Genomic DNA, 55,907 nt, shown 5'->3' with positions numbered 1-55,907 from the left:
CTGAGATGCGTCGCGCACATCGCGCAGGCGAAAAGGAACTCGGCGGCGAAGTCGCGGCTGGCGACGGCATCGAGGCTGTTGCGCATCGGCCCATCGAAGCCGAGCGCCTCCGCCGTCATCCGCCGGTCGATGGGGAAGCCGGTGCCGCACAGCGCCGCCGCCCCGAGCGGGCTCTCGTTGAGGCGCTTCCGGCAATCGAGCAGCCGCCCGCGGTCGCGCGACAGCATCTCGACATAGGCGAGCATGTGGTGGCCGAAGGTCGTCGGCTGCGCCGGCTGCAGATGGGTGAAGCCCGGCATCACCGTCGCCGCCTGCGCCTCCGCCTGCTCGACCAGCGCCCGCATCACATCCTCGACCTGCCCGGCGAGCCCGTCGATCGCATCCCGCACCCAGAGCCGGACATCGAGCGCCACCTGGTCGTTCCGGCTGCGGCCGGTATGCAGGCGCTTGCCGGCCTCGCCGATGGCCTCGGTCAGCCGCGCCTCGATGTTCATATGAATGTCCTCGAGCGCCTCGTCCCAGGGGAATTCCCCGGCCTCGATCCGCGCCGCGATCGCCTCCAGCCCCTCGCGGATCGCCCTCTCGTCCTCGGTCGTGATGATCCCCACATGCGCCAGCATGGCAGCATGGGCGAGGCTGCCCCGGATGTCCTGGCGCCACATCTTGCGGTCGAAGCCGATCGAGGCGTTGATCGCCTGCATGATGGCGGAGGGACCGGCGGCGAAGCGGCCGCCCCATTGGGAGTTACTGGACACGATGGCTGCGCTTTCCGGACTGCGTGCGACCCGCCGGACGATCGCCCTGGCGGCGGCCGGGACCCTAGCGGGCGCCGCCCTCGGGCGCAAAGCCCTGGCCGCGAAGCTTACCGAATCTGCGCCGAAGCCGCTGCCGGAGTTCAGCTTCACCGATGCCGAGGGCAAGCCGCACACCGTCGCCGACTTCGCCGGCAAGGGGTTGCTGATCAACCTCTGGGCCACCTGGTGCCCGCCCTGCGTCGCCGAGATGCCGGCGCTCGACCGTGCCCAGGCGGCGCTGGCGGCGGAAAGCATCGTAATCCTCGCCCTCTCCTCCGACCGCGGCGGCCGCGCGATGGTCGAGCCCTTCTACCGCGATAAGGGCATCCGCCAGCTCGGCCTCTGGCTCGACCCACGCGGCGCGGCGAGCCGGGCCCTCGGCGCCCGCGGCCTGCCGACGACGCTGGTGATCGACCGCGAAGGCCGCGAGCGGGCGCGGGCGGAAGGCGACCAGCCTTGGGATTCGCCCGAGATGCTGGCCGCGATCCGCCGCCTTGTCGGCCCGCCGCGGAGCGCGCCGGACCAGGAGCGGACCTAAGGCTCCAGCTTCACGCCCGTCCGCTCGACCACCGTGCGGAACTTGGCTACCTCCCGCACGAGGAAGTCGCGCGCCTCGGCCGGGCCGTTCGGCGCCGTCCAGGCATCGACGCCCGCCGTCAGCAGCCGCTGCCGCAGCGCCGGCTCGGCGATCGAGGCGACGAGTGCCCGGTTCAGCGCCGCCTGCACCGCGGGCGGCATGCCGGGCGGGCCGAGGATGATGTTCCAGGTGGCGATGTCGTAGCCGGGGACGCCGGCCTCGGCGAGCGTCGGCAGGTCGGGGAAGGAGGGGAAGCGCCGGTTCCCCGTCACCGCGATGCCCCGCACCATTCCGTCCCGTACCTGCTGCGCGGCGGAGGCCAGCACGGCGATGCCGAACTGCCCTTCGCCCTGGAAGATCGCCGTCAGCATCTGCCCTCCGCTGCGGTAGGGGATGTGGACGAAGCGCGTCTTGAGGTCGAGCGCCAGCATCTCGGGTGCCAGGTGCACGATCGTGCCGACGCCGGAGGTGGCATAGGTGATACTCTCCGGCGGGGCGGCGCGCAGCCGGGCCAGCACCTCGGAGGCCGTGGCGGCCGGGAAGTCCTTGTTCACGATCATCAGCAGCGGCGCGGTGCCGATGACGCCGAGATGCGAGAAATCCGCCACCGGGTCGTAGCGCGTGCCGCCCACTAGCGCCGCTGGGGCGATGGCATGGGAGGAGCTTTCGACCAGCATGATGGTGTGGCCGTCCGGCGCCTGCCGCCGCAGCCAGTCGCTGGCGACGATGCCGGCGGCGCCGGGCCGGTTCTCCACCACCACCCGCGCCTCCGGCCCGAGATTGGCGGCGAGCCGCTCGGCCAGCAGCCGCGCAGCGATATCGGTGGAGCCGCCGGGGGCATAGCCGGTGGCGAGCGTGATCGGCCGGTCAGGGAAGGCCCAGGCCGGCAGGGTCGCCAGCAGGAGCGGCAAGGCAAGCAGCAGGCGGCACATCGTTGGTTGTTCCTCCCGGTTTGGTCTTGGCCTCAGCCGCCCGGCGGCGTCCGGCCGTTAACCCGCCCCATCAGCCCGAGATCGATCGCGGTGCGATAGACGGCGGCGGCGAAGCCCGGGCTGCCGGCCAGCGCCGCGAGCCGCAGCCGCGCCGCCGGCTCCGTCACCAGCCGCTCCAGTGCCGGTCCGTCCTCGGGCAGGGGGAGGGTGGGAATGACCGGCCCGCGCTGCGGCGGCGTGCCCAGCAACAGCCGCTCCACCGCCCGGCTGTCGAGCGAGACGACGGCGCCGCAGGTCATCGGCAGGTCCTCGTCCGGCCGGGCGATCCGGGCGCCGACCAGCGCCCCCGGCGCCCGGTCGCGGTCGAGGAAGCGGTCCCAGATCACCAAGGGCTCGCCATCTGGGAAGCTCTCGGCGCGGACGCCGCCCTCCGGGTTCGGGCCGAGGATGCGCCAGAGGCCGAAAGAGGCCGCCATCAGCGCCTCCAGCATGCGGTGCTCCTCGCTGCCAGGCGGGGCATCCTCGGCGCGGGCCTGGCGCTCGATGGCGCGCGTATGGTCGCCAAGCGGCTCCAGCACGGCAAGGTCGAAGACCACGGCAAGCTGCATCGGGTCCGCCGGCACCACCTGCTTGCCATCCCAGAGCGAGAGGGCGCGCGCCTGCTGCGCCAGGCTCGCCAGCGGGATGCGCTTCGAGGCGTCCGTCAGGATGCGCCGGCGGATGGCCGCATAGCGGCCATAGCGCGCGGCGGCGGTCAGCGCGTCGTCGCTCAATTCGGGACGGTCACGCCGAGCTTGCGGGCGCAACCGACGATGCCGGCCCAGGTGTCGGGCTGCAACGGCACGCCATTGGCCAGGCGCTCCGCCTTGAGGCGCGCCTCGGTCTCGCCGGGAGCCAGCACCTCGCCACCGGGCTTGGCCGGCTGGCAGGATTTCACCCAGGTGACGTAGTCCTCCGCCGCCTGCTTGAAGGCCGCCTCGGTGCCGAAGTGCCGGGGCGAGATGTAGATCGAGAGCATGCCGTTGGCGATGCGCCCGCGCGCATCGATCGGGCCGGAGCAGCCGCCCCCGGTGAAGGCGCCCGCCAGCAGCTCGCACATGAAGGCAAGGCCGGAGCCCTTGTGCTCGCCGAAGGCGCGGATGGCGCCGAGCCCGTTGGCCGGGTTGCGCGGCCCGACCTGCTCATACTCGCCATAGAGCGTGTGCGGGTCGCCCGAGAGCGTGCCGTCCGGCTCAATCAGCGCATCGGGCGGCAGCGGCTTGCCGCCATTGGAGGCGACGAGGACCTTGCCCTCGGCGACATGCGAGGTGGCGAAATCGAGCACCACCGGCGGGTCCGTCGGCACGCCGACCGAGAAAGGCGCGGTGGAGAAGCGCCGCTCCGTCCCGCCGAAGGGGGCAACGAGCACGCTGCCGGCTACGTTGACGAAATGAATGGAGATCAGCCCGGCCGCCAGCGCCTGTTCCGCATAGGCGCCGATGCGGCCGACATGGCCGGCGTTGCGCAGCGCGATGATGGCGGTACCGTGCTGCTGCGCCCGCTCGATGCCCATGGCCGTCGCCTGCGGCGCAACGGTCTGGCCGAAGCCGTAATGCCCGTCGAGCAGGGCGAAGGCGCCGCCATCGGTGACGACCTCGGCCTGCTGCCCGGCGACGACATAACCGGCCTGCTGCCATTCGACATAGCGTGGCACCCGGGCCACGCCATGGCTGTCATGCCCGGCGAGGTTGGCGCCGAGCAGGTGCTCGGCGATGCGCTCGGCCTCGGTCGCATCGCAGCCATTGGCGCGGAAGATGTTGCCGACGAGGTCAGCGAGGGGTCGGGCGCCGATCAGCACCGGTTGGTAGTCTGCCATGGCCCGATCCTAATCCTTCCGCCGCGGCCAGGCTACAGCACCAGGTCGGTCTTCGGGTCGATCAGGTGCATCTGGTCCATGTCGACCGCCATGGCGGCGAGCTTGCCTGGCGCGACCTCGACCGCCGGGTCGAAGCGGGCGCAGATCTCATGCCCTTCGACCCAGAAATGCAGCAGCGTCTCCATTCCCATCGGCTCGACCACCTCGGGCGCAGCCTCGAAATGGGCGATGCTCGGCCGGTGCTCGTTCGGGTGCGGCTCGGTCAGGTGCTCCGGACGGATGCCGAAGAGCAGTTCCCGCCCGACATGAGGGGCATAGCGCGCGGTGCGGGCAGCCGGCACCGGCAGCACCGCCCGGTCCGTCATGCGGACGACGAGGCCGGAGCCCACCTCCTCCAAACGGGCCGGGATGAAGTTCATCGACGGGCTGCCGATGAAGCCGGCGACGAAGCGCGTCTTCGGATGGTGGTAGAGCTCCTGCGGCGGGCCGACCTGCTCGATCTTGCCGTGGTTCATCACCACCACCCGGTCGGCGAGCGTCATCGCCTCGACCTGGTCGTGGGTGACGTAGACGGTGGTGGTGCGGACGGTCTGGTGGACCTTCTTGATTTCGGTCCGCATCTGCACGCGCAGCTTGGCGTCGAGGTTGGACAGCGGCTCGTCGAACAGGAACACCTTCGGGTCGCGCACGATGGCGCGGCCCATGGCGACGCGCTGGCGCTGGCCGCCGGAGAGCGCCTTCGGCTTGCGGTCGAGCAGCATGCCGATGTCGAGGATCTTGGCCGCATTCTCGACCCGGCGCTTGATCTCGCCCTTGTCGAATTTCCGCAAGGTGAGGCCGAAGGCCATGTTGTCGTAGACGGTCATGTGCGGGTAGAGCGCGTAGTTCTGGAACACCATGGCGATGTCCCGGTCGCGCGGCGGCACGTCGTTGACGACCGTGCCGCCGATATCGATCTCGCCGCCCGAGATCTCCTCGAGCCCCGCGATCATCCGCAGCGTCGTCGACTTGCCGCAGCCGGAGGGGCCGACCAGCACCACGAACTCATGGTCGGCGATATCGAGGTCGATCCCCTTCACCGCCTGGACGCCGCCCTCGTATTCCTTGACGACCTTGCGCAGATGCACCTGTGCCATGGCGCGGCTTATCCCTTCGTCGCACCGGCGGTCAGGCCGGCGATGTAGTAGTCCATGAGGAAGGCGTAGACGACGACCGGCGGCAGGGCTGCCATCAGCGCGCCCGCCATGATCTGGCCCCAGGCGAAGGTGTCGCCCCGGATGAGCTGCGACACGACGCCGATCGTCAGCGGCATGTGCTCCGGCGTGGTCACGAAGGCCGTCGGGTAGACGAAGGCCGCCCAGGAGACGGTGAAGGCGAAGATCGTCGCCGCGATGATGCCGGGCAGCGCGACGGGGATGAAGATCTTGGTCAGCATCTGCATCCAGCCGGCGCCGTCGATCAGCGCCGCCTCGTCCAGCTCCTTCGGGATGGAGGCGAAGTAGCCGATCATGATCCAGGTGCAGAAGGGCACCGTCAGCGTCGGGTAGATCAGGATCAGCCCCCAGATCGAGTTCAGCAGGCCGAGGCTGCCGACGATCTGGTAGAGCGGGATGAAGAGCAGCGTGTCCGGCACGAGGTAGGTGAGGAAGACGCCCGTGGCGAGCGCCTGGCTGCCCCAGAACTTCATCCGCGCCAGCGAGAAGGCCGCCAGCACCGAGATCACCATGGAGATGGCGACGACGCAGAGGGTGATGATCACGCTGTTGACGAAGAAGCCGCGGAACAGCGGGTTGGCGATCAGCTCCATGTAGTTCTCGAGCGTCGGCGCCCGGACGATCCAGGGGTTGCCCGAGAGGTTCGAGATCTCCGAGCTGCTCTTCAGGCTGGTGACCAGCATGTAGAAGGGGGGCGCGAGGAAGATGATCGTCGCCACGATCAGCGAGGCATAGGCCGTCCAGAGCGCCCAGCGGCGCTCCGACCGGAGGCTGCCGAGCTTCTTCCCCGTGTAGGAGACGATGGTGCTCGCGGTGCTGGCGGACATCACATCTGCTCCTTGTTGCGGCGGTTGATGCCGCGGAGGATGAAGTAGGCGAAGACCGCGAGCACCGGGAACATGAAGAGGCTCACGGCGGCGCCGCGCGGCAGGTTGCCGGAGAGGATGCCGACCTGGAAGGCGTAGGAGGCGAAGACCTGCGTCAGGTCGCGCGGCCCGCCATTGGTCAGCACCCGGACGATGTCGTAGTTGGCGAAGGTGACGATCAGGCTGAACAGCACGGTGATCGAGATGATGTTCTGCATCATCGGCAGCGTCACGTAGCGCAGCCCCTGCCAGCCCGTGGCGCCGTCGATGGCGGCCGCCTCGTAGAGCTGGTCCGGCACCGATTTCAGCGCTGCCAGGTACATGATCATGAAGAAGGGCGAGCCGTACCAGACATTCACCAGGATGACCGAGAAGCGCGCCCACCAGGGCTCGCCCAGCCAGGGCACGGCCGGCACGGCGAAGATGTTCAGCAGCCAGTTGATGGAGGAGTAGGACGGGTCGAACATCCACCACCAGCCGAGCGTGGACAGCGCCGGCGGGATGACCCAGGGGATGAGCAGCATGCCGCGCCACTTCCGCTGCCCCTTGGCCGGAATGTGGTGGAGCATGTGCGCCAGCCAGAAGCCGATCAGCGCCTTTGCGATCACCGCCCCGACGGCGAAGATGCAGGACTGCATGATCACCATCCAGAAGGTGTCGCTATCCAGCAGGATCTCGAAATTGCCGAGACCGATATTGGCCGTCATCCGCCGGTTGAGCGTCGAGAGCCACATGGCGTAGCCGGCCGGATAGACCACCAGCCCGCCGATGAGGGCGATCAGCGGCAGCGCCATCAGGAAGGCTATGGTGGATCGCCGTCTGGCGAAGCGCTGCATGGTGTTGGCGCGCCCGCTCCCGGCCGCTGCCGGTGCGCCGGCGACAAGAGTGCCGTCCGCGGCCATGATCCGTCCTCCCTGATAGCAGCAAAGCAGGCGGGCGGCACCGGCCGCCCGCCCGTGATCGTCAGCCGCCGCGGACGATCGTCGTCAACTCACGCTCGAGCCAGCCGAGCGCCTGGTCGACCGTATCGCCACCCTGGGCGACGCGGGCGATGACCTTGGTGTTCAGCGCCTGGACGTACATCTGCGCGGCGAATTCGCCGGGCGCCGGGGCGAAGGCGATGGAGGGCTTCGCCTTGTGGTGCGGCTTCAGCGGGTAATTGTAGACCGTGCCGACCGGCGGTCCTTCCGTCTCCCAGATCTTGAAGTCGCTCATGGTCTCGAAGGGCGGGATGTCGTAGCCGCTGGTCTTGCTGGTCAGCGCCTCGGCCGAGGAGCGTTCGCCCAGGAATTCCAGCAGCGCCTTCGCCGTCTGCTTGTTGCGGCCGAAATTCCAGATGCCCGAGGTCCAGGGGAGATAGGCGAGGAAGCGCCCCTCCGGCCCGGCCGGCATCGGGATGGTCCAGCACTTCTCGGCCACCTGCGGCTGGTCGCGCTTGGCCACCGCCCAGGCGGAGGGCGGGTTGAAGACGAGCGCCGACCGGCCGGAGATCAGCGCCCGGTTGTTGGAGGCGTCGTCCCAGGCCCAGACGTCGTTCGGCAGGGCCTTCGAGAGCCTGACGGCATATTCGATGGCGGTGCGCAGCTTCGGGTTGTTGCGGACGGTCGGCTTGCCCTTCTCGTCCATCATCGAGGCGCCGTAGCTGGCAAAGAGCGCGCCCACCCAGTCCACCGCGTCGGAGAAGGCGCCGAGCGGCAGGCCGAAGGGGTAGCCGGCCTTGGCGCATTTCTCGGCGGCGGTGAGGAAGGTATCCCAGGTCCACTGGTCGGCGCCCGGGCCTGCCTGGCCGCTGGCAGGCCACATGGCGCGGACATCGAGGCCGGCATGCTCCTGCATCAGGTCGAAGCGGACGCAGGCCGGCTTGTTCTGGGTGCCCGAGGTCGCCGGCACGCCGCGCCAGGCGCCCTCGCGCTTCGCCAGGTACTCGGCCACCGGGTTGATCGGCCCGTACTTGGCGATGAGGCGGTTGATGACGTCATCCACCGGCTCCAACACGGAGGCGTAGGTGCCGACATCCCAGGGGGCGAGCGAGATGATGTCGTGGCCGCTCTTCGACTGCGCCTGGGCGGCGCCGGCGAGCTGGAGCTGGTTGCCCGTGGTGTTGATGAAGTCTAGCGTCACCTCGACCCGGTTCTTCTCGCTCCATTCCTTGACCAGGGCGCGCATGGCGTCGTTCCCGGTCGGGACCCAATGGTCCCAGAAGGCGACGCGGAGGCTGCCGCCCGTGCCCTGGGCATGGACCATCGGGGCGCCCAGAGCCCCCGCCGCGATCACGCCGGCACCCGAGCGCAGTGCCCCGCGCCGGGTCATTCCTTTGCCTGTCATTCTTGTCGTCCTTCCCCTGCGGGCGAGGGGTTATCTCGCACCATCCCTGTCGCGGACCTGTCCCGGCCCCGGGCATGACTGTGGCGCAGCCCTGCCCCGCTGACAACGGGGGGGTAATGGATGTGGCGGGAACGTGGGGCGCAGCCGGCCGTTTGGACGACAATCTGTGATATAAGGACCGTCCCGATGCGTACCATTACTGGCCTGTTCGATTCGCGCGCGGAGGCCGAGCGCGCCGTTGAGACCCTCGTGCAGCAATTCGACTACCCGCGTGACCGAATCCAGGTGCAGGCCGCCGGGGCGGACAATGCCACCGCCGGCACGCAGGACCGGCGCAGCGAATCGCACCACGGCTTCGATCGGGGCCAGGGTGGGGGCGAGGGTATCCTCGTCTCGCTGCTCATCGAGGACGATCAGGTGGAAAAGGCGACCCAGGCGCTCAAGACCAATGGCGGGAAGATCGCCGAGCAGGCGCCGGGCGACCAGCGGCCGGGCGCGCAAAGCCCGGATATCTGACCCCGGCTTGCCGCCATCTCGCCCGGGGGCGAGCATGGCGGCATGCAGGACCTCCCGAACTTCGCCGATATCGAGGCTGCCGCCGGCCGGCTGCGTGGCCTCGCCCTTCGTACCCCGATGCTGTGCCACCCGCTGCTCGACGAGCTGACCGGCGGCACCATCCTGGTGAAGCCGGAGCCGTTGCAACGGACCGGCAGCTTCAAGCTCCGTGGCGCGCTGAACGCTGCCCTCCAGCTGCCGCCCGAGGCGCGGTGCGGCGGCGTCGTCACCTATTCCTCGGGCAACCATGCCCAGGCGACGGCCTGCGCGGCGCAGCTGCTCGGCATGCCTGCCGTCATCGCGATGCCGGCGGACGGTGCCGTCATCAAGCGCGAAGCGACGCGGCGCTGGGGTGCCGAGATCCAGCTCTTCGACCGGCATGACGTGGACCGCGAGGCGCTCGCTGCCCGGCTGGTGGCAGAGCGTGGCGCCACCTTCATCCCTCCCTTCGACCACCCGCATGTCATCGCCGGCCAGGGCACGCTGGCGGTGGAGCTGGTGGAGGATGCGCGGGCAGCGGGCCTCGTGCTCGATGCCCTTGCCGTCTGCACCGGCGGCGGCGGGCTGGTGGCCGGCTGCGCCCTGGCGATGGAGGTGCTGGCGCCCGGCGCCGAGGTCTGGGCAGTGGAGCCGGAGGGCTGGGACGACACGCGCCGCAGCCTCGCCGCCGGGGAGCGGCTGGCGAATGACGGGCAGGGCGAGGGGCTCTGCGACGCGCTGCTGGCGCCGCGACCCGGCGTGCTGACCTTCGCCGTCAACCGGCGGCTGCTCGCCGGCGGCCTGGTGGTGACGCCGGTCGAGGTGTTCCGCGCCATGCGCTTCGCCTTCGACCACCTGAAGATCGTCGTCGAGCCGGGCGGGGCGGTGGCGTTGGCGGCGCTGCTGGCCGGCAAGCTGGATGCGCGCGGCCGCTGCTGCGGCATCGTGCTCAGCGGCGGCAATGTCGATGCGGCGGTCTTCGCCCGGGCGCTCCAGGCGGCGGCGTGAAGCTGCCCTGGCTGCGCAACCGGCCGATCCTCAGGGCCGCGGCCGGGCTCGGCCTGCTGGCCGGCGGCTTGGGCTGGCTGCTAGGCCTGCAGGTGCCGACCGCAGTGCTGGCCGGCTGGTGCGTCGCGGTCCTCGCCGATGGCATCCCGACCTTCACCCTGATGCAGCGGGCGACGCCGGAGATGATCCGCCGCCGGGCCGAGGAGCTGGACGAGGGGGAGACGGCGGTGCTCTGCGCCAGCCTGGCCTCGGCCATCGCCTCGCTCGTCGCGGTGTTCTGGTACCTGGCTTCGGCCGAGGGAAAGCCGGGGCCGGAGGAGATCGGCCCGGCCCTGCTGACCATCGCCCTTTCCTGGGGCTTCGTGCACCACCTCTTCGCGGTGCGCTATGCGCATGAGTACTGGCAGATGGGCGGGCGCGGCCTCGACTTCCCGAAGGGGCCCGAGGGCGAGGCGGAGCCGAACTTCACCGACTTCCTCTATTTCGCCTTCACCATCGGCATGACCTTCCAGACATCCGACGTCGCGGTCAGCGCCCGGCTGATCCGGCAGCTGACGCTGATCCACGCGCTGGTCTCCTTCCTGTTCAACGCCGTCATCCTGGCGGCGGCGGTGAACCTGGCGGCGAGCCTCGTCGGCTAGATGTGCGCTTCGCGGCCGCGTTCGGAGCAGGCCCAGCCATGCTCGTGAACGAGGCCGTCGTCGTAGCAGTCATCCGCATGGGGCAGTATGCGCGTCGCCTCCGGCTCGGCGATGCCCTCCTCGCGCCAGGGCATCGGCTCGGCCGCCCGGCCATGGGAATGGACCAGGCCGTCGTCGTAATCGTCGTTGGACATGGGACGCTTTCCTGTGGGTTGGGGGAGGTGGCCCCGCACCGCGGTGCGGGGCCGGGTGCCTACTTCGCCGGAGCGGGCTCGTGCGCCGGCGCGTGATCGTGGAACTGGGCGGCCTCGGTGCTGGTGGCGAGCGCCGTGGTGCTCGACTGGCCGCCGCCCGCCGTGGTGGCGACCGCGTCGAAATAGCCGACGCCCACCTCGCGCTGGTGCCGGATGGCGGTGAAGCCCTCGGCCTCGGCGGCGAACTCCGCCTGCTGGAGCTCCGAATAGGCGCCCATGCCGCGGTCCTTGTAGCCGCGCGCCAGCTTGAACATGGAAAGGTTCAGGCTGTGGAAGCCGGCCAGCGTGACGAACTGGAACTTGTAGCCCATGGCACCCAGCTCGCGCTGGAACGCCGTCGCCGCCTCGATGCCCATCTTCCGCTGCCAGTTGAAGCTGGGTGAGCAGTTGTAGGCGAGCATCTTGCCTGGGTACTCGCGCTGGATCGCCTCGGCGAAGTCGCGCGCGTCGTCGAGGTCGGGGTCGGAGGTCTCCCACCAGAGCAGGTCGGCGTAAGGCGCGTAGGCCAGGCTGCGGGCGATCGCATACTGCTTGCCCATGCCGGGGCGGATGCGGAAGAAGCCCTCCGGCGTTCGTTCATCGGTGATGAAGGGCCGGTCGCGCTCGTCGATGTCGGCGGTCAGCAGCTGCGCGCTCTCGGCATCGGTGCGGCAGAGGAGGACGGTCGGCACGCCCTCCACATCGGCGGCGAGGCGGGCGGCGTTCAGCGTGCGGATGTGCTGCTGGATCGGCACCAGCACCTTGCCGCCGAGATGGCCGCACTTCTTTTCGGAGGCCAGCTGGTCCTCGAAATGCACGCCGGCGGCGCCGGCATCGATCATGGCGCGCATCAGCTCATAGGCGTTGAGTGCCCCGCCGAAGCCGGCCTCGGCATCGGCGACGATCGGCGCCATGTAATGCGTGGTGTCGCCCCCATTCTTCCCGTTTGGGCCCTCCTGCACCGCGATCTGGTCGGCGCGGCGCAGCGCGTTGTTGATGCGGCGGATGACGTTCGGGACGCTGTCGACCGGGTAGAGCGACTGGTCCGGGTACATGGTGCCGGCGGTGTTGGCGTCGGCGGCCACCTGCCAGCCGGAGAGGTAGATCGCCTTCAGCCCTGCCTTCACCTGCTGCAAGGCCTGCATGCCGGTAAGCGCGCCGAGGGTGTTCACATAGGGCTCGGTCTTCAGCAGCTGCCAGAGGCGCCGGGCGCCCCGGTCGGCCAGCGTATGCTGGATGCGGAAGCTGCCGGCGAGGCGGGCGACATCGGCCGGGCCGTAGTCGCGGCGGATGCCCTCGAAGCGGCCGGGATCGGGCCGCTCGCCCCCAAGGCTGCCGTCGGGCGCAAAGCAAGGGGCAGGTGTCTGGCGCATTCGTGTCTCCGGTCCATCACGTCTCGTTAGGCGAGTGAATAATTCACATTGCGGGGCCGAAGTTCAGCACCTAGATCGCGCTGCAGGCTGCAAACCTGTCGGTGTTCTCACAGGAACGCGGTGAAAACTGTAAAAGGTGTGAAGCGTGACACGTCCGCTGATCGGTCGCACCATCCGTCGGCTGCGGCAGGAAAAAGGCTTGGCGCAGCAGGCGCTGGCCGCCCGGCTTGGCATCTCGGCCAGCTACCTGAACCTGATCGAGCACGACCAGCGCGCCGTCACGGCCAGCCTGCTCATCAAGCTGACCGAGGCTTTGCAGGTCGATATCGCCGCGCTCTCCGGCATCCGCGAGAAGGCGCTGGAGACCGGGCTGCGCGAGGTGCTCTCCGACCCACTGCTCGGCCTCGACGAGGTGCCGGAGGAGGAGGTTGCCACCATCGCCGGCAGCGCGCCGCATGCCGGGCGGGCGATGCTGGCGCTCTACCGTGCCTGGCGCGTGGCCCGCGAGGACAGCGGCGGCATCGCTCTGCCGACCGGGCGCCGTCTGTTGCTGCCGACGGAGGAGGCGCGCGATTTCTTCCATGACCGCGCCAACCACTTTCCTGTGTTGGAGACGGCGGCGGAGGCGATCGCCGCCGAGATGCGCACGACTCTGCCCTCCGAGATGAACCACGCCGTCGCCCAGCGGCTGCGCGAGCGACACGGCCTCACCGTCGTCGTCGGCCCGCTGCCCGGCACGTTGCGCCGCTACGATCCGCAGGGGCGGCGGCTCGACCTCTCGGAATCCCTGCCGCGCGAAAGCCGCGGCTTCCACCTCGCCTTCCAGCTTATGTTGTTGGAAGCGGGCGAGGCGGTGCAGGCCGCGCTCGGCGGCTTCGAGCCATCGAGCCCGGAGGCGGCGGCGCTTATCCGTATCGGCCTGCTGAACTATGCCGCCGGCGCCCTGCTGATGCCCTATGCGGCCTTCGGCACCGCCGCGCGCGGCCTGCGGCATGACGTAGAGGCGCTGGCGGCGCGCTTCGGCACCTCCTTCGAGCAGGCCTGCCACCGGCTCACCACCTTGCAGCGCGAGGGGGTCCGGGGTGTGCCCTTCTTCTTCCTCCGCGTCGATCCGGCAGGGAATGTCGACAAGCGATTCAGTGCCGCGGGCTTCCCCTTCGCCCGCTTCGGCGGCAGCTGCCCGAAATGGATCGTCCACCATGCCTTCGCCACGCCGGGCCAGGTGCGGGTGCAGCTGGCGCAACTGCCGGATGGCGGCACCTTCCTCTGCTTCGCGCGCACCGTGCCGGGCGCGCCGACGCGATGGGGCGAGCCGGCTGCGGTGCAGGTGGTCGCCATGGGCTGCGACCTCTCCCGCGCGCCGGAGGTGGTCTATGGCGACGGGCTTGACCTGGAGAAGGCGATGGTCGGCATCGGCCTCTCCTGCCGGCTCTGCGACCGGCTGGACTGCCGCAGCCGCGCATTCCCGCCGTTGGAGCACCGGCTGGCGCTCGACCCGCTGGTCACGACCGCCGCGCCCTACCAGTTCAGCACGCCGAGGAGGTGAGATTGCGTCGATTTATCGCCCTGTCACGGCTCTAGCGCTGAACTGCCCCTTGACCGCGGCTCGCTGTGCCGCGAGTTTTGGCAATCGCCAGACTTCGGTTCCTCATGGGCCGGGGCGGCGGGCCGTGCACCAAGGAAGGGGCATGGCTTAAGGAGCACCGAAGAGTTTCCGATATGGCCAAGAACGAGAGCTGGCGCCCCCGTAAGCCCCGCAAGCGCGGCTTCGACGACGATACACCCGATTTCCCGGGCGGTTGGGCCCCGCCGCCGCCGAGCTTCTCCAGCGGCGGTCCGCCGATGGCCCGCACGCCCTCGGTCTTCGCCTCTGGGCCGGAGCTGAAGGCCACGGTGAAGTGGTTCAACCCCGAGAAGGGCTTCGGCTTCGTCGAGCTGGGTGACGGCTCGGGCGATGCCTTCCTGCACGTCTCGGTGCTGCAGCGGGCCGGCAGCGATGCGGTCAACCCGGGCGCCGGGCTCCGCGTTCGTGTTGGTCCGGGCCAGAAGGGCCAGCAGGTGACCGAGGTGATCGAGATCACCAGCGCCGGCGAGGCCCAGGCGCCGCGCAGCGGCGGCGGCATGGCCGGCGGCTATGGCGCCGGCGGGGGTGGCGGCTATGGTGGCGGTGCCGGTGCCGGTGGCGGCTTCGGCGGCCCGCGTCCGCCCCGCGCTCCCGGCGGTGGCGGCGGCTTCATGCCTCAGGGCGACGCACAGGAGATGCGCGGCACCGTCAAGTGGTATAGCCCGGAGAAGGGCTTCGGCTTCGTCTCCCCCGAGGGCGGCGGGCGCGATGTCTTCGTCCATGCCACGGCGCTGGAGCGCAGCGGGCTCACCCCGCTGGCCGAGGGTCAGGCAGTGGTGATGAAGGTCGTTCAGGGCAAGAAGGGCCCTGAGGCGGCGACGCTGACGCGCGACTAGGCGTGAACTGGATTGGCTTCACCCGCGCGATGCACGGGTGAAGCCAGCCCTACCCTTGTTTTTGTGCGTGAGTTGATCACCGCAAGCCTACTGGCTTGTGGCGATTTTGCTTTGCCTCCTGCCGCCTCACGCGGTCGGGGCCTTGCCCGGCCTGGCGCATCGGCATATCACGGTCCCAGGGCGTTGAATCGCCGGGGAGGGTTGGTCGGATGCTGCTGCGGCGCGAAAGGGCGATGACCGCCATCGCCATCATGCTCGATGTCGCCTTCCATGCCGGACGCAGCGAAGCGGTGAGCGCCGCCGACATCGCCGAGCGGCTGGGCCAGGCCCGGCGGGGCATCGAGCCCGTGCTGCAATCCCTTTCCCGGGCCGGCCTGCTCGACAGCATCCGCGGACCGAAGGGCGGCTACCGACTCGGCCGGCCGCCGCGCGACCTGCGCCTCGCCGAGATCGTCTCCACTGCCCTCGACGAGGATGGCGCCCCGGATGCGCCGCAGGGGCGGCTCCAGGCTGCCGTGGTGGCGCCGCTCTGGAGCGAGCTGGAGGGGCTCTGCCGCGACCACCTCACCAAGCTGACCGTCGCCGACCTCATCAAGCGCGCCGCCGCCGCCGGCGTGAAGCGGCCGGTGGTGGAGCCGCTGAACTTCGTCATCTGACCCCCGCCCGGATCGCCCGCCACACCCGCTCCGCCGTCAGCGGCATGTCGAGATGGGTGATGCCGAGCGGCGCCAGCGCATCCAGCACCGCTGCCACCACGGTCTGCGGCGCGCCGATCGCGCCCGCCTGGCCGGAGCCCTTCACCCCGAGCGGGTTCGAGGCTGTCGGCAGCTCGCCGAAGGCGACCTCCAGCGGCGGCAGGTCCTCCGCACGGGGGATGCAGTAGTCCATGAAGGAGGCGGAGAGGAGCTGGCCGGAGCCCGGCTCATAGGCCACCTCCTCCAGCAGCGCCTGGCCAATGCCCTGGGCGAGCCCGCCCTGCACCTGCCCTGCCGTCAGCAACGGATTGATGAGGCGGCCGTAGTCGTCGACGGCTTGGTAGCGGAGCAGCGTGACCTGCCCGGTTTCCGGGTCGATCTCCACCTCGGCGCAATGGGCGCCGGAGGGAAAGGTGACGAGCTCCGAGAGGTTCATCGCCTCGGCGTCCAGCCCGGGCGGGATGCCCTCGGGCAGGCTGGCCGGGTCGCGCGCCGCCTTGGCGACGGCCTCCAGCGCCACGCTTCGCTCCGTCCCCTGCACGACGAAGCGGCCCTCCACATAGTCCAGTGTCTCGGGCGCCGCCTGGAGCAGATGGGCGGCGATGGGGCGGGCCTTCTCCAGAGCCGCGTCCATCGCCATCACCAGCGCGGTGCCGCCGACATGCAGCGAGCGGGCGCCGCCATGGCCGTTGCCGAAGGGAATGACCTCCGTATCGGCCTGGACGAGGCGGAAGCGCTCCGCCGGCAGGCCGAGATAGGCCGCCGCGAATTGCGGGAAGCTGGTCTCATGCCCTTGGCCGTTGGATTGGGTGCCGAGACAGAGCTCCATCGTCCCGTCCGCGGCGAAGCGCAGGGCGGCCCATTCATGCGGCGCGCCGCGCGAGGTCTCGAGGAAGCAGGCGATGCCCAGGCCGCGCAGCCGGCCACGCGCCTTGCTCTCCGCCCGGCGAGCGGCGAAGCCGAGGCGGTCGGCCAGCGCCTCCAGCTCCGCCAGGTTGTCGGCGAAGCGGCCGGTATCCATCAGCATCCCGAGCGCGCTGCGATGGGGGAAGCGTGTAACGAGGTTGCGCCGGCGCAAATCGACCGGGTCCATACCGAGCTGGCGCGCCGCGGCTTCGACCAGCCGCTCGGTAAGGTAATTGGCTTCCGGTTTGCCGGCGCCGCGGTATGCATCGACCGGCGCGCTGTTGGTGAAGGCGCCCGTCACCTCCAGCCGGATGGCGGGGATGGCATAGACGCCGCCGATCGCCGTCGAGACGGAGTTGGTCGGGCAGGCCGGGCCGTGGGAGGAGCAGTAGGCGCCCATGTCGGCGGCGAGGTCGGCATGCAGCGCCAGGAACCGTCCCTCGGCATCGAGGGCGAGGCGCGCCCGGCCACGCAGGTCCCGCGCATGGACGGCCGCCTGGAATTCCTCCGTGTAGTCGGCCGTCCAGGCCACCGGCCGGCCGAGGCGCCGCGCCGCCAGCAGCAGGCAGACGTATTCGGGGAAAAGGAAGTTCTTCAGCCCGAAGCCGCCGCCGACATCAGGGCAATGCAGGCGGAAATCCTCCTCCGGCAGGCGGAAGACGTCGTGGGCGAGCTGGCGGCGGATGCCGTGCACGCCCTGGCCGCTCAGCAGCAGGTCGAAGCGTCCGCCCTCCCAGCGGGCGACGGCGCCGCGCGGCTCGATCGGCGCGGCGTGGACGCGGTTGTTGACGAGGTCGAGCTCCACCACATGCGCGGCCACGGCGAAGGCGGCCTCGACCGCTGCCCGGTCGCCGCGTTCGAAGCGGAAGACCTCATTGCCTGGCGCCTCGGGCCAGATCTGCGGCGCGCCGGGGGCGAGCGCCGCGCGGCTCTCCACCACGGCGGGCAGTGGCTCGTACTCCACGGCGATGGCCTCGGCCGCATCGCGCGCCGCGGCCGCCGTCTCCGCCACGATGAAGGCGACGGGCTCGCCCACATGCCGCACAGCCTCGCCAGCCAGGGCATGGCGGGCCGGGACAATGATGGGCGCGACGGTCGCCACCACGGCCGGACAGGGCAGGGGGCCGATGCCCTCTGCCACGAGGTCGGCATGGGTCAGGATGAGGCGGACGCCCGGCATGGTTCGTGCCGCCGTGGCATCGAGGCCGAGGATGCGGGCATGGGCATGCGGCGAGCGCAGCGCAACGCCGTGCAGCGCGCCCGGCACCGCGATATCGCCCACATAGCGTCCTTCGCCAGTAAGGAAGCGGAGATCCTCTCGCCGCCGGACGGAGCGGCCGGCCTCGCCCTCCGGCATCAGCCGCGCGCCAGCCGGCGGGCGACGAATTCCAGCCGGTCCTGGCCCCAGAAGATGTCCTCGCCGACGACATAGGAGGGCGCCCCGAAGACGCCGCGGGCCAGCGCCCGCTCGCTGTCGGCGGCACGCATCTCGGCCCAGCGCGGCTCCTGGCCGAGGTCAAGCACGGCCTTGCCGTCGAGGCCGCATTCCTCGATCAGCCGGGTGAGCGTCGCCGCGTCGCCCGGGTCCAGCTCATCCTCCCAGCAGGCCTTGAGGATGCGGTGGGCGAGGCGGATGGCGGATGCGTCGCTCATCGTCTCCCGGACGGCGATGACGCAGGCGGCGGCGGGCAGCTCCTTGGCCGGGAAATGCTTCGGCTGGATCTGGATGGGGATGCCGAGCGCCTCCCGCCAGCGCGCCAGCTCCTGCAGCCGGTAGGCCTGGCGCTGCGGGCTGCGCTTCGGCAGCGGCAGGCCGCCAGAGCCGGCGAAGATGGTGCCGAAATCAACCGGCCAGATGCGGAGGCTCGCGCCATGCTGCGCCGCCAGCGCCTCGATCCGCGCCGCGCCGAGATGCGTCCAGGGCGAGTTCAGCGAGGCATAGTAGTCGATATGCAGGCTCATGGCGGCATTCCTCCGGCTGTGGGACAGTCTGCATGTTCGGGGCAGTCGCGGGAATACCGCGCAGAGAACCCGGTTGGCGGAGGAACATACAGAATGACCAAGGACGAAGCGCCCCGGCCGGGGCTGCCGGCCGGACGAAGGGCGGTGCTGCTGGCCGCCGCGGCCATCTGGCCTGCGGGCCGCGCCCTGGCCCAGGCCTCCGACAATGTTGTCAAGCTTGGCGTGCTGGACGACATGTCCGGCCCCTTCGCCGACCAGCAGGGCATGGGCGATGTCGTCGCCGCGCGCATGGCGATCGAGGATTTCGGCGGCCGGGTGCTTGGCAGCCCCATAGAGCTGGTTTTCGGCGACCTGCAGAACCGCCCCGATATCGGCATGGGCATCGCACGCCGCTGGTACGACCAGGAGCGGGTCGATGCGATCTTCGGCATCGGCAACTCCGCCGTCGCGTTGGCCGTGCAGCAGCTGACGCGGGAGAAGAACCGCATCAACGTCTCCGTTGCCGCGGGCACGACGGAGCTGACGGGCCGCGCCTGCTCGCCGAACGGGGTGCACTGGACCTACGACAACTACGCGTTGGCCCGCGGCACCGTCTCCGCCATGATTGGCGAGGGGCGGCGGCGCTGGTATTTCATCACCTCGGACTATGCCTTCGGCCATTCGCTGGAGGCCAACGGCATCGAGGCCGTGCGTGCCCTGGGCGGCGAGGTGGTCGGCACCACGCGGGCACCGCTCAACGAGACGGATTTCTCCACCTACCTGCTGCGCGCCGCGCAATCAGGCGCCAATGTGCTTGGCCTCGCCGTCGCCGGGACGGACCTGATCAACGCCGTGAAGCAGATGGGCGAGTTCGGCCTGATCCGGCGCGGCATCCAGCCCGCGGCGCTCCTCTGCCTGCTCACCAACGTCAAGGCGATCGGTCTCGAGACGGCGCAGGGGCTGGTCTTCACCGAGGCCTATTACTGGGACCGGGACGAGGGGTCACGGGCCTTCGCCGCCCGCTTCGCGCGGCTGCACGGCCGGCCGCCGACCATGTTCCAGGCCAGCATGTGGGGCGCCGTGACGCATTACCTGAAGGCGGTCCAGGCCGCGGGCACCGATGCCGCGCCGGCCGTCATGGCGAAGATGCGCGAGATGCCGATCGACGACTTCACGACGCGGGGCGGCCGCATCCGCGAGGATGGCCGGGTGATTCGCGACATGCTGCTGATGCGCGCCAAGCGCCCGGCGGAGTCCCGCGGCGAGTGGGACCTGCTCGAGGTGGTGAAGACCATCCCCGGCGACCAAGCCTTCCGCCCGGCCGCCGAGAGCGAGTGCCCGGCGCTGCGGCCGGCCTGACCGCGCGCCCTATGCGGGCAGCAGCGGCGCCCCCGTCGCCTGCTGCGCAGCCTCGAAGCTGACCCCGGGTGCGAGTTCACGGACGGCGAACCCATCGCCCGCCGGGGCAAAGAGGCCGAGATTGGTGGCGACCAGGGTGACGACGCCGCGCGCCGTCACCGGCAGGGTGCAAGTGCGGAGCAGCCGCGGCTCGCCCTTGCGCGTGCCGTGCTCGAGGATGATGAAAACCCGTTTGGCACAAGCTGCGAGGTCCATCGCGCCGCCGATGCCGCCGCCCTTGGCGCCGCCGATCTTCCAATTGGCGAAGTCTCCGTTGGCTGCGACCTCGTAGGCGCCCATCACCGTCACGTCGATGCGGCCGGAGCGGATGATGCCGAAGCTGTCGGCATGGTGGACGATGGCCGCGCCCGGGTTGAGCGAGACATTCTGCCCGCCGGCATTGACGAGGTGCAGGTCCTCCTCGCCCGGCGGCAGCACCGGGCCGTAGCCGATGACGCCATTCTCGGCATGGTAGGTGATGTCGCGCTCGCCGATATCGGTGTTGGAGCAGAGCGTTGGGATGCCGACGCCGAGGTTGACGATCCAACCATCCTGAAACTCGCGTGCAAGGCGGTCGGCCATCTGCTGGCGATCCCATCCCTTGTTCGAGGGGGCATTCATTTCGCGCGCTCCTGCCGACGGGTGGCCCAGAGCCCCTCAGGCGCCGGAGGGATCGGCACCAGGCGGTGGACGAAGATGCCGGGGGTGTGGATCTGGTCTGGGTCGAGGGTGCCGGCGGGTAAAATTGGCTCCTCCACCTCAACGAGGGTGGTGCGGGCGGCCATCGCCATCAACGGGCAGAAATTCCGCTGCGAGAGTCGGAATTGCAGGTTGCCCGCCGCATCGGCCCGCCAGGCGCGGATCAGCGCGTAGTCGCAGGGCAGGGCGTATTCCAGCAGGTAGTCCCGACCGTTGATTGCTCGCGTCTCACGGCCCTCTGCCAGTTCCGTGCCGACTGCGGTCGGGGTGTAGAAGGCGGGGATGCCGGCGCCGGCCGCGCGCAGCCGCTCGGCGAGCGTGCCCTGTGGCACCAGCTCCGCCTCCACCTCGCCGCGTTCATAATAGGGGGTGAAGGGCAGCACATCCGTCGGGCGGGTGGCGGCGGTGAAGGCGCAGACCACCTTCGCCACCTGGCCGTTCTCCACCAGCATGCCGATATCTGGCATCCGCGGCTGATGCGCTCCACCGGTGGTGTTGGCGATGCAGGTGAGGCGCTTCGCCCCGTGCTTTAGCAGGGCGCGAGTGAGATTGTAGGGCGTGCCCGGGCCGGCGAAGCCGCCGAAGGCGATGGTCGCGCCATCCGGGATGTCCACCATCGCCTCGGCGAAGCTGCCGAAAACCTTGCCGCGCCTGCTCATGCCGCCTCCTCTCCTTTGACCGGAAGCGTGACCCGTGCCGGGAGGCGCGTCCAGCCCTGGCGAGAGGGGGGTTGCGCGACCGGGAAACTGTGGTACACGGGCGCCTCGCCGAACGGTGCGGGCGTAGCTCAGGGGTAGAGCACAACCTTGCCAAGGTTGGGGTCGAGGGTTCGAATCCCTTCGCCCGCTCCAGTCGGTACCCACATAACCTGTCTCTCCCAACCAGACCGATGTGCTGAGGCGCAGGTTTGGCCTGGGTTTCCGCGGTAACCTTGATGGTGCAATGGCGGAACGGGAGCGGGTTTTCTCTCCGAAGTGCCGGAGACTCTCCGGACCTTGAGGGTTGGTCGACTTTGCCAACAAGGTCTAGAGCGTTGTTTTTCCTTGATCCTGGTGCAGCCTGGCTGATCGGGATTCAGCGGAGCGATTGCTCACCCAATAGGCGTCGCTAACGCTCTCCAAGGCACCAAGCCCTACGTCTGCTCGCCCAGTAGGTGCAGCACCAGCTCTCGGCGGTGCGGCGCCATGCGGTGCCACGGTGAGGAGTTCCCGAATGCGCGTGGCCGGCACCGGGCGGCCGAGGAGGAAGCCTTGGGCGCGTTGGCATCCCTCGGCACGTAGCAACGCCAGGTGCCTCTCCGTCTCGACGCCCTCCGCCGTGACGCCGAGCTGAAGGCTGCGCGATAGAGCCAGGATCGCCGTCACGATGGCGGTCGCGTCGGCGTCGCAGCCCAGTCCCTTCACGAAGGAGCGGTCGATCTTGATTCGGTCGAAGGGGAAGCGGCGCAGGTAGCTCAGGCTGGCGTAGCCCGTGCCGAAGTCGTCAAGCGCCAGGCGGACACCCAGGCGCTTGATGGCGGCGAGCGCGGCGAGGGCACGGTCAGTGTCATCCACCAGCAATCCCTCTGTCACTTCGAGTTCGAGTCGGTCCGCGGGAAGGCCGGTGCTGCGCAGCACATCGGCGACGAGCTGCGGCAGCCCGGGCTGGCGGAACTGCGCAGGAGAGAGGTTAACCGCAATGCAGGCTTCGGACGGCCATGTGGCGGCCTCTGCGCAGGCGGTCTCCAGCGCCCAGCGGCCAAGCGGCAGAATGAGGCCGCACTCCTCCGCGACAGGCACGAACTCGGCGGGAGAGACAGGACCGCGTACGGGGTGGTGCCACCGGGCGAGGGCCTCGAAGCCAACGAGGCGGCCCGTCGGGCAATCCATGATCGGTTGGTAGTGCAGGTCGAGCTGTCCGAGCGCGAGCGCCTCGCCAAGGTCGTGCTCCAGCGCATGGCGCTCGTGCATCCGCCCGTCTGTGGCTTCCTCGAAGAAGCGGAAGGTACCGCGCCCCTCGCGCTTTGCGCGGTAGAGTGCCGTATCCGCGTGGCGCAGCAGCCTTTCCCCAGTCGTGCCATCCGCAGGGTACAGGGCCACGCCGACACTGGTCCCGACAGAGACGCTTCGGCCTTCGAGCTGGATGCCTTGCGAGAGGACCGAGACGAGCCGGCGCGCGAGCGAGGCGGCCTCGGCGCGCCCGGCACCGGGTTGCACGACCACGAACTCGTCTCCGCCGGTGCGCGCCAGCGTGTCCGACGCACGCACAGCCGCGCGGAGCCGCTCTGCCGCGAAGACGAGCAGCCGGTCGCCAGCTGGGTGTCCGAAGACGTCATTGATCGATTTGAAGCGGTCAAGGTCCATGCAGTGGATAGCGTACGAGCCGTCCGTCGCAACGGCGGCTTCCAGCGCCTGCCGCAGCCGCTCGTCCAGGAGGACGCGATTGGGCAGGCCGGTCAGATGGTCGTGGTGGGCGAGGAAATCGATGCGCTCCTCGGCGCGCTTCCGTTCAGAAATGTCGCGCAGGGCCGTTACGGTGGCTGGGCGACCATCATGCTCGATCGGTCGGGTCAGTACCTCGACCGGTAGAACTGCACCGTCGGCCGCGCGTAAGCGGATCTCCGCCATCTCGGTCGCCCCGTGACGAAGACGTTGGCGTACCAACTCCGTGTCGGCCGCGTCCACGAGGTCGACCGCGTCGCGACCGACCACCTGTCCATGGGCAAGCCCAACCATGCGGCAGAAGGCCGCATTGGCGTCCAGGATGGTCCCGTCGCGGTGGATCACAATACCCTCTAGCGCGGCCCCAGCGAGTTGGCGCAGTCGCGTCGCCTCTCTCGCCGCACGCGTGGTCAGGATTTGGTCGACGAGCGCGCCCGATAGGCTCAACGCGAGGATCACGGCGCTGGCCCCGACAACCGCAATGGCGAGCGTTCCTGTATGGATAAGACTGCCGTTGCTTGACAGCCCCGCGATCAGGACACCATGCGCTAGTCCGGGCTCTGGAACGCTTGTGTCGCCTGGAATGGGGATGATCTCGACTGCTGCCATGGCCGTGTAGTGCATGCCAAGGACGGTAAGCGAAAGAAGTGCGGCGCCGCCGAGACGGCGGGGCAGGCGGGCGCCCCAGGCGCCGAGCCCAAGGCCGAGCGCAGCGAGTGGCGGTGCGATGGCCACCGCCGTGGCGGCCAAATCGGGATCAATGAGGATTGTGCCCGGGAGGTGCATCGCTGCCATGCCGATGAAATGCATGGCGGCGATCGACCCGCCGAGCAGCATCCCGCCTGCCATCATTCCTGCGAGTTGACCTTGGCGTTGTTGCAGGGCGTCGGCAGCTGCGAAAGCAGCCCAGGCGCCGAGGGAGGCCACTGCTGCCGACAGCAGTGTGGTCGTGACCTCGTAGCTACTCGGCAGCCTGGGCTGGAAAGCCAGCATGCTGACGAAGTGAGTGGCCCAGACACCGCAGCCGAAAACAGCGCCTGCCCCGGCTAACCAAGCCGTTCGTGGCCACCCCGAGGCCGCCTCGCGCCGTGACAACATGTTGAGGGCCGCCAGGCAGGCGACGGCGCAGACCACGACGGCAAGAACGACCAGCCGGTGGTCATGCTCAACTGTCACGCACGTTAGAACTCGCAGCATTCCAGCCGACGTCGCTTTCCTGGACAAAAATCAGGCTACACAGGTGAACCCGGCACTGGGCCTGCAATCTGGGCGTTCAAGATTACAGTTTCGTGAGTCTGTGGAAGAGCAACCAATACTAACTCGGAAAAAACCGAGCAAATTTAGTAACTCGATGCACGGCGACCGCAACGAGTCTACTTGGAATAGACGGCCGCCCGCAGTGGCAGCTATGTCCGATTGACCGTTCAATGGAGCTCCTCCTAGCCTCGGCGACTGCTCAGGGAGGAAGAAATGGGCGCTATGGAACGCCGGACGCTGTTCCGGGGCATTGCCGCGTTGGGTGGTGCCATGCTCGCTTCGCCCTCCGTCGCGCAACCGGCAAAAGCTGCCACGCTGCGTTTCGTGCCGCAGGCGAACCTCACCGCGCTTGATCCGATCTGGACGAGTGCGATCGTGACCCAAATGCACGGGTACCATGTCTATGACACGCTCTACGCCGTAGATGGGCAACTCAGGCCTCGACCGCAGATGGCAGAGGGTCACACGGTTTACGATAATGGTCGTGTGTGGCGCATCCGGCTGCGGGAAGGGCTCCGCTTCCACGACGGGGAGCCCGTGCGCGCCCAGGATTGTGCCGCGAGCCTGGCACGTTGGTCAAAGCGCGACCCGTTCGGCCAGCTCTTGGCGCCAGCTGTAGAAGCCTGGCGCGCCGCCGATGATCGCACGCTGGAAATCCGGCTGACCAGACCGTTCCCGCTCTTGCTTGACGCTCTCGCCAAGCCCGACGCCAACGTGGCCTTCATCATACCCGAGCGCTTGGCCGCGACTGATGCAAACGCTCAAGTCAGCGAGGTTGTTGGGTCCGGTCCGTACCGCTTCCTGAAAGATGAGTTCGTCTCGGGAAGTCGCGTAACCTATACGAAGTTCGAGGGCTACGTACCGCGGCAGGAGCCGTCTGACTGGGCTTCGGGCGGCAAGGTCGCGCATTTCCCGCGCATCGAGTGGCACATCCTGCCCGACCCTGCGACCGCCGCGGCCGCGCTCCAGAGCGGCGAGGTCGACTGGGTAGAGCAGCCGCTTTCGGATCTCATCCCTACGCTCGCCCGCAGCCGCAGTATCACGCTCGAAGTGCTCAATCCTGCCGGATTCATGAGCCTCATGCGGCTTAATCACCTACAGGGACCGTTCAACAATCTGAAAACGCGGCAGGCCGTGGCGCTCGCCGTCAACCAGGCCGACTACATGCGTGCGATCCTCGGTGATGATCAGTCGGTCTGGCGCGAGTGCCGGAGCCTGTTCCCCTGCGGCACGCCGCTCGGAGCGGAAGATCTTTCAGAACTCACCAGTCCGCCGCGCAGCCTGGATCGGGCCAAGGCCGCGCTCGCTGCCTCCGGCTATCGCGGCGATAAGGTGACCATTATCAACCCAACGGACTTTCCGCTGATCGGTCCCCATGGCCAGGTCACGGCTGACGTGCTGCGCCGGCTGGGCATGAACGTCGACCTTGCCGAGAGCGACTGGGGCACAGTCGTTCAGCGCCGTGTACGCCAAGAGCCAGTCGAGCAGGGTGGCTGGAGCATCTTCCACACCTACGGCTCGTCCCTGGCGTACTTGAATCCGGCGGTGTCTTCTCTGGTGAAAGGACCAGGCCAGTCCGGATGGTTCGGCTGGTACGAGAACCCCCGCATGCAGGAGTTGGTCCAGGCCTGGATGGATGCGCCCGACGCGGAGCGCCAGAAGTCACTGGGCAGTGAGATCAACAAGCTGGCGCAAGACGACGTGGCGACCATCCCTCTCGGGCAGTTCTTCATCCGCACTGCCTACCGGAAATCCATCACCGGACTGATGAAAGGCAGCATGCCTTATCCCTGGGGCGTGCGGCCGTCCTAACGGCGAGGCTTCGGGAACGGGATGGGCACCTTGGCGGACCTAGATGGGTTTCTCGCCCGGCTTTTCGCACCGTGTTTGCCGGGTGGCGCCGCCAGAGTGGAAACATGTAGAGGCTGCCGCCATAATGCAGCAGCCAGCAATCCGAAGCTCTCCGAGGAGGCCGATGTCGATAGACATCCCCACCCACCGTTGACCCTTGTTGCCCGCCGTCAGCTGCTGGCCGGGGTGGCCATCAAGGCAGGGGCAGCGATGTTCGGAGAGACGCCTGGTGCCGCTGCGGCACCAGAGCTGCGCGCGCCATTCCGCCCGGGGCTGTTCCGGAGTTTCTTCCTCGGTGGCTTTGAGTGCTCAACGCAGCGTCGTGCCGACGGGCGGCGGCTAGACCTGATCGCGGCCACGCGGCACGACCAGCTGGCGGCTTCTGACTACCTCCAGCTGACCGAACACGGCATCACGGCCGCCCGCGACGGCGTGCGCTGGCACCTCGTGGAGGGCGGCACGCCGGGATGGTACGACTGGTCACCCGTGCTGCCGCTACTCCGCGCGGCAGAAGCCGCGGGCGTGCAGGTGTCCTGGGACTTGTGCCACTATGGCTGGCCGGACGGGCTGGACGTATTTTCAGTCAGTTTCGTGGACCGCTTAGCTCATTATGCCGCGGCCTTCGCCCGCTTGCATCTCGAGGAGACCGGCAGCCCGCCCGTAATCTGCCCGGTGAACGAGATCTCCTTCCTGGCCTGGGCCGGCGGTGACATGGCAAGGATGAACCCCACCGCGCGCGGACGTGGCCTTGAGCTTAAGCGCCAGCTCGTGCGGGCCGCGGCGGCCGCGGCACGGGCGGTGCGCGAAGCGACGCCAGGGGCTCGGATTCTCGCGATTGAGCCGATCATCCATGTCGTGCCGCAACGGAGCGAGGATACAGAGCTCGCTGAAGCTTGGTACAACAGGGCGCAGTTCCAAGCCTGGGACATGCTTGCTGGGCGGGTGGAGCCTGCACTTGGTGGCGGGCCCGAGACGTTCGACGCGGTGGGCGTCAACTACTACTGGAACAATCAGTGGAGTTGCGCGGGGGAATGGCTGCCTCAGGGACGTTGGCTATGCGAGGGCGAGCCGCTGTCACCTTTCGACCCGCGCACCCGCCCGCTGCATGCGCTCCTGGCGGCCGTCCACAGGCGCTATGGCTGCCCACTCTTCCTGGCCGAGACCAGCATTGAGGACGACCTCCGTGCGCCTTGGCTGCGCCACGTCGGCGGCGAGGTGCGTGAGGCCGTTCGGCGAGGCGTTCCGGTCGAGGGCGTCTGCCTCTATCCCATTCTTGGCCATCCCGGGTGGGACGATGACCGCTACTGCGCCAATGGCCTGTTCGAGCTGGAGCCGAACGGGAGTGGCCGCCGCCCCGTCCATGCGCCCTTGGCGACTGAGCTCCGGTGGCAGCAGCATTTATTTGCGCTGCAGTTCGGAAAGCACTCAGGTCGGGCAAACTGACCACCAGGCAGTGCGTGGCGCACCATACTTGCGGCCGATCATTCCGCCTTGATGCCTGCCGTCCGCACTACGCCGCGCCAGCGCTCCACCTCCTCGCGTTGGAAGGCGGCGTACGCCTCGGGCGAGCCCGCCTCCACCGTGAAGCCGACCTGCTCAAGCCGCTGCCGTCCCTCGGGATGGCGCAGCGCCTCGGTTGCAACGGTGTGCAGACGCCTGACCAGCGGCGCAGGCATACCAGGAGGAGCCATGAGGGCCTGCCAGGAAGTGACCACGAAGTCCTTCAACCCCGCTTCGCTGGCGGTGGGCACATCGGGCAGCACCGGGTGGCGCTCGGCGCTGGTGACCACAATTGGGCGCAGCCGTCCGCCCTGGATATGGCCCGCCACCGTGCCGAGGTTCTGGAAGCTTAGCTCCACGTTGCCGGCGATCAGGTCAGTGGCTGCCGCCGCTCCGCCTGCATAAGGGACGTGAGTCGTTCGGTCTCTGTGAGCTGCTTGAAAAGCTCCATGGTCATTTGGTCCGAGGACCCGACGCCGCTGGTTGAGTAGCTGGTACGGCCACGATTGCGCCGCAGCCAGTCGATGACGCCGCGCAAGTCGGTCGCGGGCACCTTGTCCGGGTTCACCACCAGCACATTCGGCGTGGTGACCGCCAGCGTGATGGGGGTGAAGGCCAGCGGGTCGTAGCCGAGGTTCGGGCGCAGCACGGCGTTAATGGCGAAGACGCCGATCGAGCCCACGAGCAGAGTGTGCCCGTCTGGCTGCGCCCGGGCCAGGCGCGACGCGACCTCGCCGGTCGCACCAGTCCGGTTCTCGACCACCACCGGCTGGCTAAGTGACTGGCCGCCGTACTGGGCGATGACGCGGGCGACGATGTCCGACGGGCCGCCTGCGACAAAGGGAACGAGGATGGTGACGGGGCGGCTGGGCCAGGCTTCGGCCCCGTCCTGTTGCGGCTGTGCAGCCAGGGGACTGGCCGCGACCGCGGCACCGAGTGTGAGCGCATGACGGCGGAGTATAAGGGACGCTTTCTCTCCCGGGCGGAGGTTGGCTCTGCTACGCCATGATGCGGGTCAGGCACGTCCCTGACCACCCCCAAGCAGGGTTGCGTCATCGACGAACCGAGGGGCTCAGGCAATTGATTTCAATTCGGTCTTGGCCGCCATGCCCATCGCCGGCGCCCCTCGAGTTTCAGGCATAGCCGACCAGACCAGAATGCCACCCAGGGCGGCAATCGAGGCGAGCACCAGGAAGGCGGTGTCATACCCGGCCCACACCACCAGCACCCCACCGAGAACCATACTCATCATGCTGCCAATCCCGTGCATCGTGGCCACCACGCCTTGCGCGGCCGCGAAGTGCCCGCTGCCGCGCGTCAGGTCGGCGACCACGATCGGGAAGAGCGCGCCAATCAGGCCCGCACCAACCCCATCGAGGAGCTGGATCCCGATCAGCCAGGCTCGCTCGTCGGAGAGGGTATAGAGCGTCCCCCGCAGCACCAGGGCGACGAAGGCGGCCAGCAGCAGCGGCTTGCGTCCCCAGGCATCCACCCGCACCCCGACCAACGCCGCGACTGGTACCATGACCGCCTGTGCGACGATGGCGGAGGCCGCTGTGAGCGCGATGCCCTGGCCGAGATTGCCCAGCGCCAGCTTCTGCGACACCAGCCCCAGCATGCAGGCATTAGCGAGGTGGAACAGAGCGCCACAAGCCGCGAAGATCAACAGGGGCCGGGAGCCCAGCAGCACGCGCCAAGCCGTGGGCTGTGCCGCATTCGTCACCTCGCCGGGTAGCAGGCCCCGGGCGACAGCGTGATCGATCGAGCCCGCAGGAACTGCCACGGCAGCCGCAATGCTGGCAACAGCCGTAAAACCCATGGACCAGAACAGCACCGCGTTGCCGAAGAAGGGCGCGGTGAGCAGGATCGCCAGGCTAATCGTACCGTCGCCAAGATGGAACAGCGCCTCGTTCCGCCCAGCGCGGCGGGCAAAGCGTGCCGGGCCAACTACTCCGAGTGAGATGGCGGCGAGCGTCGGCCCGATTGTGACGCCGGCCATGGCTCCGACTAGCCCCGCCAGCGCCACCGACCAGAATTGAGGCGCGAGCGGGATGACAAGACAGGTTGCGGTCATCACCACGACCGCGCCCGCGATCAGCGCGCGCTTGGCTTGCACCGCATCGACGAGTGCGCCGAGAGGCGCCTGCGACAGCAGCCCGGTCAGCATGCCGACCGAGAGCGCGGCACCGATGCTCGCCGGATCCCAGCCGTGTTCGGCCAGGAGATAGATGCCGAGATAGGCGCCGAGCCCATACCGGGCGTCGGAGACGAAGAAACTCAGGGCGTCCAGTGCGCGCTCAGCGCCCCGCTGCTTCATGGGAGGGCTCCGGATCAGGACGGCGGAGTGGAACAGCCAATGAAACGGGCGCGGTTTTGCCTCGTTCCAAGGGCAAGAACACTCACACTACACCGGAAGAGCAGCGCCGAACCGCCTAGGTTTACCTCGGTCGGCACATCAGGCGGCTCCAATCTCTCCCCGCCGAGGGCCTGTGGGCGCGACCACCGCTCAGTCTGAGAGCGCGCTCACGATCTACTAAAGGCCCGACGGACCGAGGGGGCGCGAGAGCCCCCACGTCATCTGGAGGCGCCGTTCCTCCGGCTGTTCACTCCACCCGCGCGCCCGAAGCCCGGACCAGCGGCGCGAAGCGCGTCTCATTCTCGCGGCGGAACTCTGCAAGGCCCGCGGGTGGTGTCCACCACACCGTGGCACCCGCCTCTTCGAAGCGACGGCGAACTTCGGTGCTCTCAACCGCTTCGCGCCCGACCTCGGCGATCCGCTCAATGATTCCGGGCTCGATGCCGGCGGGGCCGAGCACCCCGCCCCAGGAGTTGATCTCGTAGCCTGGCAGGAACTCCGACATCGCCGGCACGTCTGGCGCCTGCGGGCTGCGCCTAGCGCCGGTCACGGCGAGCGGCCGCACTTGACCCTCGCGCGAGAGGCGCAGCGCCTCGGGGATGTTGCCGAAGATGATGTCGACGCGGCCGCCCAAGAGGTCGTTGTAGGCCTGCGCGCCTCCGCGGTAGGGCACGTGCAACATGTTCACTTGGCCCATATGCTTGAACATCTCGCCCGCAATGTGGAGCGTGGTGCCGGCGCCCGAGCTCCCAAAGCTGAAGCGGCCGGGCTCGCGGCGGCAGAGCGCGATGAGCTCAGGGACGCTATGGGCTGGAACGCCGGGGCGCACGATAAGCAGATTCGGCAACTGCCACAGGCCGCAGATATAGGAGAAGTCGCGCTCGACGTCGTAGGGCAGCCGAGGGTAGAGAGTAGGCGCGATCGAGAGGGAGGAGACTGAGGCGAGCCCAATCGTGTTGCCATCCGGTGTGGCACGCGCGATCGCCTCCGTGCCTACATTCCCGCCCGAACCTGAGCGGTTCTCGACAGCAAAAGACTGGCCCGTGATCTCGGCCATCCGATTGCACCAGATGCGCGAAAGGATGTCGGTTCCTCCGCCGGGCGGAAAGATTCCGATAAAGCGGATTGGTTGCGTGGGCCAGGCCAAGCGCTGGGCGCGCGTGGCCGCAGCGGCGCAGGTCGCGCCCACGATGCCCAGCCAGGCACGGCGCGTTCCGCAACCCGGTGCGTACCGGTTTCGGCCGACGTTGATCGTGTCCCCAATCATAACTACTTCCCCGCGCGTCGGTGGCTCGGCTCGGCAACGAAAAGCGTGAGCTGCAGCTACAGCGTCCAGCAGAGTCGGTCCTGGATGGCGGTGCCCACCACCGCGGCAACCGAAAACCTTTGTGCGAGTGCGTTGCGTCTGCAGCACCTAAACGTTCGTCACCTCCATTTCGGCCTTCAAGTAAACGGTATGCTTCGGCACGGCGCCGTCAACTGAGCAGGCTCGGCGGTTCCGGCGGGCCGGGCCTTGGCTACGGGTTAAGCAAAGACACCACGGTAGCTTGTTCAGACCGCTCGAATGGGAAGATGTCTAGCAGGGCCGGCAACGTGACGGCTCTAGACGCTCGCCCATCCAGGATGGCCCCTACGAGGTTCGGTGCCAGCAGCGTCAGCCACAACAGCGCTCTGTGGTAGCCCCGCACAATCCGCTGCCATCTCGCTGATCAAGGTGTAGCCCCCCGTCCAGCAGCCGCTGATACCGGAACGCCCGCGCCGATGTCTTCACAAGCGTTTGGTCAGCCCGCGTCGGACGGTGTTAGCGCCGACCCGCAGCACCGGCGTGACCATCGTCTTCCGCCCCGGCCGGCGTCGAATGGCCAGCGGCATCCGGAACGTGGTGCTGGTGGCCGCGCTCATGCCGCGAGGCGCTACACCGATGCCCGTATGGTGGGTGCCCGTCTGCTCGACTGGCACCAGCATGTCCTGTCCTTTGCCTCCTTTGCGCTGGCGCCGCTTCTCGGGACAGGCGTAGCCTCGATCAAGGACGAAGGCGACCAGAGGGAGGGAGCGGGGCATGGGTGACGTGCGCCAGGTGAAGGGCTGCTGCCCGCTGGACTGTCAGGACACCTGCGCCTGGGTAGCCGAGGTCGACGACGGGCGTGTGACTGCTGTACGGGGCGCCAAGGCCCACCCGTTCACACGCGGCGTGCTCTGCGCCAAGGTCAACGATTACCAGGCCCGGACCTACGCCCCTGACCGCCTCCTGCACCCGCTGCGCCGCAGCGGTCCGAAGGGCTCCGGCCTGTTCGAGCGAGTGTCCTGGGATGAGGCTCTCGACCTGATCGCCGGCCGCTTCGGGCAGATCGCCACTCGACGCGGCCCGGAGGCGCTGCTGCCCCATCGCTATCTCGGGTCTATGGGCGTCGTGCAGCGGCGCGCGCCCATGCGCCTCTTCCACGCCCTTGGCGCGAGCCGGCTAACGGGCGGCATCTGTAGCGTCTCCGCCCAAGCTGTGGCCTCCGAGGGACTGCCGCTGGGCTTCGACCCCGAGGATGTGGCGGAAAGCCGGCTCATTCTGCTTTGGGGCGTCAACCTGCTCTCGACCTGCCATCACCACTGGCACTTCGTGCAAGAGGCGCGACGCCGCCACGGCGCACGCGTGATCTGCCTCGACCCGCTCCACACCCGAACCGCGCGGCAATGCGACGAGCACGTCCAGCTTCGCCCAGGTTCCGACGCGGTCCTCGCGGCCGGCATGGCTCGGGTGATGCTCGATGAGGGGCTGGCCGACCTTGAGTTCGCTCGCGGTGCATGCGCCGATTTCGACGAACTTGCCGCTGAGGTCGCGCCCTGGACACCGGAGCGCGTCGCCGGGACGTGCGGCGTCACCCCGGAGACGGTGCTGCGGCTCGCCCGCGAATTCGCCATCGCGCGGCCCGCTGTCATCCGGGCCGGCGTCGGGCCGCAGCAGACCGCGGGCGGCGAGGCCTTCGTGCGTGCCATCGGGGCGCTCGCCATCTTGGGCGGGCACTGGCGCCACCGCGGCGGCGGCGTGCTGATTATGGCCAATCCGGGACTGGAGGACCTACGGGTCGACCGCGCGGACCTGATCCCGGCGGCCGCTGCACCGCGTGGCCTCGACATGGCTCGGCTCGGCGAGACCTTGACCGACCCCGCGCTCGACCCACCGGTGGAAGGGCTGATGGTCTGGGGCACGAACCCGGCAGTGGTGCAGCCCGACGCGGCGCGGGTGCACCGTGGCTTGATGCGCGAGGACCTCTTCACCGTCGTCCTTGAGCATTTCCTAACCGACACAGCACGTCTGGCCGACGTGGTGCTGCCCTCGACGACGCAGCTTGAGCATTTCGACGTGCTGGGCGCCTGGGGCCACCAGTACATCACGGTGAACCTGCCCGCGATCGCCCCGCTTGGCGAGGCGAAGTCGCACGGCGAAATCATGCGACTGCTGGCGCAGCGGATGGGGCTAGACCACCCGGCGATGTACGAAACCGACGAGGAGATCGCCGCCTCGGCGCTGCCGCCAGGCGTGAGCCTCGACGCTTTGAAGCAGGCGGGGTGGGTGAAGATGGCGAAACCCGCGCCACGGCTCGAGGGCGCCGGGTTGCGGCTCGCGCGCGGCGGTCCGCCCCCACCGCCTGCCCCGCCCACTAGGGGGATGCTGCAACTACTCACGCCGAAAGCGCACTTCTTTCTCAACTCAAGCTTTGCCAACATGCCCCGTCAGCAGCGGAGCGAGGGCAGCGGGCCGACAATCGGCATGGCGCCGGCCGACGCCACCGCACGGGGCTTGCGCGACGGGGAGGCGGTGCACGTGCGCAACGCACAGGGCGTGATCCCGGCCACCCTGCGGATCACCGATGCCGTCCTTCCCGGCGTTGTCGCCCTGCCGGGGAAGTGGTGGAGCACGCGCGAGGAGGAGGGCGCAGTGGAGAACCTGCTCAGCCCTCCTGCCTGGTCACCTGGCGGTCAGCCAGCCTTCAATGACACCTTCGTCGAGGTGATAGGCACGAGCGCGCCACAGGCCGATGCACGCCCGGCAAGGGGACTGTAGGACTGTCCTGAATACACGCGGTGCAGGACTTCATGCCTTGCCTCCTTCTCCGTCAGTGCGCTCGGCTCTGACGACGACCTACTTGGGTGGCCGCCTGGCAACTCTGGGCCGGTCAGTGCCTTGGTCGCCACGGTTAGGTCCGAACCAGCAAGGCTCAGCGCCGCTCGAAGTCCAACCGCTCGTCGGTCGGCAGGCCGAGCAAGCGGCGCCGCAGGCAGTCAAGCCCCATCTCCGCAGCACCAAGGCGCACCCATTCCCGGCCGCCGGCTAACCATGCCTCACGTACGATAGTGCCCTCGAGGTCGGCCAAGCCGATACTGATGGCGCCACCAGCTTCAATCCCCGCAGCACCCGTATCCATCGTGACCACCACAGCAAGCGCGTGCGTGGCGCCGCTCTGGACCTGCAGTGCCGAAGCGACCGCCCGAGCCCCCTCTGGCGAGAAGCTCCCTACCGTCGTACCTACAGCCGCTGCCAACTGGTCCGGGTTGCGGCTGACCAGACCACGGCGAAACAGATCCTCGGCCCCTTCCACCTGCAGCAACCGAGATGCAATGATGCCGCCGGTAAAGGTCTCGGCCACGGCCAGCGAGCCATCTCGGGCTCGCAGCGCATCTAATACGACCGATTCCAGGGACTGGTCGTCCTCTGCGATGATGAAGTTGCCCAGCCGACGCCGAATCTCGGTCTCCATAGGGGCCAGTTTGCGATCCAGTTCGCTCGGGACGGCGCCGCGCACCGCGAGCTTAGTTTCCAACTCCGGGTAGTGCGCCTGGAAGCCCAGCTTCACGCCGCCGCCTGGTGCGAAAGCTTCGATGCCCGCCAGCATCTCGTCGGCTCGTGACTCGCCGATGCCGAATGAGTGGAAGCGCTTCAACCGAGTTACGCTCTGCAGTCCGGCCTTGGCCAGCAGCCGGGGCAGCACCTGCTCGTCCAGCATGCGCCGCATCTCACGCGGCACGCCGGGGGTAAAGTAGAAGCGCGTGCCCTCGATGGTAACAGCAAAACCACAGGCAGTTCCGATCGGGTTGTCGAGGAACTCTGCATTCTCCGGCAGCATGGCCTGCTTCCGGTTGTTGACCGGCATCGGTCGATTGCGTCGCGCATAGAATGCTTCCATACGCGCCAGCCAAGGCTCATGCAGTACGAGGGTTACGCCGGCGGCCTCGGCTGCCATCTCCTGCGACAAATCGTCGACGGTCGGGCCGAGACCACCATTGACGATAACCGCATCGGCCCGCGCCGCTGCCTGGCGAAATGACGTGAGAAGGCTGGCGCGGTCATCGCCGACCGTGGTGCCCCAGCCTACCTCCAACCCGGCCTCACCGAGCCGCTGCGCCATATGGCTGTAGTTGGTATTGATGGTCTTGCCGGTCAGTATCTCATCACCGGTGCACAAAATCTCAATCCGCATGTCGTTCCCCTTGGCCCGGTGCATGGCGACATGGATCGGGCCGCTGCCCATCTCCGGACCGTCTGAACCGATCTTCATCCTTCCCGGCGAGCCGCCACACTTGCAACTGCTTAGGCTGCCGCGAGGCTACCATCGACTACAAGACCAGTTCCGTTCATGTAGCTGGCGTCATGTGAGGCTAGGAGCAAGAGGCCTTGGGATATGTCCGGAAGCACCCATAGGCGGCTCAGACAGCAAATCCTCGACGCTGCTGTTCCCATTCGAGCTCAAATGGTTCCAGCAGCTGCGTCAACCCAAGGCCGACTGGAGCCAAGCCATTCAAAATCGCCTCGACGATGTCCAGCGTCAGCGGCGTCAAGCGCAATAAGGTACCCAAATACCCCCGCTCGAGTCGCTGCGCGTGCCCTCCTGCACCGGCATCACCACCGTCTTCCGCCCCGGCTTACGGCGGATGGCCAGCGGCACCCGGGTCGTGACGCTGCTCGCCTGGGGTTGTGCCGCCACCATCGGTGCCTCGGGCGCGACGGTGGTGGGATCTCGGACGAGGTCGCCGGTCCCTTCTCCCGGAGCCGGATGTCAACGCCGGCGGGCCCGACCACCATCCGCTCCACGAGCGCCCCAGCGATGCACAGCTATTCGGCTCGGAGTAACGTCTCGCGGCAGGCGGAGCGGCTACCGTCCTGGTCGCCGTGGCACGAGGTCGGAAGATGCGCGCACCTCGTCGATAGTGTTTCGCCAAGCCGCCAGCCGCTCCGGCCCCGCAGGGTGGCTGTCGCGCCACCCTGCAGCCTCGTTCGGTCCACCACGCGTCAGCCTCACCCAGACGAGACCGGCACGGTCGAGGTCGTATCCGGCGCGGGCGACAAGATAGCCGCTGAGGTAATCGGCCTCGCGTTCCTCGTCTTTGGAGAACGCGAGCTGCGTCGAGCTGGAACCGATCTGGGCCGCGCCCTGGCCGAGTGCCCAGCCAGCGATGCCGCCAAAGGGCACCACCGCCCCCAGCAATGTCCCAGCGACAGTGCCGGCGGCGAAACTCCTGACACGTCGCTTGCCGACGTGGCCAGCAACGTGGTGGCCAAACTCATGTCCCACCACGGCCGCCACCTCGTCCTCCGACCCGAGCAGCGACATCATGCCGAGCGTGACCGTCACCTCTCCCTGTCCGGTCAATGCCGCTCGCGGCGTCGCGGACCGATCCAACAAAACACGGAAGCCGCAGGACTGGCCAAGGTAAGCCGTGCAGAGCGGCTGCGCGGCCGCTGTAAGGCGCTGCGAAACAGCAGTGAGAACCACTGTTGCCTGCTCGGCCGATTGCACTCCTCTAGCTGGAGGCACGCCCTCTACAACGGCCAGCCGTGCCGCCTCAAGCTCAGCTGGGTTGACCTGGGGCGGTGCAAAGCGGGCGCCGCACCCAGCTGTCGACAACATGGCGAGAAGAGCGAATGCGGGCAGCCAAGGCAAGCTGGACAACAAGGTTCCATGGCATGGTTGGAACGCGCCCACGGCGGCACTGGGCCTCGTACCTGGCCGTGCATGATCGCCGCCCACGACAGCTTCTCCGTTCGCTTTCCGAGCTGATAACTGTTCGGATGGCTACCGGGTTGCCCATGTTGGTCAAAGGTGAACCTCATCACCACGGATGGGTGCGATGATGCTGACCTATTCGCGTTTCTCGGCGGCAGACTTCTTCTAGCCCCTTCGGCAGGACATCTGACGCGGCTATGGCCGCACGCTGGTCGGACCACTCGGAGGGAAATGGGTCCATCAACCGTGGCAGTGTCAGCATTTCATAACGCCGCCGGTCAAGGATCATGTCGACGATATCCGGCGCCAGCAGCGTCAGCCGCAGCAGCGACCCCAGATACCCTCGCTCGATCTGCTCCGCCGCCGCCATCTCGCTAATCGAAGCATACCGCCCCTCGTTCAGCAGTCGCTGGTACCGGAAAGCCCGGGCCAGGGCCTTCACCAGCGCCGGATCCGCGCGCGTGGCCACGGCTGGCACGCCTCCCTGCAGCCCTGGCGTCACCACCGTCTTCCGCCCTGGCCGGCGCCGGATAGCGAGCGGTACCCGAACCGTGACGCTGGCCGTCGCGCTCACGCCGCCACACGCTCCACCCCGGGCGCAATCGCGCCGAGATCCCGGACGAGGCCGGACAGCCCCTCGACCCGCAGCCGAATGTCAGCGCCGCCCGGCCCGACCACAACCCGCTCCACCAGCGCCCGCACGATCCGCGCCTGCTCGGCCGGGAACAGTTCGCCCCACAGCGGATCCAGCCGCTCCAGCGCGTCCCGAACCTCCATCTCGGTCAGGTCCGGCACTTCGACCCTCGCCGTCAACCAAGTCCCGACGACGATCTCCGGCTGCCGCAGCAGCGCTCGGACCTGATCAACCACCGCCGCCTCGATCTCGGCCGCGGATACCCGGCGCACGATGCCGTCGTCCTCGGCAGCGGCGTCACCCTTCAGCACCCGCTGCGCCACGTAGTAGCGGTACAGGCGCCCATTCTTTCTGGAGTGGGTAGGCGACAGTGCCCGGCCATCGATGCCGAAGATCAGGCCCTTCAGCAGCGCCGGCGCATGCTGCCGGTTCTGAGCGGCTCGAGCCCTCGGGCTAACCTGCAGCGTGGCGTGGGCCTTGTCCCACAGGGGCCGCGGCACGATCGCTTCATGCTCACCGGGGTAAACCCGCCCCTTATGAGTGACCTCGCCGACGTAGCTCCTGAGGTTGAGCAGCTTGTAGACATCGCCCTTATCAAGCGGCCGGCCCGACCTGCTGACCACACCTTCCGCCTGGAGCCGCTTGGCAGTCTCCGTGCCGGAGCCCGTCTCGACGAAGAGCTCGAACACCCGCCGCACCCGCGCGGCCTCGACCTCATTCGGCATCAGCTTGCGCGCCACCACGTCATAGCCGAGCGGCACCTTGCCCCCCATCCACATCCCCCGCGCGCGGGAGGCCGCGAACTTGTCCCGGATCCGCTCGCCGATCACCTCGCGCTCGAACTGGGCAAAGCTGAGCAGAATGTTGAGCGTCAGCCGCCCCATGCTGGTTGTGGTGTTGAAGCTCTGGGTGACCGAGACGAAGGTAACGCCGTGCGCCTCCATGGTCTCGACCAGCTTGGCAAAGTCCATGAGCGAGCGGCTCAGACGATCAATCTTGTAGACGACAATGACGTCGACCCGGCCCTGCTCGATGTCGGCCAGCAGGCGCCGCAGCGCCGGCCGCTCCAGCGTACCGCCGGAGAAGCCGCCATCGTCGTAGCGGTCGTGCACCAGGACCCAGCCCTCAGCCCGCTGGGAGGTCACGTACGCCTCGCAGGCGTCGCGCTGGGCATCGAGGGTGTTGAACTCCTTATCCAGGCCCTCGTCGGTGCTTTTGCGCGTGTAGACGGCGCATCGGAGCTTCTTGACCGAGGCGGGCATGACGCCGTCCACCGGCAGCTTGCGGCGGCTCATACGCTTGGCCTCCCCTTCAGCCCGAAGAAGGTCCAGCCGTTCCAGCGTGTGCCGGTGATGTGCCGGGCGATGGCCGAGAGGGACCGGTAGGGGCGGCCCTCGTACTCAAAGTCGTCGGCGCGGATGGTGACCACGTGCTGGACGCCGTCGTACTCGCGGATGAGCCGTGTTCCAGGCAGCGGCCGGCTGTCAGCACGGATGCGGCGGAGGACGACGTTGCCGCCATCGAGCTGCTCGCCAAGCGCCTCCAGCCGTGCCCGGGTCTCGGGCTTCAGGCCGCCATAGGCCAGCTCCTGGATGCGGTAGGCTAGGCGGCTCTGGATGTAGGCCCGGTTGAAGGGGGGTGGTTCCTTGCCGTAGAGCTCGCGCCATTGCTGCTTAAGACGGGTGATAGGCGCGACCTGCAGGGCTGCCAGACGGCCGAGGACGTCCGCTGGCGGGATGGCAGCGATGGTCGGCGCCGGCGCCTGTGCAGGCTTTTGGGTGGCTATGCGGGGCATGCGGGTCTCCGGTTGGTCCGGTTCGCATGCATGCTCTGGTCGGCGCGGAAGTGTAGCGAACTCTCTCCCTGGGCACCGGGCTGTGCGGCGTCACGGGCGATATCTTCGGCAGTGCGCCGCCGGAGCCGCAGGAGGCCAGTTGCGAGAACGTCGCAGACCTCGCGGAGGTGGGGTGAAAGCTGGGAGCCGAGGAGCGCGGTCAACATGGTTGACTAGGATCAAGGTCCTTTGGAGGAAGTACAGCCACAAGCTGTTGGCCACGAACCCCAAGGAAAACAAAGGTAATAGCGCGAATCCGCCCCCTTCTTTCCTGGGTGCCACAACAGCCTGAATCTGCCAAATGGGTCAAGAATATTGGCAAGCGCGCTCTATCCGTTCATACCGGATTAGCGGGGGTTTAGCCGGATTAGCTGGCGGCTAAGCGACCGTTGGAGGGTGCGCCGGCGACCGGTTGAGCACCGCCGGTGCAAGACTTCTAGAGAGCGCGAACCGATATGTCATCGCAGGCGGTCACCTTCGGACAAGCGATCGCCAATGCCAGAAGGCAGATCGGGGTCACCCAGAAAGACCTCGCATCGATGGTCATGAAAGAGGATGGAAGTGGTGCTATATCGGCGCCGTACCTGAACGATATCGAGCACGACCGCCGTCGGCCGACCTCCGACAGTTTGATCCGAGAACTTGCCAAGGCGACAAAGCTCGACGTGGATTACCTGTTTGTGTTGGCGGGCAAGATTCCTGAGGAAGTGCGGCAAAATGTTTGGGACGCGGACGCGGTTGCGAGCGCGTTTCGTTCGTTTCGTAAAGCATGTCGTAGCCAGAAACGCCCAAAGCAACAGGGCAGTCGATAAGCGTTTTATCAGACTACTTGGCAGCCGTTGAGGATGCGAGAGACAGCAGATACGAGTTGACGCTTCGACCGATGCGCTATCGATAGCTTGATCGGACCAGCGCCGCTCCAAAGGGGGGCAGAGCGAAGGTTGAACTGCGCTCTCAGCGCCTTCGCCTACGTCAGTTTTCACTTGCCCCTGCTGGATGCCCACCTACAATGGCGAATAGCGAATCGACGTTCTATTTCTCTAATCCGGCCCGGCTAGCAGAGCCGCTCCGAACGCTGGGCGAAGGTAGTGCAATGACAATTCCAAGAGCACAGATACCAACCACGCCAGGCGCTGGTGCCGGCTACCGGTCCGAGGCAACGCCGCTTCTCTCTCCGAGCGAGTGGGACAGCGCATCCTGGCGAACACATCAACTCCAAGGAACCAGTGCGCTGTCGCAGCCGGACGCGCTGCCACAAATTATTCTCTCCCACCTGAACCAGGTGCAGCTGAGCCGCCGCTGGAGCATGTCGCCACGCACCCTGGAGCGATGGCGATGGGAGAAGACCGGTCCACGGTACCTGAAGATCGGTGGCCGCGTGCTGTACCGTCTTCAAGACATCGAAGCGTATGAAGCTGCTCACAGCCGAGAGCTCGGGTAAGACCGGCAGACTGCGAGCGGCGACCCGAACAGCGTCTGGCCTTAACGACCGGCGCCGTGTTCTGCCCCTCTGAATCCGAAAACCTTTGGAAGATTGCAGATGGCGGCCCTGGCAGGCCCCATCGCAAGCCGCGCCGGTTGATGCCGGCAGTCCTGGCCGCGAGGAGGCGGCCGCGCATGAATACAAGGCTGAATGGCGTCCGCTCCGTGGGCTCAAAGTATACCGTCGCATTCGATGCCGGCAAGCGCTGCCTGCGGCCATGAACGTTGGAGAGCGCTTTGCGTGGCTGCGCGCGGTGATCGCAGCCCAGCCGCGTCCGACACTCGCCGAGGTGGCTGCCGCAGCTACTTTGGCCGAGCACTTCAACGCCGAGCGCGGAGGTGCCTGGCCGGCGCAGCAGACCATCGCCAGCCTCACCCGTATGGAGCGCCGCTCCGTTCGCCGTGCGCTGGCGTGTCTCGAGGAGCGTGGGTTAGTCGCCCGCGTCCGTGATGGTGGCCCGCGTAGCAGCACGGTCTACGCGCTGGTGATGCCCGCAGATGGCGCGCCACAGCGCCAACAGCGGGCGTCTCACAACGCCTCCAGCGGGCGCTCTACGGTGCCGCCAGAAGGCGCTGCTGGACGCCCCGAACAGGGAGGTTCCCGTAGTGAAAACGAAGGGAAACCGTACCGTGCTGCTGGCGCACGCTGCGCTGACGCTGCGCGTGCTCGCAGCAGGTGGGAGGGGAAAAAGAAGAGCCCCCCGCGACCGGTATCAAGCCCGCTCAACATCTAGGAGGCCCCGATGGCTAGGGCTACGACCAAGGCGAAGGCTGTCGAGGCAGAGGCAGCTCCCCAGCCGACCTTCGCCTCCTGTGAGCTAAAATATTGGTCGGCGACGACGAACAAACCGTGGACTCCAAAGCTTGATGAGCTCGACGATTCCTGGTCGAGAAGCGACGCCGAAGCAGAGCTTGCGGCGCTCGAGGAGTGGCTGCGCGTTCAACAGGATGCGTCCGAGCTTGGGATCCGACAGGCCTATGCGGCTCACATCGCCCGCTACCTGGTTGGCCTCTTTCCAAGTGCTCGCGTTAACGGGGAAGCTTTTGCACTGGCTGCAGGTGAGGAACTTGGTTGCTTCAGTGCAGATATAGTCAGGTTGATAGGGCTGCGTGCACGCAAACTGAAGTCCTTGCCGACCCTAGGGATCTTGATTGAGTTTGCTGAGGAGGAAAACGGTCGACGGAGGCAGCAGTTAGATGCTTATTGGAAAGCGTTCGCTGCTTATAGTGACGCAAAAGCCAAAGCCAAGTTGCAGGCAGAAACGCTTGCGTACGAGGCCGCACGTGCTATCGCTCCATGCGAGTTTGAGGCGGCCGCGTTTCATGAACTCTGGAGGATTATCGTAGGGACGCCCACCCTGGGAATTTGTGACAGTTCCATGAATGGCCGCCGAAGGGTGGCTATCGCAAACGCATTGCTGAAGCGCATATGCGATGGTGAAGACCGCGCCCTCCATTACGCGCTACAGATACTGCGCTATAACCAAGCAGCCATGTTCCAAGACGAAGCTATGCAGCATTCGCTACCAGATATGTGGACAGTACAGGAGGAGCAGCTGGCCCAACTTCCAGCGTTCCTTGGGCTTCCAAGGCTAGAATGTTGGCCTGAAGATTGCAGCCCCGACGTAAAATGGGATGCAGTTGTTTCCCCAATCGGTGTGGAAGAAGGCCAGCGAATCTATCATTGGAAGTATGGGCATGGCACAGTTTTGATTCCTTGCGATCCGTTAGCCATCATCTCGTTTGAGTCAGCGGGCAAAAAGCGTGTATTCACTGGATTTCTGTCGGTTGAATGAACTGCGTTGATGCACATGCATCACGTGCTGCAGTTCCCTTCTACGTCGATGCTCAAGGCGGAAAGCGAAGGCTTTCGAAGTAGAGCGAAACGGAAGGTTATTGTTCCTGGTAGTCGTGGCGCGCATAGTTGCCGTGCGCCACTTGGTTTGGGACGCTTCGTCCCGAGGACGCCGCTATGCCTCTTCGCTCACCGCTGCACCGCTCTGAAGCTTGGAGGCCATCGGCCTCCGGCTTCCGACGCGACAACAGCGCCAGCAGTGCGGCGCGCGGGTATGGCGGAGACTGGCGGCGTCTGCGTCTGCGGGTCCTGACCGACGAGCCACTGTGTCGGATGTGCCAGGCCGCCGGTCGCGTCACCGCTGCTACCGAGGTGCACCACATGCGCGGGTTCCACGGCATCCATGACCCGCTGCGGCTCGACCGACGCTGGTTGGCGCCGATTTGTGTGCCGTGCCACCGACGTGAGTCACAGCGCGACGGGGTGGATGCGCGACGATGAGGGCGCTGAGCGTGATGGGGGAGGGGGGGTGAACAAGTCGCCGACCTTGGGCGCTCGGACCGAGCCCCCGCTGAATTTCTTTGCTTGCGAAATTACTGATCGGGGCCGTTATGAGCCACATCGCCCAGACCTGGCCCGCTGACGCCGTCGAGCGCCGGTCCATTGGCAGTCTCATCCCCTACGCTCGGAACGCCCGCACCCACAGCGACGCGCAGGTGGCCCAGATTGCCGCCAGCATCCGCGAGTGGGGCTGGACGACCCCGGCGCTGGTCGACGAGGAGGGCGGCATCATCGCCGGCCACGGCCGCGTCCTCGCCGCACGGCAGCTCGGCCTCCCTGAGGTGCCGGTCATGGTCGCCCGCGGCTGGAGCGACGCTCAGAAGCGCGCCTATGTGCTCGCCGACAACAAGCTTGCCCTGAACGCCGGCTGGGACGAGGCGCTGCTGCGGATAGAGCTAGCTGATCTCCGCGGCATGGGCGCCGACCTGTCCCTGATCGGCTTCAGCGAGGGCGAGCTCACCTCGCTGCTGGTGGAGGGCACCGCCGGCCTCACCGACCCGGACGCCGTGCCGAAGGCCCCTGCCGAGCCGGTAACCCACCCCGGCGACGTATGGCTGCTCGGGCGGCATCGGCTGGTCTGTGGCGACAGTACCACCCCGGAGGCCGTCGAGGCCGCTCTGGGCGGCGTCCGGCCGCACCTCATGGTCACCGACCCGCCCTATGGTGTCGAGTACGACCCCGCCTGGCGCAACCGCGCTGGCCTCAGCACCACCCGCCGCATCGGAGCCGTGGCCAATGACGACCGGGCCGACTGGCGAGCAGCCTGGGCGCTGTTCCCCGGCGAGGTCGCCTATGTCTGGCACGGTGCCCTCCACGCCGCCGCTGTCGCCGAGAGCCTCACCGCCTGCGACTTCGAGATCCGCGCCCAGATCGTCTGGGCCAAGGACCGGCTGGTGCTCGGCCGTGGGCACTACCACTGGCAGCACGAACCCTGCTGGTATGCTGTCCGCAAGGCTGCTGGCGGCCATTGGGCCGGCGGCCGCAAGCAGACCACCCTCTGGCAGATCGCCAGCCGTGGCCAGGACGCGGAGACGGTCCACGGCACGCAGAAGCCGGTCGAGTGCATGCGCCGGCCGATCGAGAACAACTCCAGCCCCGGCCAGGCGGTCTATGAACCTTTCGGCGGCTCGGGCACCACCCTGATCGCGGCCGAGATGACCGGTCGCGCCTGCCACGCCATCGAGCTGTCGCCGGCCTATGTCGACGTCGCCGTGACCCGCTGGCAGGCGTTCACCGGCCAGCAAGCCGTGCGCGAGGGCGACGGCCTTTTGTTCCCGACCGCCGAGGCCGCCTGAGATGCGCGGCCGCAAGCCCGTGCCGACCGAGCTGCACAAGCTGCGCGGCACCCTGAACGCCACCCGCCACGGCCGGGATCGCGTCGGTGAACCCGAGGCCACCGGCGACCTGTTGCCCGAGCCGCCGGCCTGGATGACCGAGGCGCAGCAAGCTGGGTGGCGCTACGCCATCAAGCACGCGCCGCGCGGCGTCCTGAAGCAGATCGACCGCGGCCTGCTGGCCATCTGGGTCGAGGCCGAGGCGCGCTACCGCACCGCGGCCACCATGCAGGCGCAGCTGGACCAAAACACCAGCCTGCCGCTGTTGACCAAGACCCGGGACGGCACGCCGGTGCAGTCGCCCTATATCGGCATCATGAACCGGGCGGCGGCGCTGATGATCAAGGCCGCCTCGGAGCTCGGCTTCTCGCCGGCAGCCCGGCCCAGGTTGGCTGCTGGCGCTCAGGAGCCGGTTGAGGAGCAGTCCCCCTGGAGCCAGCTGAAGGTGATCCATGGCGGCAAGAGTGCTGGCTAACAGGGCCGTAGGTGCCCCGCAGGGCGTCGCTGAGGCCGTCGCCTATGCCGAGGCAGTGGTGGGTGGTGCCATCCCGGCCGGGCGGCTGGCGGTGCTCGCCTGCGCGCGCTTCCTGCGGGACAAGGCGGCTGCTGAGGCAGGGGAGGGGGCCTGGGCCTTCCGGCCCGATCTGGTCGAGGCAGCCCTGCTGTTCGCCGGCCAGATGCCGAACATCAAGGGTCCGGAGGCCGGGCAGCCGCTTCGGCTCATGCCGTGGCAGAAGCTGGTCTTCGCCAACCTCTTCGGCTTCGTCGAGCGCGGCACCACGACACGCCGGTTCCGCCAGGCAGTGGTCTTCGTCCCCCGCGGCAACGGCAAGACCACCCTGGCCGCCCCGATCGCGCTCTACCTGACCTTCGTCGAGGGTGAGGGGGGCGCTGAGGGCTATGCCGCGGCGGTGACGCGAGATCAGGCCCGGATCCTGTTCGATGCCGCGCAGCAGATGGTCAGGAAGACCGGCGCCTTCCGCCAGGCTTTCGGCGTCGGGGTCGGGGCCAACGCCTTGTACCAGGAGGCGACTGCCTCCAAGTTCGCGCCGGTCTCCTCTGACGCCAAGGCGCTAGACGGGTTGAACGTGCAGGTGGCGGTCTGCGACGAGATCGCCTCCCACAAGACCTCCGAGGTCTATGACGTGCTGCTGACCGCCATGGGCAAGCGACGGCACCCGCTGCTGCTGTCCATCAGCACGGCGACCGGCAACACCACGGGCATCGGCAAGCAGCTCTGGGACTATGGCGTCCGGGTGCTGGAGGGCGCGCAGGAGGACGAGCGGCTGTTCACCCTGATCTATGCCGCTGACCTGGAGGACGACCCTTGGGACGAGGCAACCTGGATCAAGGCCAACCCGAGCTGGGGGCAAGCGGTTCAGCCCGACGCGATCCGCGCCATCATGCGGCAGGCACGGAACAACCTGGCCCAGGAGACCGCAGCCCGGACGCGACACCTCAACATCTGGTCCGGCGCCGACGAGGCGCTGTTCTCCATGCGCGCCTGGCAGGCGTGCTGCAGCCCCGAGCTGCGGCTGGAGGACTTCGAGGGCCAAGAGTGCCATCTCGGCCTCGATCTCGCCAGCCGCACTGATCTGGCGGCGCTGGCCATCGTGTTCCCGCAGACCTGCCGCGAGACGGGCAAGACGACCTATGCCGCCTTTGCCCGCTGCTACCTGAACGAGGAGGCGGTGCTGGAGGCGCGCAATGCCTCCTACCCCGGCTGGGCAGCGGCTGAGCATCTCGTGCTGACGCCGGGCAACGAGACCGACTTCCAGGTCATCGAGGACGACATCCTGGAGCTCAGCCGCCGCTTTCGCATCGTCAGTGTCGGCTATGACCCCTGGCAATCGACGCAGCTGGCGCAGCGACTTCGAGCGCAGGACATCGAGATGGTGGAGTTCCGCTCGACCACGGCGAACTTCTCGCCGGCGATCATCGAGCTTGATGCTGCCACGCGCTCGGGCCGCCTCCAGCATGACGGCAACCCGGTGCTGGAGTGGTGCATCGGCAACGTCGTCGGCAAGCCTGACCGGCGGGGCAACCTGTACCCGACCAAGGCGCGGCCGGAGCAGAAGATTGACGCGGCTGTGGCGCTCATCATGGCGATGGGGCGCTCGATGACCGAGCCGGAGCAGTTCACCAGCATTTATGAGCGGGCGGAGTTGTGGATGGCGTGAGGCGGTGCCTATGGCAGCGATACATGATTGCTATAATGAGAAGGCGCCGTAGATCTCGCTGCGATGCTGCATCTGTGCGGGGCGCACCACTTATGGTCTGACCTGAGTTAGAATGTCCAAGTTGGCCTTACGCGTTGGCGGATAGAGCAGCGTCCCAGTGCAACGATAATCCGTAGGAGGTCGCATGAGCCGCCCACTTCTCCTGGTGACTTTCGAGCTGGACGAGATCGGACGTGCGGCCATTAGCACGGTGATCGGCGACGACGTCGAACTCGTGTCGCTATCAGAACTCGATCCGCAATCCCGCCGAGTGGCGTTGCAGCGCGCAACAGTCCTGCTGGCCCGGAACACCGGTACCGAGCTTCTGCCTGGAGAGGCTAAGCTGACTCACCACATGCGGCTAGTCCAATTTGTGACAGCCGGGGTTGACTACATTCCCTTGCACGACCTGCCGCTTAACGTACCGCTGGCAAGCAATGGTGGCGCTTACGCCGAGCCGATGGCCGAGCATGCTCTGGCGATGACACTCGCTGCCGCAAAGCGGTTGCTTGTTGAGCACGCGGCGCTATCACAAGGCGCCTTTAACCAATTTAAGCCCAACCGCATGCTCGCCGGTGGAGTCTGCGGCATCCTGGGTTTCGGCGGCATTGGCATTGCAACTGCGCGCTTGATGCGCAGCTTTGGCATGCACATTCATGCCATTCGCCGTAGCGGGACAAGCGAGGAACCTGTCGACTGGATTGGTACACCGGACCGACTGGGTGAGCTGCTGGCCGCGGCCGACGTACTGGTGCTCAGCTTGCCGCTGACCCATGCGACGCGTGGGCTCATCGGGGCGCACGAACTCAGGCGGATGAAGCCAGAGGCAGTCTTGGTGAACCTGGCGCGCGGAGAGATAATCGACGAGCAGGCGCTCTACGACCATCTCCGCGCAACACCTGAATTCACCGCCTGCCTGGATGCATGGTGGGTGGAGCCGATTCGCCACGGCCAGTTCCGGATGGACCAGCCGTTTATGCAGTTGTCGAACGTCATTGGATCGCCCCACAATTCGGCCTCAGTCCGCGGCTGGCGTGAGGTTGCCCTGCGGCGCGCTGCGGCAAACTGCCGTAGAGTCCTCGACGGGCTACCGCCGCTCAATCTGATTGGTGAGGACGAGCGCGCGGCAGCGCCTTCATAGGTAACGGGCGTAGGTCGGTCCGCGTCACCCCATCAGCACCGATATTTGGCGCCTTTGCGGTCCACTGTACGTACCAGGCCCTGAAACTCGAGCCGTCCATACTCCGGGGAGGCACGTAGTTTCTTCATCCGCGCTGCCGCACGTTCGATGATATAGGGCTCAATCATGACCGGCGGCTCGTCCAGACTGCGGGCCATCAACTCCACCTCACAGGCCCGCTCTAGCATATAGAGCCGCATCAGCGCGCCATGGATAGTCTCGCCAAGGGTCAGCAGCCCGTGATTGAGCAGCACGACGCAGCTACCAGTTGCGCAGCTGACGCCGAGGGCGTCGCATTCCTCTTGCGACGCTGGCACGCCATACTCGTGATAAACGACATCATCCAGTACATGCAGCGCGTCCTGGCTAATCGGCCGCAGACCACGCCGCATCAGCGCGACGCCACCGCCGGCTCGGGTATGGGTATGCAGCACGCAGTTGGCGTCCGGCCGGGCCTTGTATATGCCGCTATGGATGGTGAAGCCGGCGGCATTGAAGCGTGCCTGATCGCCGACGACGTTGCCGGCCAGATCCATTTTCACGAGACTGGAAGCGGTGACCTCATCGAACATTTCCCCGTAAAGATTAATGAGGAAGTGCTCCGGTTCACCTGGAACACGGGCCGACATGTGGGTGTTGATGAGATCGGTCCAGCCGAGATCATTGCAGATGTGGTAAACTGCTGCGAGATCGCAGCGGGTCTGCCACTCGGCATCGGTCATATCAGCACTGGCGACTTTCATAGCTGACGACATCACACCCTCCATCCATTTTTCAGTTGGCACTGAACCGGCGCACGTCATCCTGCGCGTGCCCTCATAGTCCCGCAAGGCGCGTGCCGAGAGCTGAGGAAGTATCAGCACTCGAGCCACCTCCATTATGACAACAACTCGGTGCTGGAGTGTTGCATCGGCAATGTCGTGGGCCAAACCCGATCGCCGGGGCAACCTCTACCCGACCAAAGCGCGACCGGAGCAGAAGGTCGACGCGGCCGTGGCGCTCATCATGGCGGTCGGTCGGTCGATGACCGAACCGGAGCAGTTCACCAGCATTTATGAGCGGGCGGAGTTGTGGATGGCGTGACGCGGTGCTTGGAGGCTTAGGACCAAGCGCCGCGGTCAAGTCGGGCCGCCTTCGAATAGAGTATGGGCCTCGCCGGTCGATGGCTGTGTAGGGTCAAAGGCCAATAATGCGCCCTCAAGCAGGCTTGCTGCTCGGCCTGGGGCTTTGCAGATGCGGCACCTCCGACCAACTATGAGGGGAGGCTGGGGGATGCCCTGGCGATTTCCTGATTTGTGAGGACGCCCGAATGAACGCCCCCCTCAATTCATCGCTGCTCAAATTTGGCATCGGCCAGCCCGTCTCCCGCAAAGAGGATCCGGTATTGCTGCGGGGAGAGGGGCGCTACACGGATGATCTGTCCCTGCCCGGGCAAGCCTATGGAGTGATGGTTCGCAGCCCGTATGGGCATGGAATACTGAACGGGATCGACACGGCCGAGGCTGCCACCATGCCCGGCGTGCTGGCGATCTATACGGGCCGCGATCTGGAGGCGGCTGGGCTGGGTCCTATGCCGGCGTCGGTGGGACAGAAGAACCGCGACGGCAGCCCCGCCCGTTTGCCGAAGCAGCCGGTGATGACGACCGACAAGGTACGCTTCGTTGGCGACCCGGTGGCCATCGTTGTGGCAGAGACTGCGAAGCAAGCACGCGACGCTGCTGAGGCTGTGGTGTTGGACATAGAGCCGCTGCCTGCTGTGACCGAGGCCCGGGCCGCCGTCGCCCCGAACGCGCCGTTGCTCTACGAGGACGTCCCAGGCAACCAAGTAGTGGACTTCCACTACGGCGATGCCGACGCTGTGGCGGGCGCTTTTGAGGGTGCTGCACATGTCACCCGACTGCACATCCGGAACAGCCGCGTAGTCGTCTCGCCGATGGAGCCACGGTCGGCGCTGGCAACCTATGAGAGCGGGAGATATGTCCTGCATCTGGGCAGCCAGGGTGTCTTCGGCATGCGTGGCAGTCTGTCCAAGGTGATGGGGGTAGAGTCTACGGCACTGCATGTGCTGACGGGAAATGTCGGCGGTTCATTTGGGATGAAGGCCAGCGTCTATCCCGAATATCCCGCGCTTCTGCATGCGGCAAAGCAGCTGGGCCGACCAGTGAAGTGGACGGACGGACGCACAGAAAGCTTTTTGTCCGACAGCCATGGACGCGACCATGACATGGTGGCGGAGCTGGCGCTGGATGCCCAAGGGCACTTCCTCGCCGTCCGGATGACGGGATTTGGGAATCTCGGTGCATATCTGAGTAACGCGACCACGCTGCCTTCCACGGGCAACACCGTGAAGAACGTGGTCGGGGTTTACCGCACGCCGCTGGTGGAGGTATCGACGCGCTGCGTCTTCACCAACACCACGCCAGTCGGAGCCTATCGTGGCGCGGGACGACCCGAGGGCAATTACTACATGGAGCGGCTGGTCGAGACCGCTGCGCGGGAGATGGGGATCGACCGGATAGAGCTACGCCGCCGCAACCAGATCCGCTCCGACCAGATCCCCTATAAAGCGCCATCGGGGATGCTTTACGACAGTGGCGACTTTCCTGCCGTCTTGGAGAAAGCGCTGGCCGCTGCCGACTGGGATGGCTTCGCCGGCCGGCGGGCCGAAAGCCGCGCGCGCGGAAAATTACGCGGCATTGGGGTTGGGCAGTATCTCGAGGTGACGGCGCCGCCTTCCAAGGAAATGGGCGGCATTCGCTTCGATGAGGATGGTGACGTGACCATCCTAACGGGCACGCTGGACTACGGTCAGGGGCATGCGACACCCTTTGCGCAGGTGCTCGTGGACCGGCTTGGCATACCCTTCGAGCGCATCCGCTTGAGCCAGGGCGACAGCGACCTGCTGATCGCGGGCGGCGGCACGGGCGGATCCCGCTCCATCATGGCGACTGGCACGGCGTTATCATCGGCCAGCGCATTGGTAATCGAGAAAGGAAGGGCGGCTGCGGCCCATGTGCTTGAAGCCTCAGCTGCTGATATCGAGTTTTCCTCTGGGCGGTTCAGCATTGTGGGCACAGACCGCGGAATCGGCATCCTAGAACTCGCAGCTCGACTGCACGGGATGACGGGGCTTCCAGACGGACTGCCGCACACGCTCGATGTGTCCCACACAGACCAGTATGAGGATTCTGCCTTCCCCAATGGCTGCCATGTCGCAGAGGTGGAGATCGATCCTGATACGGGCGAAGCGGCCGTCGTGAGCTACGTCACGGCCAACGACTTCGGTGTCTTAGTGAACCCCATGCTGGTGGCTGGTCAGGCGCATGGCGGCATCATGCAGGGCATTGGCCAGGCTCTGACGGAGCTGACCGCCTACAATGAGGAGGGGCAGCCGCTCAGTGGATCCTATATGGATTACTGCTTGCCGCGCGCGGAGCATGCGCCGTCGTTCGGCTTTACCAGTCACCCTGTTCCCGCTCGTACCAATGCCTTGGGTGCGAAAGGATGCGGTGAGGCAGGATGTGCGGGCGCGCTGCCTTCCGTAATGAATGCCGTTGTGGACGCGGTTGAGGAGCGGGGCATTTTGCATGTCGATATGCCGGCGACTCCTCAGAGGCTCTGGAGCCTTCTCAACACGGGAACTGAAGCGTGACCGTGAAGTGAGCAAACGACTTACGGGCTGCCACCTGCACATCCGCGGTTGCAGACGGCTCGCCCGCAGGTCGTGGAGGCACTCTAAGCGCGTGCCTCAAGGATCATGTTGAACGGTGTCTCGGCCGCCCGGCGGACATGGCCGAACCCGCCCGCGGTGACGACGTCGCGTAGCCTTGCCTCGCCTGCTTGCGCCCCGAGTGCGGCGCCAACCTCCTGCGACAGCGAGGTCGGCACGCAGATCATCGTCGAGCCAGCATAATAAAGCCGACCGACCGGGTTAAGATTGTCTTCCAGACGATCTCCGGCCATCGGCTCGACGATCATCCAGGTGCCGTCGGGCTTTAGCATGCGCTTCACATGCGTTGCTGCACCCTCTGGGTCGCCCATGTCATGCAAGCAGTCGAAGAAGGTCACGAGGTCGAAGCCGTCAGCTGGAATGTCCTTCGCCGTCCCGACCTCAAACCGAGTGTTCCCTTCCACGCCGTGCTCGCGTGCATGGATCCGCGCATCATCGATTGACGCCTCATGGTAGTCGTATCCGGTGAAGCGGCTGTTCGGGAACGCCTTGGCCATGATCACCGTGGACCAGCCACAGCCGCAGCCTACATCGGCTACGGCCGCGCCCTTCTCTAACTTGGCCACGACACCATCGAGCGCAGGAAGCCAGTGCTGGACGAGGTTGTTCTGGTAGCCGGGCCGAAAAAAGCGTGCTGTGGCGCAGAACATGCACTGAAGACTGCCCCAGGGCACGCCACTTCCGGTGCTGAAAGACTCTTCGATCTGCCCCTGGTTCTTCTGCATCGCCGCCATCAGATCGAAGGCGCCCATCATGTTGACGGGGCTGTCCTCGACCGCGAAGACCATCGCCTGCTCGGGCAAAAGCTCGAAACGCCCGCTCTCGGCATCATAGGAGAGGTAGCCTGATGCGGCATTGAAGGACAGCCATTCACGCAGGTAACGCTCATGGACGCGGGTCCGCGCCGATAGCTCGCCGGGCGTCAACGGGCCGCTGCTCTGCAACACCTTGTAGAGGCCCAGCGTGTCGCCGATCCGCACCATCGGGACGCTGGCCGCGCCGCCGAGGTCACTCAGCATCTTGCCGACAAAATTGTTTAGCCGCTCCGTATCGATGTTCATGGGATATCCTCCCTGGCACGCGGATGCGACCCAATATTGCGCTTTCAAGAAATGCATTGTCACTAAAACTGTTATTTTTTAGAAAGTGCTATTTGGACTACTTCAGGTTATCCTGTATCGCGCCATGGCGGGTTTGATATGATGGAAGCCTGCGGCTGGTGCACTATGGAGTGCGTCGGAATTCTTAAGAGCCTAAGTTGTGTGTTGCCTTCATCCCATTAGTTCGGCGACTACCTCAGCAGCGCTTTGCACCTTCGTCACCCCGCTTACCGATTCACCGGCCCACAATGACATCGCCGCTATCGTCCCGCTCGTGCTTGCATCGGCAACGCCTGTTGCGAAACGGAGGATGGGAACTTCGACGCCATCTAGCCGTCGCGCAGTAGCTACGACGCCATCCGGTGCCTTTTCGGCGGCAGCGATGCACGAGCGCAGAACGCGATGTGGCGCATTCGGCCAACCGACACTGAAGACTTCGGTGTAAACAGTGTCCTCGGCCTGGGCGTTAATCAGTGCTTCCACATAGCTGGGATGTGCACCGGCCTCCGGCGTGACGACGAAGCGGGTGCCAATCCGTACGCCGTCAGCTCCAGCCGCCAATGCTGCCCTTACTGCGCTTCGTGTTCCGATACCGCCCGCAGCCAGCACCGGCAACCTGACGCCTTCGAGCACCTCACCTAACAACGTAAATGTTGCGACAGTCCCGCGAACATGTCCACCGGCCTGCATTCCTTGTGCAATGATAAAATCACACCCAACTTGCTCAGCCAACACAGCCTCAGCCAGCGAACCGATCTGCCAACCAACGAGCGCGCCTTCCGCATGCACCAGACCGACAAGTGCGGCGTTCGGCTCACCATAGAAAAATTCTACGACCCTTGCCGCCTTCGCGGCGATTTGGATCAAGCGGAGATCAAGTGGAAGCCGGTTGGGACCGCCATTCAGATGCAACGGGGAGACAATGAAGTTAACGCCGAAAGGCCTCTCCGTTAACCTGCTGGTCGCGTCGAGCAAGGCCGGTAGCGTTTCAAGGGTCACGCCGGCGCGTGCTGTGCCAAGCATACCCAATCCGCCGGCATTGGAGACTGCTGCAACAAGTTCTGGCGTCGCCACAGATCCCATCCCGGCTTGTTGGAGCGGTACAGTGCACCCCACAAGATCGGTAAATCTCGTCCCGGCCATGGCTTCCTCCCTGTCGGTGTGGACAGAGCTTCGCAGTCGGTGATTGATATAATCCAGCAAAAACGTTTGTTGCGCAGCAGGCGGCTCCCATCCCGTCCGTACGGACGCGGGGACACCTCGATGCAACCATCAGCTTCGCAACCGTGCTGCGAATGACGGCATCAGCCCATCTCAGCGAGGCGATAGACAGTGTAGCTGCCGTTGGCGCCCTCCTTGCCTGGGCCGACCTGGCGGATCCGCTCGGCGGCCTCGACCGTGATGTCCTAGCGCTTTTTCAGTCCGGCGAAGGAGCCGCGGGCCGTGTGGGCCTGCCAGCCGGTGGCCTCGGCGATCTGGGCGACGGTGGCGCCCTCCGGTCGACGCAGCATGGCGAGCACCTGCTGCTGCTTAGTGCCCTCGCGCGGCTTGCGAGGTTGGGCCGGATCGTGCAGCGACCAGGTGTGCGTGCCGGCGAGGGCAGCGCGCAGAGCGGCGACCGCATCGGGCAGGCGGCCCTCTTGGGTTTCCTCGTCGTCCCAGGCGGCCAGCACGGCCTCCGCCGCGGCGCGAAGCCTCTGCCGGGCCGGGATCGCCAGCGGGGCCTCCGCAGCGGCCGTGGGCAGCTCCTGGGCGAACGAGGTAGCTTCGGGAGCCTCAGGCGCCTGCGGGGCTGTCGTAGGGGCTTTCGCTGTGGCGCCCGCGTCAGCGGTTCCGGCGGCAGCACGCATCCCTGCCTCGGCTAAGCGGTAGCGCATGGGGGCGCCGTTCACCGTCCAGTCCGTGTTCTCGTCCGGCTGCTCGAGCACTGCGAGCTCCATCAAGCCGTTGGCGAGGAGGCTCCGGCGGATGGCGTCGCGTGGCGCCGGGGCAAGCCGGGCCGGCGGAGTGACGAGGTGCTGTGGGTGCTGCAGCGCTACGGCGAGGATCGCGGCTTGAGTTGAGGTAGGCGTCATGGCGGGCTCCTGGTGCAGCACCCGGCCATTCGGGTGCTACTGCCCAGAGCCCCGCCGAGAAGCCGGCCGGGGCGGCGCGCAGAACCCACTGCCTGCGCGTATCTGACCATTCGCTCTAAAGAGCGCCGGAGTGAAGCCCTCTGGGTCGATTCACTGCAGCTTGCGCGGAGGGTCTCAGCCTATCCCGGCTTCGCCCCAGTTCGGCGGACCACAGCACCGTACATCTCACGTTCCCTGTGAATGCGATTAGCGAAGGCTTCCCCAGCCTCAAACCTTGGCTTAAGGCCCATTGGCGTCATGGCCTGTGCTGCTTCGGGGGTCGCCAACACTGTTTCCAGCGCCGCGGCCAGTCGGTTCAGGACCGACCCAGGCAGCCCCGCCGGCGCGGCGATGCCGAACCAAGGCAATGCCTCAGCCTGCGAGAGGCCAACCTCCCGGAGCGTTGGTATGTTGGGCAGTTGCGGGTTACGTGTCTCGGCGATGGTAGCAATGGCGACCAATCGGTCCTCATGGATCGCCGGGATCGCCACAGAGTCGAAGAGCAGCTGCACCCGCCCGGCGAGCAGGTCGGTCAACGACGGTGCCGAGCCACGATAAGGTACATGTTCTAGGCGGATGCCGGTGGCCTCAGCGAACATCTCGCCAGAGAGCTGGGTGATGGTGCCATTGCCGGCCGAGCCGAAGCGGAGATGTCCGGGGTGAGCCTTCGCGTAGGCGACCAGGCCTGCAACGTCGCGGAAGGGCAACGACGGATGCGCGGCAATAACCCCATAGGCGACCGCGCTCATCGAGACGGGCGTGTCAGCCGCTCAGCGGGGGTCAATGGCTGACCGCCAAGCGCATTCGGTTCTGCTGCCTGGAGTACGCAACGCGCGTTTGCGTCGACTTGCGCCCGGCATCCGACATGCCGTTCTGCTGCGTGGCCCCGATGGCGAAACTTTGCGGCTGCTGCGGATTAAGCCCGGCACCGCCCTGCCGCGCCACTCCCATCGTGGCACGGAGTTAACCTTGGTGCTGAAGGGCGCTTTTGCGGACGAGACGGGCCATTACGGCCCGGGTGGCCTTGCCCCGCCTTTACGGACAGTGTTGCACGGCTGAAGCAGCCGCCTGGAACGCCGCCACCTTCTGCTCTG

Annotated in this window: 53 protein-coding genes and 1 tRNA gene (1 of these 54 running past the window's edge); 23 read left to right on the top strand and 31 right to left on the bottom strand. The window is 67.1% G+C overall.

Annotated features, from left to right (window positions below; genetic code table 11):
• Positions 1–755, bottom strand: the 5' portion of a protein-coding gene (argH, locus tag JMJ56_RS25890) for an argininosuccinate lyase (RefSeq protein WP_407927952.1). 628 nt of this gene lie to the left of the window's left edge; 755 of the gene's 1,383 nt are visible here — the first part of the coding sequence; the start codon lies at positions 753–755; its stop codon lies off the left edge, out of view.
• Between the two features lies 1 nt (position 756).
• Between argH and JMJ56_RS25885 the strand changes: the two genes are divergently transcribed.
• The gene (locus tag JMJ56_RS25885; RefSeq protein ID WP_202834648.1) at positions 757–1,332 is read left to right on the top strand and encodes a TlpA family protein disulfide reductase; all 576 of its coding nucleotides are present in this window, start codon (positions 757–759) and stop codon (positions 1,330–1,332) included.
• Here the strand turns inward: JMJ56_RS25885 and JMJ56_RS25880 are convergent.
• The 7 genes from JMJ56_RS25880 to JMJ56_RS25850 all read right to left on the bottom strand — a co-directional run bounded on the left by JMJ56_RS25880 (position 1,329) and on the right by JMJ56_RS25850 (position 8,563).
• Positions 1,329–2,303 carry a Bug family tripartite tricarboxylate transporter substrate binding protein gene (locus JMJ56_RS25880; RefSeq protein ID WP_202834647.1) on the bottom strand — a complete coding sequence of 325 codons (975 nt, stop codon included), beginning with the start codon at positions 2,301–2,303 and terminating at the stop codon, positions 1,329–1,331. The genes JMJ56_RS25885 and JMJ56_RS25880 overlap by 4 nt on opposite strands.
• Before the next feature lie 32 nt (positions 2,304–2,335).
• The gene (locus tag JMJ56_RS25875; RefSeq protein WP_202834646.1) at positions 2,336–3,076 is read right to left on the bottom strand and encodes a hypothetical protein; all 741 of its coding nucleotides are present in this window, start codon (positions 3,074–3,076) and stop codon (positions 2,336–2,338) included.
• Positions 3,073–4,158 (bottom strand): malate/lactate/ureidoglycolate dehydrogenase, encoded by a 1,086-nt coding sequence (locus JMJ56_RS25870; protein ID WP_202834645.1) that lies wholly within the window; start codon positions 4,156–4,158, stop codon positions 3,073–3,075. The genes JMJ56_RS25875 and JMJ56_RS25870 overlap by 4 nt, the downstream gene beginning before the upstream one ends.
• A gap of 32 nt (positions 4,159–4,190) precedes the next feature.
• The gene (locus JMJ56_RS25865; protein ID WP_202834644.1) at positions 4,191–5,294 is read right to left on the bottom strand and encodes an ABC transporter ATP-binding protein; all 1,104 of its coding nucleotides are present in this window, start codon (positions 5,292–5,294) and stop codon (positions 4,191–4,193) included.
• A gap of 8 nt (positions 5,295–5,302) precedes the next feature.
• Complete coding sequence (locus JMJ56_RS25860; protein WP_202834643.1) at positions 5,303–6,199, bottom strand: carbohydrate ABC transporter permease; 897 nt, start codon at positions 6,197–6,199, stop codon at positions 5,303–5,305.
• Entirely contained in the window at positions 6,199–7,140 is a 942-nt protein-coding gene (locus JMJ56_RS25855) for a carbohydrate ABC transporter permease (RefSeq protein WP_202834642.1), read from the bottom strand. Before JMJ56_RS25855 ends, JMJ56_RS25860 begins: the two co-directional genes overlap by 1 nt.
• Positions 7,141–7,201: 61 nt before the next feature.
• On the bottom strand, positions 7,202–8,563 hold the full coding sequence (locus JMJ56_RS25850; RefSeq protein WP_202834641.1) for an ABC transporter substrate-binding protein: 1,362 nt from the start codon (positions 8,561–8,563) through the stop codon (positions 7,202–7,204).
• A gap of 186 nt (positions 8,564–8,749) precedes the next feature.
• On the opposite strand from JMJ56_RS25850, the gene JMJ56_RS25845 reads away from it, so the two are divergent.
• From JMJ56_RS25845 to JMJ56_RS25835, 3 genes are read left to right on the top strand one after another with little or no spacing between them, the layout of a single operon-like run.
• Positions 8,750–9,079, top strand: coding sequence for a hypothetical protein (locus JMJ56_RS25845; protein ID WP_202834640.1), 330 nt, complete (start codon positions 8,750–8,752; stop codon positions 9,077–9,079).
• Between the two features lie 42 nt (positions 9,080–9,121).
• On the top strand, positions 9,122–10,105 hold the full coding sequence (locus JMJ56_RS25840; RefSeq protein WP_202834639.1) for a threonine ammonia-lyase: 984 nt from the start codon (positions 9,122–9,124) through the stop codon (positions 10,103–10,105).
• Positions 10,102–10,746, top strand: a complete 645-nt coding sequence (locus JMJ56_RS25835; RefSeq protein ID WP_202834638.1) for a DUF1345 domain-containing protein — start codon at positions 10,102–10,104, stop codon at positions 10,744–10,746. Before JMJ56_RS25840 ends, JMJ56_RS25835 begins: the two co-directional genes overlap by 4 nt.
• Here the strand turns inward: JMJ56_RS25835 and JMJ56_RS25830 are convergent.
• The gene (locus tag JMJ56_RS25830) at positions 10,743–10,940 is read right to left on the bottom strand and encodes a hypothetical protein (RefSeq protein WP_202834637.1); all 198 of its coding nucleotides are present in this window, start codon (positions 10,938–10,940) and stop codon (positions 10,743–10,745) included. The genes JMJ56_RS25835 and JMJ56_RS25830 overlap by 4 nt on opposite strands.
• Positions 10,941–10,999: 59 nt before the next feature.
• Complete coding sequence (gene aceA, locus JMJ56_RS25825; RefSeq protein WP_202834636.1) at positions 11,000–12,352, bottom strand: isocitrate lyase; 1,353 nt, start codon at positions 12,350–12,352, stop codon at positions 11,000–11,002.
• A 145-nt stretch (positions 12,353–12,497) separates the two neighbouring features.
• Between aceA and JMJ56_RS25820 the strand changes: the two genes are divergently transcribed.
• The 3 genes from JMJ56_RS25820 (at position 12,498) to JMJ56_RS25810 (ending at position 15,468) form a co-directional block, all read left to right on the top strand.
• Positions 12,498–13,898: a helix-turn-helix domain-containing protein gene (locus JMJ56_RS25820; protein ID WP_202834635.1), complete on the top strand. Its 1,401-nt coding sequence runs from the start codon at positions 12,498–12,500 to the stop codon at positions 13,896–13,898.
• Between the two features lie 173 nt (positions 13,899–14,071).
• Entirely contained in the window at positions 14,072–14,812 is a 741-nt protein-coding gene (locus tag JMJ56_RS35385) for a cold-shock protein (protein WP_202834634.1), read from the top strand.
• Positions 14,813–15,021: 209 nt separating this feature from the next.
• Complete coding sequence (locus JMJ56_RS25810; RefSeq protein ID WP_202834633.1) at positions 15,022–15,468, top strand: RrF2 family transcriptional regulator; 447 nt, start codon at positions 15,022–15,024, stop codon at positions 15,466–15,468.
• On the opposite strand, the gene JMJ56_RS25805 is transcribed toward JMJ56_RS25810, so the two are convergent.
• Both JMJ56_RS25805 and JMJ56_RS25800 read right to left on the bottom strand, forming a co-directional pair.
• Positions 15,461–17,770, bottom strand: a complete 2,310-nt coding sequence (locus tag JMJ56_RS25805) for a xanthine dehydrogenase family protein molybdopterin-binding subunit (RefSeq protein WP_202834632.1) — start codon at positions 17,768–17,770, stop codon at positions 15,461–15,463. The genes JMJ56_RS25810 and JMJ56_RS25805 overlap by 8 nt on opposite strands.
• Positions 17,770–18,375: a 2-hydroxychromene-2-carboxylate isomerase gene (locus JMJ56_RS25800; protein WP_202834631.1), complete on the bottom strand. Its 606-nt coding sequence runs from the start codon at positions 18,373–18,375 to the stop codon at positions 17,770–17,772. Before JMJ56_RS25800 ends, JMJ56_RS25805 begins: the two co-directional genes overlap by 1 nt.
• Positions 18,376–18,468: 93 nt before the next feature.
• On the opposite strand from JMJ56_RS25800, the gene JMJ56_RS25795 reads away from it, so the two are divergent.
• Positions 18,469–19,713: an ABC transporter substrate-binding protein gene (locus JMJ56_RS25795; protein WP_202834630.1), complete on the top strand. Its 1,245-nt coding sequence runs from the start codon at positions 18,469–18,471 to the stop codon at positions 19,711–19,713.
• 9 nt (positions 19,714–19,722) lie between these two features.
• Here the strand turns inward: JMJ56_RS25795 and JMJ56_RS25790 are convergent, their stop codons facing one another.
• On the bottom strand, positions 19,723–20,373 hold the full coding sequence (locus JMJ56_RS25790) for a 3-oxoacid CoA-transferase subunit B (RefSeq protein ID WP_202834629.1): 651 nt from the start codon (positions 20,371–20,373) through the stop codon (positions 19,723–19,725).
• A complete protein-coding gene (locus tag JMJ56_RS25785; protein ID WP_202834628.1) occupies positions 20,370–21,110 on the bottom strand; it encodes a CoA transferase subunit A in 741 nt (246 codons plus the stop codon). The genes JMJ56_RS25790 and JMJ56_RS25785 overlap by 4 nt, the downstream gene beginning before the upstream one ends.
• Before the next feature lie 117 nt (positions 21,111–21,227).
• Between JMJ56_RS25785 and JMJ56_RS25780 the strand changes: the two genes are divergently transcribed.
• Positions 21,228–21,302: transfer RNA gene (locus JMJ56_RS25780), tRNA-Gly, on the top strand.
• 174 nt (positions 21,303–21,476) lie between these two features.
• Here the strand turns inward: JMJ56_RS25780 and JMJ56_RS25775 are convergent.
• Complete coding sequence (locus JMJ56_RS25775) at positions 21,477–24,047, bottom strand: EAL domain-containing protein (RefSeq protein ID WP_328702473.1); 2,571 nt, start codon at positions 24,045–24,047, stop codon at positions 21,477–21,479.
• Between the two features lie 303 nt (positions 24,048–24,350).
• On the opposite strand from JMJ56_RS25775, the gene JMJ56_RS25770 reads away from it, so the two are divergent.
• Both JMJ56_RS25770 and JMJ56_RS25765 read left to right on the top strand, forming a co-directional pair.
• Complete coding sequence (locus JMJ56_RS25770; RefSeq protein WP_202834626.1) at positions 24,351–25,940, top strand: ABC transporter substrate-binding protein; 1,590 nt, start codon at positions 24,351–24,353, stop codon at positions 25,938–25,940.
• Between the two features lie 30 nt (positions 25,941–25,970).
• A complete protein-coding gene (locus JMJ56_RS25765) occupies positions 25,971–27,422 on the top strand; it encodes a glycoside hydrolase family 1 protein (RefSeq protein ID WP_236038532.1) in 1,452 nt (483 codons plus the stop codon).
• Positions 27,423–27,460: 38 nt separating this feature from the next.
• Here the strand turns inward: JMJ56_RS25765 and JMJ56_RS35665 are convergent, their stop codons facing one another.
• From JMJ56_RS35665 to JMJ56_RS25745, 5 genes are all read right to left on the bottom strand, one after another.
• Entirely contained in the window at positions 27,461–27,850 is a 390-nt protein-coding gene (locus JMJ56_RS35665; RefSeq protein WP_407927953.1) for a Bug family tripartite tricarboxylate transporter substrate binding protein, read from the bottom strand.
• The gene (locus JMJ56_RS35660) at positions 27,850–28,245 is read right to left on the bottom strand and encodes a Bug family tripartite tricarboxylate transporter substrate binding protein (protein WP_407927950.1); all 396 of its coding nucleotides are present in this window, start codon (positions 28,243–28,245) and stop codon (positions 27,850–27,852) included. Before JMJ56_RS35660 ends, JMJ56_RS35665 begins: the two co-directional genes overlap by 1 nt.
• 306 nt (positions 28,246–28,551) lie before the next feature.
• Positions 28,552–29,796, bottom strand: a complete 1,245-nt coding sequence (locus JMJ56_RS25755) for an MFS transporter (protein WP_202834625.1) — start codon at positions 29,794–29,796, stop codon at positions 28,552–28,554.
• A gap of 286 nt (positions 29,797–30,082) precedes the next feature.
• The gene (locus tag JMJ56_RS25750) at positions 30,083–31,102 is read right to left on the bottom strand and encodes a Bug family tripartite tricarboxylate transporter substrate binding protein (protein ID WP_236038530.1); all 1,020 of its coding nucleotides are present in this window, start codon (positions 31,100–31,102) and stop codon (positions 30,083–30,085) included.
• A 500-nt stretch (positions 31,103–31,602) separates the two neighbouring features.
• Entirely contained in the window at positions 31,603–31,896 is a 294-nt protein-coding gene (locus JMJ56_RS25745; RefSeq protein WP_202834623.1) for a hypothetical protein, read from the bottom strand.
• Here JMJ56_RS25745 and JMJ56_RS25740 point away from each other — a divergent pair.
• Positions 31,895–33,892, top strand: a complete 1,998-nt coding sequence (locus JMJ56_RS25740) for a molybdopterin-containing oxidoreductase family protein (RefSeq protein ID WP_202834622.1) — start codon at positions 31,895–31,897, stop codon at positions 33,890–33,892. The genes JMJ56_RS25745 and JMJ56_RS25740 overlap by 2 nt on opposite strands.
• Before the next feature lie 154 nt (positions 33,893–34,046).
• Here JMJ56_RS25740 and JMJ56_RS25735 read toward each other — a convergent pair whose 3' ends face one another.
• From JMJ56_RS25735 to JMJ56_RS25710, 6 genes are all read right to left on the bottom strand, one after another.
• Positions 34,047–35,384 (bottom strand): CinA family nicotinamide mononucleotide deamidase-related protein, encoded by a 1,338-nt coding sequence (locus JMJ56_RS25735; RefSeq protein ID WP_202834621.1) that lies wholly within the window; start codon positions 35,382–35,384, stop codon positions 34,047–34,049.
• Positions 35,385–35,532: 148 nt separating this feature from the next.
• Positions 35,533–35,664 (bottom strand): hypothetical protein, encoded by a 132-nt coding sequence (locus JMJ56_RS34995; protein ID WP_268885103.1) that lies wholly within the window; start codon positions 35,662–35,664, stop codon positions 35,533–35,535.
• A gap of 314 nt (positions 35,665–35,978) precedes the next feature.
• Positions 35,979–36,734: a M48 family metalloprotease gene (locus tag JMJ56_RS34990; RefSeq protein WP_268885104.1), complete on the bottom strand. Its 756-nt coding sequence runs from the start codon at positions 36,732–36,734 to the stop codon at positions 35,979–35,981.
• 202 nt (positions 36,735–36,936) lie between these two features.
• Complete coding sequence (locus JMJ56_RS25720) at positions 36,937–37,299, bottom strand: hypothetical protein (RefSeq protein ID WP_236038528.1); 363 nt, start codon at positions 37,297–37,299, stop codon at positions 36,937–36,939.
• A 101-nt stretch (positions 37,300–37,400) separates the two neighbouring features.
• The gene (locus JMJ56_RS25715) at positions 37,401–38,759 is read right to left on the bottom strand and encodes a recombinase family protein (RefSeq protein WP_202834619.1); all 1,359 of its coding nucleotides are present in this window, start codon (positions 38,757–38,759) and stop codon (positions 37,401–37,403) included.
• On the bottom strand, positions 38,756–39,259 hold the full coding sequence (locus JMJ56_RS25710) for a DUF2924 domain-containing protein (protein ID WP_202834618.1): 504 nt from the start codon (positions 39,257–39,259) through the stop codon (positions 38,756–38,758). Before JMJ56_RS25710 ends, JMJ56_RS25715 begins: the two co-directional genes overlap by 4 nt.
• Positions 39,260–39,753: 494 nt before the next feature.
• On the opposite strand from JMJ56_RS25710, the gene JMJ56_RS25705 reads away from it, so the two are divergent.
• From JMJ56_RS25705 to JMJ56_RS25665, 8 genes are all read left to right on the top strand, one after another.
• On the top strand, positions 39,754–40,110 hold the full coding sequence (locus JMJ56_RS25705; RefSeq protein WP_202834617.1) for a helix-turn-helix domain-containing protein: 357 nt from the start codon (positions 39,754–39,756) through the stop codon (positions 40,108–40,110).
• A gap of 197 nt (positions 40,111–40,307) precedes the next feature.
• Positions 40,308–40,739 (top strand): helix-turn-helix transcriptional regulator, encoded by a 432-nt coding sequence (locus tag JMJ56_RS36255; protein ID WP_236038526.1) that lies wholly within the window; start codon positions 40,308–40,310, stop codon positions 40,737–40,739.
• A 259-nt stretch (positions 40,740–40,998) separates the two neighbouring features.
• Positions 40,999–41,514, top strand: coding sequence for a helix-turn-helix domain-containing protein (locus tag JMJ56_RS35655; protein WP_202834616.1), 516 nt, complete (start codon positions 40,999–41,001; stop codon positions 41,512–41,514).
• Between the two features lie 9 nt (positions 41,515–41,523).
• Complete coding sequence (locus JMJ56_RS25690) at positions 41,524–42,576, top strand: hypothetical protein (protein ID WP_202834615.1); 1,053 nt, start codon at positions 41,524–41,526, stop codon at positions 42,574–42,576.
• 610 nt (positions 42,577–43,186) lie between these two features.
• Positions 43,187–44,431, top strand: a complete 1,245-nt coding sequence (locus tag JMJ56_RS25680; protein ID WP_202834613.1) for a site-specific DNA-methyltransferase — start codon at positions 43,187–43,189, stop codon at positions 44,429–44,431.
• A 1-nt stretch (position 44,432) separates the two neighbouring features.
• Entirely contained in the window at positions 44,433–44,945 is a 513-nt protein-coding gene (locus JMJ56_RS25675; protein ID WP_202834612.1) for a phage terminase small subunit P27 family, read from the top strand.
• Positions 44,935–46,650: a terminase large subunit gene (locus JMJ56_RS25670; protein ID WP_202834611.1), complete on the top strand. Its 1,716-nt coding sequence runs from the start codon at positions 44,935–44,937 to the stop codon at positions 46,648–46,650. The genes JMJ56_RS25675 and JMJ56_RS25670 overlap by 11 nt, the downstream gene beginning before the upstream one ends.
• 184 nt (positions 46,651–46,834) lie before the next feature.
• Positions 46,835–47,830 (top strand): 2-hydroxyacid dehydrogenase, encoded by a 996-nt coding sequence (locus tag JMJ56_RS25665; protein WP_202834610.1) that lies wholly within the window; start codon positions 46,835–46,837, stop codon positions 47,828–47,830.
• A 32-nt stretch (positions 47,831–47,862) separates the two neighbouring features.
• Here JMJ56_RS25665 and JMJ56_RS25660 read toward each other — a convergent pair whose 3' ends face one another.
• Positions 47,863–48,636 carry a class II aldolase/adducin family protein gene (locus JMJ56_RS25660; RefSeq protein ID WP_202834609.1) on the bottom strand — a complete coding sequence of 258 codons (774 nt, stop codon included), beginning with the start codon at positions 48,634–48,636 and terminating at the stop codon, positions 47,863–47,865.
• 148 nt (positions 48,637–48,784) lie between these two features.
• On the opposite strand from JMJ56_RS25660, the gene JMJ56_RS25655 reads away from it, so the two are divergent.
• Together JMJ56_RS25655 and JMJ56_RS25650 are read left to right on the top strand one after the other, a co-directional pair.
• The gene (locus JMJ56_RS25655; protein WP_202834608.1) at positions 48,785–48,952 is read left to right on the top strand and encodes a hypothetical protein; all 168 of its coding nucleotides are present in this window, start codon (positions 48,785–48,787) and stop codon (positions 48,950–48,952) included.
• Positions 48,953–49,178: 226 nt separating this feature from the next.
• Positions 49,179–51,521: a xanthine dehydrogenase family protein molybdopterin-binding subunit gene (locus tag JMJ56_RS25650; protein WP_202834607.1), complete on the top strand. Its 2,343-nt coding sequence runs from the start codon at positions 49,179–49,181 to the stop codon at positions 51,519–51,521.
• An 83-nt stretch (positions 51,522–51,604) separates the two neighbouring features.
• On the opposite strand, the gene JMJ56_RS25645 is transcribed toward JMJ56_RS25650, so the two are convergent.
• From JMJ56_RS25645 to JMJ56_RS25630, 4 genes are all read right to left on the bottom strand, one after another.
• Positions 51,605–52,660 carry a class I SAM-dependent methyltransferase gene (locus JMJ56_RS25645; protein ID WP_236038524.1) on the bottom strand — a complete coding sequence of 352 codons (1,056 nt, stop codon included), beginning with the start codon at positions 52,658–52,660 and terminating at the stop codon, positions 51,605–51,607.
• A gap of 210 nt (positions 52,661–52,870) precedes the next feature.
• The gene (locus JMJ56_RS25640; RefSeq protein WP_202834606.1) at positions 52,871–53,842 is read right to left on the bottom strand and encodes an NAD(P)H-dependent flavin oxidoreductase; all 972 of its coding nucleotides are present in this window, start codon (positions 53,840–53,842) and stop codon (positions 52,871–52,873) included.
• Between the two features lie 263 nt (positions 53,843–54,105).
• Positions 54,106–54,774: a DUF3489 domain-containing protein gene (locus tag JMJ56_RS25635; RefSeq protein WP_236038522.1), complete on the bottom strand. Its 669-nt coding sequence runs from the start codon at positions 54,772–54,774 to the stop codon at positions 54,106–54,108.
• A gap of 179 nt (positions 54,775–54,953) precedes the next feature.
• The gene (locus JMJ56_RS25630; RefSeq protein WP_202834605.1) at positions 54,954–55,562 is read right to left on the bottom strand and encodes a Bug family tripartite tricarboxylate transporter substrate binding protein; all 609 of its coding nucleotides are present in this window, start codon (positions 55,560–55,562) and stop codon (positions 54,954–54,956) included.
• A 34-nt stretch (positions 55,563–55,596) separates the two neighbouring features.
• On the opposite strand from JMJ56_RS25630, the gene JMJ56_RS25625 reads away from it, so the two are divergent.
• Complete coding sequence (locus tag JMJ56_RS25625; protein WP_202834604.1) at positions 55,597–55,872, top strand: cupin domain-containing protein; 276 nt, start codon at positions 55,597–55,599, stop codon at positions 55,870–55,872.
• Positions 55,873–55,907 lie beyond the last annotated feature (35 nt).

The sequence above is a fragment of the Belnapia arida genome (genome assembly GCF_016773205.1).
In the GTDB taxonomy this organism is placed as follows: domain Bacteria; phylum Pseudomonadota; class Alphaproteobacteria; order Acetobacterales; family Acetobacteraceae; genus Belnapia; species Belnapia arida.
The sequence above is the reverse complement of the archived record's forward strand: the minus strand, read 5'-3'. Positions and strand labels throughout refer to the sequence as shown.

Coding starts and splice junctions, on each gene's coding strand:
- JMJ56_RS25680 (WP_202834613.1), top strand. CDS start 43,187: ATGAGCCACATCGCCCAGACCTGGCCCGCTGACGCCGTCGAGCGCCGG.
- JMJ56_RS25770 (WP_202834626.1), top strand. CDS start 24,351: ATGGAACGCCGGACGCTGTTCCGGGGCATTGCCGCGTTGGGTGGTGCC.
- JMJ56_RS25805 (WP_202834632.1), bottom strand. CDS start 17,770: ATGCCGGAGGGCGAGGCCGGCCGCTCCGTCCGGCGGCGAGAGGATCTC.
- JMJ56_RS25675 (WP_202834612.1), top strand. CDS start 44,433: ATGCGCGGCCGCAAGCCCGTGCCGACCGAGCTGCACAAGCTGCGCGGC.
- JMJ56_RS25635 (WP_236038522.1), bottom strand. CDS start 54,774: ATGACGCCTACCTCAACTCAAGCCGCGATCCTCGCCGTAGCGCTGCAG.
- JMJ56_RS25880 (WP_202834647.1), bottom strand. CDS start 2,303: ATGTGCCGCCTGCTGCTTGCCTTGCCGCTCCTGCTGGCGACCCTGCCG.
- JMJ56_RS35655 (WP_202834616.1), top strand. CDS start 40,999: ATGAACGTTGGAGAGCGCTTTGCGTGGCTGCGCGCGGTGATCGCAGCC.
- JMJ56_RS25865 (WP_202834644.1), bottom strand. CDS start 5,294: ATGGCACAGGTGCATCTGCGCAAGGTCGTCAAGGAATACGAGGGCGGC.
- JMJ56_RS25830 (WP_202834637.1), bottom strand. CDS start 10,940: ATGTCCAACGACGATTACGACGACGGCCTGGTCCATTCCCATGGCCGG.
- JMJ56_RS25885 (WP_202834648.1), top strand. CDS start 757: ATGGCTGCGCTTTCCGGACTGCGTGCGACCCGCCGGACGATCGCCCTG.
- JMJ56_RS25845 (WP_202834640.1), top strand. CDS start 8,750: ATGCGTACCATTACTGGCCTGTTCGATTCGCGCGCGGAGGCCGAGCGC.
- aceA (WP_202834636.1), bottom strand. CDS start 12,352: ATGCGCCAGACACCTGCCCCTTGCTTTGCGCCCGACGGCAGCCTTGGG.
- JMJ56_RS34990 (WP_268885104.1), bottom strand. CDS start 36,734: ATGTTGTCGACAGCTGGGTGCGGCGCCCGCTTTGCACCGCCCCAGGTC.
- JMJ56_RS25740 (WP_202834622.1), top strand. CDS start 31,895: ATGGGTGACGTGCGCCAGGTGAAGGGCTGCTGCCCGCTGGACTGTCAG.
- JMJ56_RS25870 (WP_202834645.1), bottom strand. CDS start 4,158: ATGGCAGACTACCAACCGGTGCTGATCGGCGCCCGACCCCTCGCTGAC.
- JMJ56_RS25645 (WP_236038524.1), bottom strand. CDS start 52,660: ATGAACATCGATACGGAGCGGCTAAACAATTTTGTCGGCAAGATGCTG.
- JMJ56_RS25860 (WP_202834643.1), bottom strand. CDS start 6,199: ATGTCCGCCAGCACCGCGAGCACCATCGTCTCCTACACGGGGAAGAAG.
- JMJ56_RS25785 (WP_202834628.1), bottom strand. CDS start 21,110: ATGAGCAGGCGCGGCAAGGTTTTCGGCAGCTTCGCCGAGGCGATGGTG.
- JMJ56_RS25795 (WP_202834630.1), top strand. CDS start 18,469: ATGACCAAGGACGAAGCGCCCCGGCCGGGGCTGCCGGCCGGACGAAGG.
- JMJ56_RS25710 (WP_202834618.1), bottom strand. CDS start 39,259: ATGCCCCGCATAGCCACCCAAAAGCCTGCACAGGCGCCGGCGCCGACC.
- JMJ56_RS25750 (WP_236038530.1), bottom strand. CDS start 31,102: ATGATTGGGGACACGATCAACGTCGGCCGAAACCGGTACGCACCGGGT.
- JMJ56_RS25640 (WP_202834606.1), bottom strand. CDS start 53,842: ATGGCCGGGACGAGATTTACCGATCTTGTGGGGTGCACTGTACCGCTC.
- JMJ56_RS25625 (WP_202834604.1), top strand. CDS start 55,597: ATGGCTGACCGCCAAGCGCATTCGGTTCTGCTGCCTGGAGTACGCAAC.
- JMJ56_RS25790 (WP_202834629.1), bottom strand. CDS start 20,373: ATGAATGCCCCCTCGAACAAGGGATGGGATCGCCAGCAGATGGCCGAC.
- JMJ56_RS25745 (WP_202834623.1), bottom strand. CDS start 31,896: ATGCCCCGCTCCCTCCCTCTGGTCGCCTTCGTCCTTGATCGAGGCTAC.
- JMJ56_RS25665 (WP_202834610.1), top strand. CDS start 46,835: ATGAGCCGCCCACTTCTCCTGGTGACTTTCGAGCTGGACGAGATCGGA.
- JMJ56_RS35385 (WP_202834634.1), top strand. CDS start 14,072: ATGGCCAAGAACGAGAGCTGGCGCCCCCGTAAGCCCCGCAAGCGCGGC.
- JMJ56_RS25690 (WP_202834615.1), top strand. CDS start 41,524: ATGGCTAGGGCTACGACCAAGGCGAAGGCTGTCGAGGCAGAGGCAGCT.
- JMJ56_RS25715 (WP_202834619.1), bottom strand. CDS start 38,759: ATGAGCCGCCGCAAGCTGCCGGTGGACGGCGTCATGCCCGCCTCGGTC.
- JMJ56_RS25660 (WP_202834609.1), bottom strand. CDS start 48,636: ATGGAGGGTGTGATGTCGTCAGCTATGAAAGTCGCCAGTGCTGATATG.
- JMJ56_RS25655 (WP_202834608.1), top strand. CDS start 48,785: ATGTCGTGGGCCAAACCCGATCGCCGGGGCAACCTCTACCCGACCAAA.
- JMJ56_RS25850 (WP_202834641.1), bottom strand. CDS start 8,563: ATGACAGGCAAAGGAATGACCCGGCGCGGGGCACTGCGCTCGGGTGCC.
- JMJ56_RS36255 (WP_236038526.1), top strand. CDS start 40,308: ATGGCGAATAGCGAATCGACGTTCTATTTCTCTAATCCGGCCCGGCTA.
- JMJ56_RS25650 (WP_202834607.1), top strand. CDS start 49,179: ATGAACGCCCCCCTCAATTCATCGCTGCTCAAATTTGGCATCGGCCAG.
- JMJ56_RS25810 (WP_202834633.1), top strand. CDS start 15,022: ATGCTGCTGCGGCGCGAAAGGGCGATGACCGCCATCGCCATCATGCTC.
- JMJ56_RS25630 (WP_202834605.1), bottom strand. CDS start 55,562: ATGAGCGCGGTCGCCTATGGGGTTATTGCCGCGCATCCGTCGTTGCCC.
- JMJ56_RS25855 (WP_202834642.1), bottom strand. CDS start 7,140: ATGGCCGCGGACGGCACTCTTGTCGCCGGCGCACCGGCAGCGGCCGGG.
- JMJ56_RS25705 (WP_202834617.1), top strand. CDS start 39,754: ATGTCATCGCAGGCGGTCACCTTCGGACAAGCGATCGCCAATGCCAGA.
- JMJ56_RS25800 (WP_202834631.1), bottom strand. CDS start 18,375: ATGAGCCTGCATATCGACTACTATGCCTCGCTGAACTCGCCCTGGACG.
- JMJ56_RS25735 (WP_202834621.1), bottom strand. CDS start 35,384: ATGAAGATCGGTTCAGACGGTCCGGAGATGGGCAGCGGCCCGATCCAT.
- JMJ56_RS25755 (WP_202834625.1), bottom strand. CDS start 29,796: ATGAAGCAGCGGGGCGCTGAGCGCGCACTGGACGCCCTGAGTTTCTTC.
- JMJ56_RS25840 (WP_202834639.1), top strand. CDS start 9,122: ATGCAGGACCTCCCGAACTTCGCCGATATCGAGGCTGCCGCCGGCCGG.